This window comes from Kitasatospora sp. NPDC051702 (genome assembly GCF_040681575.1).
Classification (GTDB): Bacteria; Actinomycetota; Actinomycetes; order Streptomycetales; family Streptomycetaceae; genus Kitasatospora.
Genome location: NZ_JBFAZB010000024.1, coordinates 74,545 through 122,960 on the forward strand (window position 1 = coordinate 74,545; position 48,416 = coordinate 122,960).

42 protein-coding genes and 1 pseudogene are annotated in these 48,416 nt (G+C 75.2%); 14 read left to right on the forward strand and 29 right to left on the reverse strand.

The features are described 5' to 3' along the window. Nucleotides 1-72: 72 nt before the first annotated feature. Nucleotides 73-924, reverse strand: a complete 852-nt coding sequence (locus AB0N04_RS20880; protein ID WP_360211436.1) for an IclR family transcriptional regulator — start codon at nucleotides 922-924, stop codon at nucleotides 73-75. 369 nt (nucleotides 925-1,293) lie between these two features. On the opposite strand from AB0N04_RS20880, the gene AB0N04_RS20885 reads away from it, so the two are divergent. The 3 genes from AB0N04_RS20885 to AB0N04_RS20895 are packed head-to-tail and all read left to right on the forward strand — an operon-like array spanning nucleotide 1,294 to nucleotide 4,467. Continuing rightward, the gene (locus AB0N04_RS20885; protein WP_360211434.1) at nucleotides 1,294-2,604 is read left to right on the forward strand and encodes an extracellular solute-binding protein; all 1,311 of its coding nucleotides are present in this window, start codon (nucleotides 1,294-1,296) and stop codon (nucleotides 2,602-2,604) included. A gap of 37 nt (nucleotides 2,605-2,641) precedes the next feature. Beyond that, nucleotides 2,642-3,622 (forward strand): sugar ABC transporter permease, encoded by a 981-nt coding sequence (locus AB0N04_RS20890; protein WP_360211432.1) that lies wholly within the window; start codon nucleotides 2,642-2,644, stop codon nucleotides 3,620-3,622. Further along, nucleotides 3,619-4,467 (forward strand): carbohydrate ABC transporter permease, encoded by an 849-nt coding sequence (locus AB0N04_RS20895; protein WP_360211430.1) that lies wholly within the window; start codon nucleotides 3,619-3,621, stop codon nucleotides 4,465-4,467. Before AB0N04_RS20890 ends, AB0N04_RS20895 begins: the two co-directional genes overlap by 4 nt. Before the next feature lie 61 nt (nucleotides 4,468-4,528). On the opposite strand, the gene AB0N04_RS20900 is transcribed toward AB0N04_RS20895, so the two are convergent. Both AB0N04_RS20900 and AB0N04_RS20905 read right to left on the reverse strand, forming a co-directional pair. Then, nucleotides 4,529-5,329 (reverse strand): VOC family protein, encoded by an 801-nt coding sequence (locus AB0N04_RS20900; RefSeq protein ID WP_360211428.1) that lies wholly within the window; start codon nucleotides 5,327-5,329, stop codon nucleotides 4,529-4,531. Nucleotides 5,330-5,450: 121 nt separating this feature from the next. Beyond that, nucleotides 5,451-6,095: an alpha-ketoglutarate-dependent dioxygenase AlkB gene (locus AB0N04_RS20905; RefSeq protein WP_360211426.1), complete on the reverse strand. Its 645-nt coding sequence runs from the start codon at nucleotides 6,093-6,095 to the stop codon at nucleotides 5,451-5,453. A gap of 186 nt (nucleotides 6,096-6,281) precedes the next feature. Here AB0N04_RS20905 and AB0N04_RS20910 point away from each other — a divergent pair, with 186 nt between their 5' ends. Next, on the forward strand, nucleotides 6,282-8,675 hold the full coding sequence (locus tag AB0N04_RS20910) for an excinuclease ABC subunit UvrA (RefSeq protein ID WP_360211424.1): 2,394 nt from the start codon (nucleotides 6,282-6,284) through the stop codon (nucleotides 8,673-8,675). A 79-nt stretch (nucleotides 8,676-8,754) separates the two neighbouring features. After that, the gene (locus AB0N04_RS20915; protein WP_360211422.1) at nucleotides 8,755-9,342 is read left to right on the forward strand and encodes a hypothetical protein; all 588 of its coding nucleotides are present in this window, start codon (nucleotides 8,755-8,757) and stop codon (nucleotides 9,340-9,342) included. A gap of 64 nt (nucleotides 9,343-9,406) precedes the next feature. On the opposite strand, the gene AB0N04_RS20920 is transcribed toward AB0N04_RS20915, so the two are convergent. From AB0N04_RS20920 to AB0N04_RS20975, 12 genes and pseudogenes are all read right to left on the reverse strand, one after another. After that, the gene (locus AB0N04_RS20920) at nucleotides 9,407-11,035 is read right to left on the reverse strand and encodes an amidohydrolase (protein ID WP_360211420.1); all 1,629 of its coding nucleotides are present in this window, start codon (nucleotides 11,033-11,035) and stop codon (nucleotides 9,407-9,409) included. Next, on the reverse strand, nucleotides 11,035-11,886 hold the full coding sequence (locus AB0N04_RS20925) for a PaaX family transcriptional regulator C-terminal domain-containing protein (protein ID WP_360211418.1): 852 nt from the start codon (nucleotides 11,884-11,886) through the stop codon (nucleotides 11,035-11,037). The genes AB0N04_RS20920 and AB0N04_RS20925 overlap by 1 nt, the downstream gene beginning before the upstream one ends. 52 nt (nucleotides 11,887-11,938) lie before the next feature. After that, nucleotides 11,939-12,697 carry an Asp/Glu racemase gene (locus AB0N04_RS20930; protein ID WP_360211416.1) on the reverse strand — a complete coding sequence of 253 codons (759 nt, stop codon included), beginning with the start codon at nucleotides 12,695-12,697 and terminating at the stop codon, nucleotides 11,939-11,941. Between the two features lie 132 nt (nucleotides 12,698-12,829). After that, a complete protein-coding gene (locus AB0N04_RS20935) occupies nucleotides 12,830-13,732 on the reverse strand; it encodes a fumarylacetoacetate hydrolase family protein (protein WP_360211414.1) in 903 nt (300 codons plus the stop codon). A 19-nt stretch (nucleotides 13,733-13,751) separates the two neighbouring features. After that, on the reverse strand, nucleotides 13,752-14,951 hold the full coding sequence (locus AB0N04_RS20940) for a cupin domain-containing protein (protein WP_360211412.1): 1,200 nt from the start codon (nucleotides 14,949-14,951) through the stop codon (nucleotides 13,752-13,754). Continuing rightward, nucleotides 14,948-15,922, reverse strand: a complete 975-nt coding sequence (locus tag AB0N04_RS20945; RefSeq protein ID WP_360211410.1) for a carbon-nitrogen hydrolase family protein — start codon at nucleotides 15,920-15,922, stop codon at nucleotides 14,948-14,950. Before AB0N04_RS20945 ends, AB0N04_RS20940 begins: the two co-directional genes overlap by 4 nt. Before the next feature lie 146 nt (nucleotides 15,923-16,068). Beyond that, complete coding sequence (locus tag AB0N04_RS20950; protein ID WP_360211502.1) at nucleotides 16,069-18,528, reverse strand: FAD-dependent monooxygenase; 2,460 nt, start codon at nucleotides 18,526-18,528, stop codon at nucleotides 16,069-16,071. A gap of 92 nt (nucleotides 18,529-18,620) precedes the next feature. Then, nucleotides 18,621-19,022 carry a thioesterase family protein gene (locus AB0N04_RS20955; protein ID WP_363365017.1) on the reverse strand — a complete coding sequence of 134 codons (402 nt, stop codon included), beginning with the start codon at nucleotides 19,020-19,022 and terminating at the stop codon, nucleotides 18,621-18,623. An 18-nt stretch (nucleotides 19,023-19,040) separates the two neighbouring features. After that, nucleotides 19,041-20,648, reverse strand: a pseudogene (locus tag AB0N04_RS20960) (AMP-binding protein); the annotation flags it as partial. 395 nt (nucleotides 20,649-21,043) lie between these two features. Continuing rightward, a complete protein-coding gene (locus AB0N04_RS20965; RefSeq protein WP_360211408.1) occupies nucleotides 21,044-21,994 on the reverse strand; it encodes a hypothetical protein in 951 nt (316 codons plus the stop codon). A 216-nt stretch (nucleotides 21,995-22,210) separates the two neighbouring features. Further along, entirely contained in the window at nucleotides 22,211-22,762 is a 552-nt protein-coding gene (locus tag AB0N04_RS20970; protein ID WP_360211406.1) for a GNAT family N-acetyltransferase, read from the reverse strand. Then, nucleotides 22,759-24,081, reverse strand: coding sequence for a DUF6271 family protein (locus AB0N04_RS20975; RefSeq protein ID WP_360211404.1), 1,323 nt, complete (start codon nucleotides 24,079-24,081; stop codon nucleotides 22,759-22,761). The genes AB0N04_RS20970 and AB0N04_RS20975 overlap by 4 nt, the downstream gene beginning before the upstream one ends. Before the next feature lie 493 nt (nucleotides 24,082-24,574). Between AB0N04_RS20975 and AB0N04_RS20980 the strand changes: the two genes are divergently transcribed. The 7 genes from AB0N04_RS20980 to AB0N04_RS21010 all read left to right on the forward strand — a co-directional run bounded on the left by AB0N04_RS20980 (nucleotide 24,575) and on the right by AB0N04_RS21010 (nucleotide 31,622). Next, entirely contained in the window at nucleotides 24,575-25,774 is a 1,200-nt protein-coding gene (locus AB0N04_RS20980) for a peptidoglycan-binding protein (RefSeq protein WP_360211402.1), read from the forward strand. A gap of 310 nt (nucleotides 25,775-26,084) precedes the next feature. Continuing rightward, nucleotides 26,085-26,687 carry a DUF2269 domain-containing protein gene (locus AB0N04_RS20985; RefSeq protein WP_360211400.1) on the forward strand — a complete coding sequence of 201 codons (603 nt, stop codon included), beginning with the start codon at nucleotides 26,085-26,087 and terminating at the stop codon, nucleotides 26,685-26,687. Between the two features lie 123 nt (nucleotides 26,688-26,810). Beyond that, complete coding sequence (locus AB0N04_RS20990) at nucleotides 26,811-27,926, forward strand: MsnO8 family LLM class oxidoreductase (protein ID WP_360211501.1); 1,116 nt, start codon at nucleotides 26,811-26,813, stop codon at nucleotides 27,924-27,926. 857 nt (nucleotides 27,927-28,783) lie between these two features. Then, nucleotides 28,784-29,167, forward strand: coding sequence for a hypothetical protein (locus tag AB0N04_RS20995; RefSeq protein ID WP_360211398.1), 384 nt, complete (start codon nucleotides 28,784-28,786; stop codon nucleotides 29,165-29,167). A gap of 142 nt (nucleotides 29,168-29,309) precedes the next feature. Continuing rightward, entirely contained in the window at nucleotides 29,310-30,629 is a 1,320-nt protein-coding gene (locus tag AB0N04_RS21000; RefSeq protein ID WP_360211396.1) for a hypothetical protein, read from the forward strand. Between the two features lie 82 nt (nucleotides 30,630-30,711). Continuing rightward, the gene (locus AB0N04_RS21005; protein ID WP_360211394.1) at nucleotides 30,712-31,107 is read left to right on the forward strand and encodes a roadblock/LC7 domain-containing protein; all 396 of its coding nucleotides are present in this window, start codon (nucleotides 30,712-30,714) and stop codon (nucleotides 31,105-31,107) included. Between the two features lie 137 nt (nucleotides 31,108-31,244). Then, nucleotides 31,245-31,622: a hypothetical protein gene (locus AB0N04_RS21010; RefSeq protein ID WP_360211392.1), complete on the forward strand. Its 378-nt coding sequence runs from the start codon at nucleotides 31,245-31,247 to the stop codon at nucleotides 31,620-31,622. Between the two features lie 166 nt (nucleotides 31,623-31,788). Here the strand turns inward: AB0N04_RS21010 and AB0N04_RS21015 are convergent, their stop codons facing one another. The 7 genes from AB0N04_RS21015 to AB0N04_RS21045 all read right to left on the reverse strand — a co-directional run bounded on the left by AB0N04_RS21015 (nucleotide 31,789) and on the right by AB0N04_RS21045 (nucleotide 38,596). Further along, entirely contained in the window at nucleotides 31,789-32,190 is a 402-nt protein-coding gene (locus AB0N04_RS21015) for a DUF6188 family protein (protein ID WP_360211390.1), read from the reverse strand. A 148-nt stretch (nucleotides 32,191-32,338) separates the two neighbouring features. Next, on the reverse strand, nucleotides 32,339-33,475 hold the full coding sequence (locus AB0N04_RS21020; protein WP_360211388.1) for an NUDIX hydrolase: 1,137 nt from the start codon (nucleotides 33,473-33,475) through the stop codon (nucleotides 32,339-32,341). A 215-nt stretch (nucleotides 33,476-33,690) separates the two neighbouring features. After that, entirely contained in the window at nucleotides 33,691-34,626 is a 936-nt protein-coding gene (locus tag AB0N04_RS21025; protein ID WP_360211386.1) for an SGNH/GDSL hydrolase family protein, read from the reverse strand. Further along, the gene (locus AB0N04_RS21030) at nucleotides 34,601-35,824 is read right to left on the reverse strand and encodes a glycosyltransferase (protein ID WP_360211384.1); all 1,224 of its coding nucleotides are present in this window, start codon (nucleotides 35,822-35,824) and stop codon (nucleotides 34,601-34,603) included. The genes AB0N04_RS21025 and AB0N04_RS21030 overlap by 26 nt, the downstream gene beginning before the upstream one ends. Then, on the reverse strand, nucleotides 35,821-37,038 hold the full coding sequence (locus AB0N04_RS21035; protein ID WP_360211382.1) for a glycosyltransferase family 1 protein: 1,218 nt from the start codon (nucleotides 37,036-37,038) through the stop codon (nucleotides 35,821-35,823). Before AB0N04_RS21035 ends, AB0N04_RS21030 begins: the two co-directional genes overlap by 4 nt. Nucleotides 37,039-37,148: 110 nt before the next feature. Further along, entirely contained in the window at nucleotides 37,149-37,337 is a 189-nt protein-coding gene (locus AB0N04_RS21040; RefSeq protein ID WP_360211380.1) for a DUF1508 domain-containing protein, read from the reverse strand. A 293-nt stretch (nucleotides 37,338-37,630) separates the two neighbouring features. Next, nucleotides 37,631-38,596: a DUF2690 domain-containing protein gene (locus tag AB0N04_RS21045; RefSeq protein ID WP_360211378.1), complete on the reverse strand. Its 966-nt coding sequence runs from the start codon at nucleotides 38,594-38,596 to the stop codon at nucleotides 37,631-37,633. Between the two features lie 450 nt (nucleotides 38,597-39,046). Here AB0N04_RS21045 and AB0N04_RS21050 point away from each other — a divergent pair, with 450 nt between their 5' ends. Further along, nucleotides 39,047-39,541, forward strand: coding sequence for a helix-turn-helix transcriptional regulator (locus AB0N04_RS21050; RefSeq protein ID WP_360211376.1), 495 nt, complete (start codon nucleotides 39,047-39,049; stop codon nucleotides 39,539-39,541). Nucleotides 39,542-39,696: 155 nt separating this feature from the next. Here AB0N04_RS21050 and AB0N04_RS21055 read toward each other — a convergent pair whose 3' ends face one another. The 5 genes from AB0N04_RS21055 to AB0N04_RS21075 all read right to left on the reverse strand — a co-directional run bounded on the left by AB0N04_RS21055 (nucleotide 39,697) and on the right by AB0N04_RS21075 (nucleotide 44,113). Continuing rightward, the gene (locus AB0N04_RS21055) at nucleotides 39,697-40,461 is read right to left on the reverse strand and encodes a D-Ala-D-Ala carboxypeptidase family metallohydrolase (RefSeq protein WP_360211374.1); all 765 of its coding nucleotides are present in this window, start codon (nucleotides 40,459-40,461) and stop codon (nucleotides 39,697-39,699) included. A gap of 147 nt (nucleotides 40,462-40,608) precedes the next feature. Beyond that, entirely contained in the window at nucleotides 40,609-41,334 is a 726-nt protein-coding gene (locus tag AB0N04_RS21060) for a peptidoglycan-binding protein (RefSeq protein ID WP_360211372.1), read from the reverse strand. A 230-nt stretch (nucleotides 41,335-41,564) separates the two neighbouring features. After that, the gene (locus tag AB0N04_RS21065) at nucleotides 41,565-42,662 is read right to left on the reverse strand and encodes an N-acetylmuramoyl-L-alanine amidase (protein WP_360211370.1); all 1,098 of its coding nucleotides are present in this window, start codon (nucleotides 42,660-42,662) and stop codon (nucleotides 41,565-41,567) included. Nucleotides 42,663-42,873: 211 nt separating this feature from the next. Then, the gene (locus AB0N04_RS21070) at nucleotides 42,874-43,257 is read right to left on the reverse strand and encodes a peptidoglycan-binding domain-containing protein (RefSeq protein WP_360211368.1); all 384 of its coding nucleotides are present in this window, start codon (nucleotides 43,255-43,257) and stop codon (nucleotides 42,874-42,876) included. Nucleotides 43,258-43,465: 208 nt separating this feature from the next. Next, the gene (locus tag AB0N04_RS21075) at nucleotides 43,466-44,113 is read right to left on the reverse strand and encodes an HNH endonuclease family protein (protein WP_360211366.1); all 648 of its coding nucleotides are present in this window, start codon (nucleotides 44,111-44,113) and stop codon (nucleotides 43,466-43,468) included. Between the two features lie 591 nt (nucleotides 44,114-44,704). Between AB0N04_RS21075 and AB0N04_RS21080 the strand changes: the two genes are divergently transcribed. Further along, nucleotides 44,705-44,926 carry a hypothetical protein gene (locus AB0N04_RS21080; protein ID WP_360211364.1) on the forward strand — a complete coding sequence of 74 codons (222 nt, stop codon included), beginning with the start codon at nucleotides 44,705-44,707 and terminating at the stop codon, nucleotides 44,924-44,926. A gap of 154 nt (nucleotides 44,927-45,080) precedes the next feature. Here AB0N04_RS21080 and AB0N04_RS21085 read toward each other — a convergent pair whose 3' ends face one another. Continuing rightward, entirely contained in the window at nucleotides 45,081-47,177 is a 2,097-nt protein-coding gene (locus tag AB0N04_RS21085) for an MMPL family transporter (protein ID WP_360211362.1), read from the reverse strand. A gap of 166 nt (nucleotides 47,178-47,343) precedes the next feature. Then, nucleotides 47,344-48,285 carry a deoxyribonuclease IV gene (locus AB0N04_RS21090; protein WP_360211360.1) on the reverse strand — a complete coding sequence of 314 codons (942 nt, stop codon included), beginning with the start codon at nucleotides 48,283-48,285 and terminating at the stop codon, nucleotides 47,344-47,346. Nucleotides 48,286-48,416 lie beyond the last annotated feature (131 nt).

A 48,416-nucleotide genomic window follows, 5' to 3' on the forward strand; every position in this document is an offset into this window, starting at 1 on the left:
GCCTGGCGCTCTATTCCGGACGGGGTCCGGTGCCTTTCGGGGTGCCGGGCCCTTTCCGTTTTCCGGGGTGGATCAGGACGGCTGGCGGTCGGAGCCGAGTTCGCGGGAGATCCGCAGGCCGGCCTGGGCGACGACCGGGCCGAGGGCCCGGACCCGGGCGGCGGTCATGCGGGAGGTCAGGCCGGAGACGGACAGGGCCGCGGTCACCTCGCCGGTGTGGTCGAAGATCGGTGCGGCCACGCAGCGGACCTCGGGTTCGTTCTCGCGGTCGTCGATGGAGTAGCCGCGGGCGCGGATCCGGGCGAGGTCGGCCCGTAGGCGGGGCTCGTCGGAGATGGTCCAGGCCGTGACGGGGCGCAGCCCGGCGGCGACGACCTCGGTGACGGCCTCGTCGGGGAGCCAGGCGAGGATGGCCTTTCCGGTGGCGGTGCAGTAGGCGGGGGCCCGGCTGCCGACGCGCGAGGCCATCCGGACGTTGGTCTCGTCCTCGACCTTGTCGAGGTAGACGATCCCCGGGGCCTGCCAGACGGTCAGGTGGACGGTCTCCCCGGCCTCGCGCTGGAGCCGGCGCAGGTGTTCGGCGGCGACGCTGCGCAGGTCGAGGGTGGACAGATAGGCCTGGCCGAGGCGCAGTGAGCCGTGGCCGAGGCGGAACCAGCCGGTCTCGCGGTCGCGGTCGAGGAGGTGTTCGTCGAGCAGCGGGCCGGCGAGCCGGAGCACGGTGCTCTTGTTGAGGTCGAGGGCCTCGGCGAGCTGGGCGAGCGGGACGCCGCGTCCGTCGCCGTGGTCGCGGACGTGGCCGAGGACGGCGAGTGCCCGGCGCAGCGAGGACGACTGGTTGCGCTCGGTCGTGGCCTTCCGGCCGGCACCGGCACCGGTGCCCGCGGGCTGGTCGGTCGCGGCCCCGGGGCCCGTCTCCGTCATGGGTCCGTCCCTCGTCTCGTGCTGCCGGTGGTCCCGCGCCCTGCGGCGGCGGTGGTCAGAACGTACCCGTTCGAGTCGGCTCCGCCGCTTCTTCGACACAACGTTGTGCAGTGCAAAACTTCCCGAACCGCCTCTTGTTGGCGCCGATCGCCCGCGCCTAACGTCCCTGCCATCGAGCAGGCGGGCCGTCCCACCCGAACGGTCCGCGTTGCCGCACCCTCACACCGGCCTGCCCGGGACGCCGTCGCGTGCGTCCGGGCCGGCCACCACCCACACCCACCATCGGCCCCGGTCAGGGCCCGCTTCGACGTACCCGTCCCCAACGGCGCGCGTCTCGGCGGCAACTGTCGGGAGGGGAGGTCCTCACCCATGCGACTCATCGGACGGAGTGCCGCGGCCGTCGTCCTCGCCGCCGGCTGCCTCGCCGCGACGGCCTGCGCTCCGGGCACCGCGGCACCGGCCGTGGACCGGGCCGGCGACGACCGGACGGGCACCCTCCAGGTCTGGCTGTACAACGAGGCCGGCAACGCCGCCAAGGAGGCGGTGATCGCCAAGGCGGTCGGCGAGTTCCAGGCCTCCCACCAGGGCGTCACCGTCCGGGTCGGCTACATCGACACCGACGCCTCGGCCCGCGCGGCCAAGATGAAGGGCGCCTTCAACGACCCCAACAGCGCCCCCGACCTGGTGGAGTTCGGCAACACCGACCTCCCCGGCTACGTCGCCGCGGGCGGTCTCGCCGACATCGGCGCCGACCTGGACGCCTGGCCGGACAAGGGCGACCTGGACCCGGCGATCGCCAGGACCGCCGTCGTGGACGGCAGGACCTACGGGCTGCCCTGGTGGGTCGGCGTCCGCGCCCTCTACTACCGCAGCGACCTGTTCACCGAGGCCGGGCTCGCCCCGCCGGCCTCGTACGCCGACCTCGTCGCGGCCACCCGGAGCATCCACGCGGCGCACCCCGACACCTTCGGCATCGCCGTCGGCGGCAAGTACACCTTCGGCGCGCTGCCGTTCGTCTGGGACGCGGGCGGCGACATCGCGGCCAAGGACGGCACGGCCTACAAGGCGGCCATCGACTCGCCGGCCTCGCAGGCCGGAATCAAGCGCTACACCGACCTCTTCGGTGCCGACGGCTGCCCCGCCCAGCAGTGCGCCGACCTCACCGGCGGCAAGACCGTGGACCTGTTCGCGGCCGGCAAGTCGGCGATGGCGATCCTGCCCAACTCCAGCCGCAGCAAGGTCGACGCGGGCGCGGTGAAGGGGAAGTACGGCGTGGTGCCGCTGCCGGGGGAGAAGGCCGGTTCGATCGCGCCGGCCTTCGCGGGCGGCAACAACCTCGGCGTGATGAAGGCGGCCAAGCACCGCACCCTCGCGGTGGAGTTCGCCCGGCTGCTGGCCGGCCCCGCGTACCAGGAGCAGATGTACGACGCGATGGGCAACCTGCCGACGCTCAGGTCCGTCAGTGCCAGGGTCGCGGCCAAGGACGCCTTCCTGAAGCCGTTCACCGACACCATCGCGGCGGGCACCAGGTTCGTGCCGCTGGACCAGGCCTGGGCGCAGATCGACGCCCAGTCGGTGATCCCGACCATGCTGCAACAGGTCGTCACCGGCAAGGCGGACGTGGCCAAGGCGTCCGGTGACGCGGCGGGCCGGATCACCTCCGCCTTCGCCGCGCACTGACCCCGCCCCGGCCCGTGGAAGAGAGCAGGTCCCGCACGTGTCCGTCCCCACCACGACCGCCCCGGCGGCGCCGCCCTCCCCGGGCAGTCGCCGCGGGGGCCCGGCGCCGGCCGCACCCCCGGGCGGCCGGCGCCGCCGAACCCCGCTGCTGCTGCTCCTGCCGGCCGCGGTCGTCCTGGTACCGCTGGTCGCCTATCCGATCTACCAGTTGGGCCTATTGTCCGTGCTGGACTTCGGGCAGGCGCAGGCCTCCGGCGGGGCCCCGACGTCCTTCGTCGGCCTCGGCAACTACACGAGGATCCTCCAGGACGGCCAGTTCTGGTCGGTGCTGCTGCAGACGGTCGGCTTCGCCGCGTTCTGCGTGCTCGCCACCCTGGCCGTCGGCGCCGCGCTGGCCGTGCTGCTGACCAGGGTCGGCCGCTGGCCCCGGCTGGTGCTGACCACCGCCGCGACGGCGGCCTGGGCGGCGCCGGCGATGACCGGGTCGACGGTCTGGAGCTTCCTGTTCGACACCAACCTCGGCCTGGTCAACCACACCCTGGTGCGACTCGGGCTGACCGGCTTCCACGAGTTCAACTGGTTCTACGACAAGTGGACGGCGTTCCTGATCGTCGGTGCCGTCGTGGTGTGGCACTCCTTCCCCTTCGTGATGGTCACCCTCTACGCGGGGATCCGCGCGATCCCGGAGGAGATCCTCGAGGCCGCCGCGCTGGATGGCGCCAACACCTGGACGACCTTCCGGCGGATCACGGCACCGATGCTGCGGCCGATCCTGACGATCGTGGTGATCCAGTCGGTGATCTGGGACTTCAAGGTCTTCACCCAGATCTACGTGATGACCGAGGGCGGGGGCATCGCCGGCCAGAACCTCGTGCTGAACGTGTACGCGTACCAGAAGGCGTTCGCCTCCTCGCAGTACGGGCTGGGCGCGGCGATCGGCGTGATCATGCTGCTGGTCCTGGTGATCCCGACGGTCCTCTACATCCGCACCCTCCGACGGACGGGGAACGACCTGTGAACTCCCGCAGCCGGTGGCGCCTCGCCGCCGACACCAGTGCGCTCGTGCTGGCGGCGGCCACCGCCTTCCCGGTCTTCTGGATGGTGCTCTCCGCCTTCAAGCCCAAGGGCGAGGTGCAGTCGCTGGACCCGAAGCCGTGGACGGCCCACCCCACGCTGGAGAGCTTCCGCCAGGTGCTCAGCGTGGACGGCTTCGGCCGGTACTTCGTGAACAGCCTGGTCGTCGCGCTGTCGGTGGTGGTGCTCTCGGCGGTCGTGGTGTTCCTCGCCGCGGTGGCCGTGACCAGGTTCAGGTTCCGGTTCCGCACCACCGTGATGGTGATGTTCCTGATCGCCCAGATGATCCCGGTCGAGGCGCTGACCATCCCGCTGTTCTTCATGTTCCGCGACGCCGGGCGGTTCGCCCCGGGGGTCGGGCTGAACACCCTGGCCTCGCTGGTCCTGGTGCAGTTGGCGTTCTCGCTGCCGTTCGGCATCTGGATGATGCGCGGATTCGTCGCCGCGGTGCCGGTGTCCATCGAGGAGGCCGCGCAGATCGACGGCGCCAGCCGCACCCGCATCCTGTGGCGGATCCTGCTGCCCCTGGTGGCGCCGGGCCTCGCGGCGACCAGCGTGTTCTCCTTCATCGCGGCGTGGAACGACTTCGTGTTCGCGAAGACCTTCATCATCAGCGCCACCGAGAACCAGACCCTGCCCTCCGCCCTGCTGGTCTTCTTCAAGCCGGACGAGAACGACTGGGGCGGCATCATGGCGGCGTCCACCCTGATGACCGTCCCGGTGCTGGTGTTCTTCGTCGCCGTCCAGCGCAAGCTGGTCTCCGGGCTCGCGGGCGCGGTGAAGGACTGACCGCGGCCGCCCCTCCGGCGGCGCCGGCGGGCCCGGGCCCGCTCCTTCGGACCCAGCCGGCTCAGGCGGCCGCCGCGGACTCGCCGGGCGGGACGCCGATCAGCGTGAACAGGGCGCCGGCGTCGTCCCGGACCAGAGCCGCGCGGCCGAACGGCGTCGGCCCGGGGCCGGTCAGCACGGTGCCGCCCAGGGCCCGGACCAGGGCGGCCGCGCGGTCGGCGTCGGCCGTCGCGAAGTGGGTCAGCCAGGCGGGGGCGCCCGTCCCGGCGGGGCCGATGCCGCCGGCCGGGCGGCCGTCCACGCGGAAGACGGTGGAGCCGGCGGCCGGCCGGTCGTAGCCGTAGCCGAAGACACGGCGGTAGAAGTCCCGGGCGGTGTCCGGCGCGGGGGACCGGTGCTCGTTCCAGGCGAACGCGCCGGGCTCGTCGACCAGGCCCGCGCCGTCGATCGCGCCGGCCCGCCAGAGGCCGAAGACCGCTCCGAGCGGGTCGACGGCGAGGGCGGCGTGCCCCTGGTCGGGGACCTCGTACGGCTCGCGGACGATCCGGCCGCCCGCGGCCCGGACCAGGGCGGCCGTGTGCGGGAGGTCGGCGCAGGCGAGGTAGGTCGTCCACCCGGCGTCCGGGGCGCCGGACGCCGCGGCGGCTTCCGGCTCCCCCGCCCCCTCCGGTGTCCCTGCCGTGGGTGCCGTGATCGCGGCGACCTGCGCGCCGTACCGGGTGGCGACGGCCTCCGCGGGGCCGGTCGGCACGAACCCCCAGTCGAACAGCGCGCCGTAGAACCGCTGTGCCCTCGGCAGGTCCGGCGTCGTCAGCACGACCCAGCACGGGACGCCCTCGTGGTACCTGCCGGCCTTCGGCATGCGGCCTCCTCCGTGCCGGGCGCCCCACTGGCCAGCGTCCGCGTCCGGCCGGGCGGCGGCAACCGGTGGGTTCCAGCGGCTGCCGCGGAGCCGACCGCGCCCCGCAGGTCGGGTCCGCGGGTCAGGCCACCCCGTGCGGCCGGAACTGGACGCTGATCCGCGGGCCCACCGGTCGGGCCGTCTTCGGGACAGCGTGCTCCCAGGTGCGCTGGCAGGAGCCGCCCATCACCACCAGGTCCCCGTGGCCGAGCGGGTGCCGGACCACCGGGCCGCCCCCGGCCCGGGGCCGCAGCAGCAGCGCGCGCGGCTCGCCGACGGAGAGGATCGCCACCATGGTGTCCTCGCGGGCGCCGCGCCCGATCCGGTCGCCGTGCCAGGCGACGCTGTCCCGGCCGTCCCGGTAGTAGCAGAGGCCGAGGGTGCGGAAGGGCTCGCCGAGCTCCTGCGCGTAGTGCCGGCTCAGCGCCGTCCGGGCCCGGCCGAGCACGGGGTGCGGGGGCTCGGCGTCCGCCGGGTAGGAGGCGAGCAGCCGGGGGACGTCGACCGTCCGCTCGTACATCTCGCGCCGTTCGGCCCGCCACGGCACGGTCGCGGCCAGGTGTTCGAACAGCAGGTCGGCGCCGTGCAGCCAGCCGGGCAGCACGTCCAGCCAGGCCCCGTCGCCGAGCGCGGTGCGGCGCAGCCCGGTGAGCGCCCCGAGGCGGACCTCGCCGTCGTCGCCGGCGTCGTCGAACAGCGAGGGCTGGAGGTGGACGGTGCTGTGCATGGGGTCAGCGTACGCCCGGATTCGAACGAGTGCGCGAATAGTGGTCTGCGCGACGTGCGCCCGCGCCCGCCGGTTAGGCTTCGGAGGTGCCGGGCCGGTCGCCGTCCACGGGCTCCCGGGAGGCGTCGGCGACCCCCGCGACGACGGCCCGCCCCCTCGCAGCCCCGCCCCACGGATGGAGAGACGATGAGCAAGCCCAGGAGGACGGCGGCGCAGCCGTCCGCCGCGTACGGCGCCGACGGCCACGACATGATCCGCGTGCACGGGGCCCGGGTGAACAACCTCAAGGACGTCAGCGTCGAGATCCCCAAGCGCCGGCTGACGGTGTTCACCGGGGTCTCCGGCTCGGGCAAGAGCTCCCTGGCCTTCGACACCATCGCCGCCGAGTCCCAGCGGCTGATCAACGAGACCTACAGCGCCTTCGTCCAGGGCTTCATGCCGACGCTGGCCCGCCCCGAGGTGGACGTCCTGGAGGGCCTGACCACCGCGATCATCGTCGACCAGCAGCGGATGGGGGCGGACCCGCGCTCCACCGTCGGCACCGCCACCGACGCCAACGCCATGCTGCGGATCCTGTTCAGCCGGCTCGGCGAGCCGCACATCGGCTCGCCCCAGGCGTTCTCCTTCAACGTCCCCTCGGTCAGCGGCGCCGGCGGGATCACCGTGGAACGCTCCGGGCAGACCGTCAGGGAGAAGCGCAGCTTCAGCATCACCGGCGGCATGTGCCCGCGCTGCGAGGGCCGCGGCCGGATCTCCGACATCGACCTCACCCAGCTCTTCGACGACACCAAGTCGATCTCCGAGGGCGCCATCACGATCCCCGGCTGGAAGACCGACAGCTGGTGGACGGTCGGCGTCTACGCCAACTCCGGCTTCCTCGACCCGGACAAGCCGATCCGCCGGTACACCAAGAAGGAGATGCACGACTTCCTCCACCGCGAGCCCACCAAGGTCAAGGTCAACGGCGTCAACCTCACCTACGAGGGCCTGATCCCCAAGCTCCAGAAGTCGATGCTCTCCAAGGACCGCGAGGCCCTGCAGCCGCACATCCGCGCCTTCGTCGACCGCGCCGTCACCTTCACCGCCTGCCCCGACTGCGACGGCACCCGGCTCAGCGCGGCCGCCCGCTCCTCCAAGGTCGGCGGGATCAGCATCGCCGACGCCTGCGCGATGCAGATCAGCGACCTCGCCGACTGGGTCCGCGACCTCGCGGAGCCGTCGGTCGCACCGCTGCTCGGCACCCTGCGGCACACCCTCGACTCCTTCGTGGAGATCGGGCTCGGCTACCTCTCGCTCGACCGGCCCTCCGGCACGCTCTCCGGCGGCGAGGCGCAGCGCGTCAAGATGATCCGCCACCTCGGCTCCGCGCTCACGGACGTCACGTACGTCTTCGACGAGCCCACCACCGGCCTGCACCCGCACGACATCCAGCGGATGAACGAACTCCTGCTGCGCCTGCGGGAGAAGGGCAACACGGTGCTCGTCGTCGAGCACAAGCCGGAGACCATCGCGATCGCCGACCACGTCGTCGACCTGGGCCCCGGAGCCGGCACGGCGGGCGGCGACGTCTGCTTCGAGGGCACCGTCGACGGGCTGCGGGCCAGCGGTACCGTCACCGGCCGGCACTTCGACGACCGGGCGGCCGTCAAGCCGGCGGTGCGCACGCCGACCGGCGCCCTGGAGATCCGCGGCGCGACGGCGAACAACCTGCGGGACGTCGACGTGGACGTCCCGCTCGGCGTGCTGTGCGTGGTCACCGGCGTGGCCGGCTCCGGCAAGAGCTCGCTGATCCACGGCTCGGTCTCGCGCGGGGAAGGCGTGGTGGCCGTCGACCAGTCGCCGATCAAGGGCTCGCGGCGCAGCAACCCGGCCACCTACACCGGGCTGCTCGACCCGATCCGCAAGGCCTTCGCCAAGGCCAACGGCGTCAAGCCGGCCCTGTTCAGCGCCAACTCCGAGGGCGCCTGCCCCACCTGCAACGGCGCCGGCGTGACCTACACCGACCTGGCGATGATGGCCGGCATCGCCAGCACCTGCGTCGAGTGCGAGGGCAAGCGGTTCCAGGCCTCGGTGCTGGAGTACCGCTTCGGCGGCCGCGACATCAGCGAGGTGCTCGCGATGCCGGTGTCCGAGGCCGAGGCGTTCTTCGGGGAGGGCGAGGCGCGCACCCCGGCCGCCCACCGCATCCTCGGCCACCTCGCCGACGTCGGACTCGGCTACGTCAGCCTCGGGCAGCCGCTCACCACGCTCTCCGGCGGCGAGCGGCAGCGGCTCAAGCTGGCCACCCACATGGCCGAGAAGGGCGGCGTCTACGTCCTCGACGAGCCGACCACCGGGCTGCACCTCGCCGACGTCGAGCAGCTGCTCGGCCTGCTGGACCGGTTGGTGGACTCCGGCAAGTCGGTGATCGTCATCGAGCACCACCAGGCCGTGATGGCGCACGCCGACTGGATCATCGACCTCGGACCCGGCGCCGGCCACGAGGGCGGTCGAGTCGTCTTCGAGGGCACCCCGGCCGACCTGGTCGCCGCCCGTTCCACGCTCACCGGCGAGCACCTCGCCGCCTACGTCGGCGGCTGACGGCCCGACGGCCCGTCCGGTGGGTCCGTACGCCCGGCAGGGCCCGCCGGACCTGCGGGACAGGCCCTAGCCTGCTGCCATGGCGATCCACGGTTTCGGGCCCACCGAGTTCCAGCTCGTGCTGCTGCGGCGGATGGCCGACTTCAACCCCGACCTGGTCGAGGCGGCCGTGCGGCGGCTGGGGGCGAGCAGGCCGGCGATGCGGGAGGCGAACAAGCGCTGGCAGGCGATGCTCCGCTCGCCCCGGTCCCCGCGCGGTGCCGACCGCTGCGCCGCCGTGCTCGGCCCGCCGGAGGCGACGGTGCCGCGCCGGATCGGGGACCTCGCCTGCACCGCGCGGCAGTGGCCGCTGCCGCTCTGGCCCGACCTGCGCTTCGAGAGCCTGGTCGGGCCGGCGGACGCGGGCCGGCCGCTGCTGAACGAGTGGCTGGTCCGGGCCCCGGGTGCTCCGGCACCGCGCCCGGCGACGCTCGCCGACCTGACCCCGTGGAGCTGCGTGGTGGCCGACCTGGGCGCGGCGTTCCCGCCCGCCCGGCCGCGGGAGGGCAGTGCGCCGACCCGCTTCCGGCTCGACTTCACGGCGCCGGACGCGGACGGCCGGGCCCGCTCCTGCACCGCCGACTTCACCTGGGGCCTGCTCCAGGAGGTGCGTCCCGCCGGACCGTAGGGTCCCGCCGGACCGGCCCCTAGGGTCTGTCTTCGAACCCGCGTCTGCGGGGCGGCGGCAGACCCTATGCGCTCCCGGCCCCGTGCACCGTGCGGCCGCCGATCACGGTGCGGTCGGGCCGGAGCTCGCGCAGCTCGTCGACCGGGCAGCTCAGCGGATCGACCGGCCAGAGCGTCAGGTCGGCGAGCGCGCCCGGGCGCAGGCTGCCGCGGTCGGCGCTCTCGCCGACCAGACGGGCCGCGTGGACGGTGTGCAGCGCGACGGCCTCGGCCCGGTCGATGGCGTGCTCGGGACCGACCACCCCCGCCGTGGTCCGGCGGGTGGTCATGCCCCACACCGAGATCATCGCGCCGTACGGGCCGACCGGGAAGTCCGAGCCGGCGGCGAGCAGCGCGCCCTCGTCGAGCCACTCGCGCAGCGGGAAGATCCCGGCGGTCCGCTCCTCGCCCCAGGCCCGCTGCTGGGCGAGCGCGCCGTCGTGCAGCAGCGGGTGCTGGACGGTCACCGGGACGCCGAGCGCGATCGCCCGGGCCCGCTGGTCGGCCCGGGCCAGTCCGCCGTGCTCGACCACCAGGGTGCCGGGCGGCAGGCTGGGGCGGTGCTTCAGCACCTCCTCGAAGACGTCCAGCAGGGTGCGCAGGCCGCGGTCGCCCCAGGCGTGCACGCCGACCCGCCAACCGCGCCCGACCACCCGGTCGACGGCCGCGACCAGCTCGGCCGGTTCCCAGAGCAGGCGGCCGTGGTAGCAGGGCTGCCCCTGGTAGGGCTCCTCCAGCGCGCCGGCCTCGAAACCGCCGTCGATGCCGAACTTGACGCCCCACAGCCGGAGCAGGTCGTCGTCCCGGCCCTCGGCGCGCCAGGCGTCCATCCGGTCCAGCAGGCCGTCGACCTGCTCCGGGGTGCGGGTGGCGAAGCCGGAGACCAGGGCGCGGACGCGGACGGCGAGCGCGTCGGCCGCGCGGGCGGCGTCCAGCACCGGGAGGTCCTCGACGGGGACGAGGCAGTCCCGGACGGTGCCGATGCCGGTGGCGGCGTAGTCGGCGGAGGCGGCGCGCAGGCCGTCGATCCGTTCGGCGAGCGCGGGCCGCGGCAGGACGCGCTCGACCAGCTCGACGGCCTTGTTGACCAGGCGTCCGGTCAGCCGTCCGTGCGCGTCGCGTTCGATCACCCCGCCGGGCGGGGCGGGGGTGGCGGCGGTGATCCCGGCCAGCCGCAGCGCGGCCGAGTTGAGCACCATGTTGTAGGCGCCGCGGCGGACCAGGACGGGGTGGTCGGCGGTGGCTCCGTCGAGCTCCTCGGTGGTGGGCATCCGCTGCTCGGCCAACTGCACCTCCTGCCAGTTGACGGTGGTGTGGATCCACTGCCCGGCGGGGGTGCGGGCGGCCCGTTCGCGGATCAGGCCGAGGAACCCGGCGAGGTCCCGGGCCCGGTGGACGGGGACGCCGTGGACGCTGTGACCGGCCAGGACGAGGTGGGTGTGGGTGTCGTCGAAGGCGGGCAGCACGGTCGCGCCGGGGGCGTCGAGGACCCGGGTGGCCGGTCCGACCAGGGCGTCCAGGCCGTGCGGCTCGGGGGACAGGGCGGTGATCCGGGTGCCGGTGACGGCGAGTGCGCGCTGCGGCGCTTCGCCGGGGACGAGGGTGTGCACGGTGGCGGCACGGACCAGGAGGTCGGCGGGTTCGGGGGCGGGCATCACGGCTCCTGGTGGGGTGGGGTGCCGGTGGGCAGGCCGGTGACCTTCTCGACGTGGCGCAGCGCGGGCCCGGCGAGCTGGGCGTGCAGCTCGGTGAAGACGGCCCGGGCGGCCACCGCGTTCCAGTCGTCGGGCAGCAGCGGTTCGGGCAGGCCGGGGTCGAGGTAAGGGAGCCGGCGCCACTGGGTGAGCATCGGCACGTAGGCGCGGAACGCCTCGACCGGGTCGGTCCGGGGCCGGGGCCGCAGTTCGGCGGCGACCGGGCGCCACGCGTCGTCGAAGGCCGCGTACTGCGCCTCGATGGCGGGGAAGTCCCACCAGCCGGCCACCGCGGTGCGCAGGTCGGCGAAGCCGGCGTACTCGGCGGAGAGGAACAGGTGGACGTAGGGGCTCAGGCCGAGGCGTTCGAGCAGGCGCCGGGCGTCCGGCAGCAGCCGGGCGGGGGCGAGCCAGACGCCGGGGGCGGCGTTGCCGAAGCCGAGCCAGCTCAGCCGGGAGCGCAGCTGGTGGCGGTGGGCCCGTTCGGACTCCGGGACGGAGAAGACGGCCACCACCCAGCCGTCGCCGAGTTCGGCGGGCTCCAGGCTGTGGAAGATCCGGCGGTCGCCCTCCTCGAACACCGGGGCCATCGCCGGGGCGAGCCGGTAGCCGGTGCCGCCGCGGCGTTCCTGGAGCAGGGTGCCGGCCTTCTTGAGCCGGGAGATCGCCGAGCGGACGGCGGGGCCGTCGACGTCGAGCTCGGCCATCAGCGCGATCAGGTCGGCGATCGATATCCAGCCGCCGAGGCGGCGGACGAACTCGCCGTAGACGGTGTGGATCAGCGAGCTGGGCCGGGACGTGCTCTCCGCCATGGTGGGCCTCCTCCCCGGCAGCTCGTGTGATCATAGCGGCGGCCGACGGCGGTCAGGCCTGCGCGTGGGCGCCGGAGAGCAGCTGCCCGGCGCCCGGGGCGAAGGCCGGCAGGCCGAGGGCGCGGAGCAGCTGGTGGACGGTGCAGATCGCCGCCGAGACGACCGGTTTGCCGAGCTGCTGCTCGGCCTCCTCGACGGCGGCCAGCGAGGGCATCTGCACGCAGGCGGAGAGGACCACCGCGTCGGCCCCGGCGTGGTCGAGCCGTTTGGCGATGCCGGGCAGCCGCGCGGGGTCGTGGGCGGCCACGTCGAGGTTGTCGGGGATCTCCAGGGCCGCGTGGTCGAGCACCTCGACGCCCTCGTGCCCCAGGTAGTCGACCACGGTCCGGGCCAGCGGCTTCAGGTACGGGGTGACCAGGACGACCCTGCGGGCGCCGAGCACGCGCAGCCCGGCGACCAGGGCGCCGGCGCTGGTGACCACCGGGGCGGGGGCGCCGTTGTCGGCGGTGCGCCGGTGCAGCCGCTGCTCGGCCTCGCGGTGGTAGCCGGGCCCGGCGGCCATCACGGCGACCAGGCAGGCGTAGCCGAGCACGTCGACCCGGGCGTCGGAGAGCTCGGTGGCGCAGCGGTCCGACTCGGCGTCCATGGCGCGCAGCTGCTCGGGGGTGACCCTGGTCATCCGCATCCGGCTGGAGTGGAAGGTGAACCGCTCGGGCGCGACCGCCTCGCGGGCCCGCAGCAGGGCGGGGACCTCGGTCTCCATGGTGACGTTGGAGCTGGGGACGATCTGGCCGATCCGGTAGGTGGTCACGGGGGTGCTCCTCTCGGCGTGCGTCGGAGTGTGCGGTGCGCGTGCGCGGAATGCGACGGGCGGTAGGCGGTGGGCGGCAAACGGCCCGGGGCGGGTGTGCGTCGCCCGGGGCCGGTGCGGGCGGGCCGGCCCTCAGCGGGCGTCGACCACCGGGTTGGCGAGGGTGCCGATGCCCTCGATGGTGGCCTCGACCAGGTCCCCGGGCTGGAGGAACTGCGGGGGCACCATCCCGGCGCCGACGCCCGAGGGGGAGCCGGTGGCGATCACGTCCCCGGGTTCCAGCGTGACGCCGGAGGAGATGTCGGCGATCAGCCGGGCGACGCCGAACAGCATGTGGCGGGTGTTGGAGTCCTGCCGCAGCTCGCCGTTGACCCGCAGCGAGAGGTCGAGCCGCTGCGGGTCGGGGATCTCGTCGGCGGTGACCACGACCGGGCCGAACGGTGCGTAGCTGTCCTGCCCCTTGGAGAAGAACCACTGCCCGGAGCGACGCTGGTCGCGGGCGCTGACGTCGTTCACGATGCTGTAGCCGAAGACGTGCCGCAGGGCGTCCCGCTCGGCCACCCGGAAGGCGGGTTCGCCGATCACCACGGCGAGTTCGCACTCCCAGTCCAGCTGCTTGGTGAGCGCCGCGTTGTGCAGGATGGGCTGGCCGGGGCCGGTGACGGCGGTGGCCGGCTTGCCGAACAGCACCGGGCGGTCGGGCAGTTCGCGGTCGGTGTCCAGGGTGCGGTGCGACTCGTCGACGTGCTCCAGGTAGTTGAGGCCGACGCCGACGATCTTGCCGGGGCGCAGCGGCGCGCGCAGCGAGATGCCGGAGAGCGGCCGGACGGCGGGGTGGCCGGGGCCGACCGGGGCCAGCAGGGCGCGGAGGGTGGCCAGGGCGGGCGCGCCGGCCCGGACCAGGCCGAGGAGGTCGGGCGGCAGCGCGGCGCCGGCTGAGGCGGCGAGGGCGGTCAGGTCGGCGACGTGCTCGCCGAGCCGGGCACCGGGGCGCGGGGTGTCGTCGCCGTCGGCGCAGTAGGTCAACAGGTGCATGGTCGGGTCTCCTCGGGGTTCAGCACGGGGTGACGGGCTGGTGCCCGTCGTGGTCCGGGTAGGCCTCCTCGCGGTGGAGACCGAGCGCGTGCATCACCGGGAAGTCGTTGAACGAGAACAGGCAGGCGTCCTCGCCGGGGTCGAGGTTCGCGTGCTCGTGCCAGGCCCAGGACGGGACGACGAAGACGTCGCCCTCGCGCCACTCGAAGCGCCGCCCGGCGATCACCGAGACGCCGTGCCCCTTGGCCGCGGTGTAGACGACGGAGCCGGTGTGCCGGTGGGCGCGGGTGGCCTGCCCGGGGCGCAGCAGCTGCAGGTGGGCGGCCATGGTCGGCATCACCGAGCCGCCGGTGACCGGGTTGGTGTACTCCATGACGACGCCGTCGTAGGGCGATCCCTCGGTGGCGCGGGCGAGTTGGCCCAGCGCGTGGTAGCTGGGCTCCCACGGCCAGCCGAGCAGCGGGGAGTACGGGCGGCTCCACTTCTCGACGCCGTACGGGAGCAGGTTGCCGCCGTAGCTCAGCAGCGAGGAGTTCACCACCGGCCCGGGGCGCTGGTACAGCTCGGGGTGGACCTCGTAGAAGTTCGCGTCGAGCATGTTGACCAGCGGGATGTCCAGGCCGTCCTGCCAGATCACCGGGCCGTCCGCGGACTCGTTCCCGTGCTCGTGCCAGGTGTTGTTGGGGGTGATCGCGAAGTCGCGCGGGCCGACCCTGAGCTTCTGCCCGTCCACCACCGTCCAGGCTCCGGTGCCCTCGTGGACGAAGCGCAGCGCGGCGGCCTGGTGGCGGTGCGCGGTCATCGCCTCGCCGGGGCCCATGATCTGCAGGCCGGTGTACAACAGGCCGACGGCGGCGCTGAGTTCGCGTCGGCCGGGGTTGACGAGCATGACCACCCGGCGGCCCGCGTCGTCGGCCTTGACCAGCGGCAGCGCCTTGCGGACCAGCGGGCGCAGGTCCGCGTAGCGCCAGAGCACCGGCACCGACCTGGGCTGCGGGTACCAGGGCTCGATCTCGTTCGCGACCGTCCACAGGGCGCCGGCCTCGTGCTTGGCCAACTCCTCGTAGTAGGAGACGAGTTCCGGGCTGTCGGTGACCCTGGCCCGGCCGATCCGGTCGTCGTCGTAGCCGTCGCCCGGGCTGCCCGGGCGGCCGGGGCCGTTCGGCTCCTCCGGGCCGTCCGGTCGGTCGCGGTCGGTCGTCCCACCTCGGCTGGTCATGCCTGCTCCTCCTCGGGGAGTACCAGCGGCCGCAGCGGGCGGTTGTCCACGTGCAGCCGGAAGACGTCGAAGCGGTTGTAGTGGCCGACGATGTCGTGCATCTGCTTGGGCTGGATGCACCGGGCGAGGTCGATCTCGGCGTAGACGATGCCCTCCTCGTCCACCAACGGCTCGACCACGGCCCGCCCGTCGGGGCCGAAGACGCCCGACAGCGCGCTGCGCGGCCGGGCGAGCAGCTTGCGCACCTCCTGGTCCCCGCCCGCGACGACGTCGACGATCTCGGGCGAGACGGTGGAGCAGGCGACCACGGTGAACAGCTTGCCCTCGAAGCAGTGGGCGGCGGCGCGCAGCGCGATCGCCTCCGCCATGTCGTAGTCCTCGGGGGCCACCGGCAGGGCGATGTAGCTCGCGGCGTGCACGAGTTCGCCCTGGGCCAGCAGGGTGAAGCGGGCCAGGGTGTTGGTGTTCTCCCCGCAGGCGAGGGCGCCGAGCGGGCCGACGGCCGTCCGGTGGACGCGTAGGGAGCTGCCGTCGCCGGGCGTCCAGGTCAGCTTCTCGGCCCAGGTCGGCACCAGCTTGCGGTGCACGCCGAGGAGTTCGCCGTCCGCGCCGATGATCAGCAGGGTGTTGTACAGCACGCCCAGGCTGTGCCGCCCGCGCTCGTTCACGCCGATCACCAGCACCACCCCGGCCTGCCGGGCGGCGGCGCGCAGGGTGTCCACGTACGGGCCGGGCACGTCCACGGAGGCCCGGTAGAGCCGCTCGTACCAGGGCGAGCCCTGCACGGGGTTCATCGTCCAGTTCCAGTACGGGTAGCCGGGGACGAAGACCTCGGGGAAGACCACCAGGGAGGCGCCGTGGCCGGCCGCCTCGTGGATCAGTGCGACGGCCTTGTCCACGGTGGCGGCCGGGTCCAGGTAGACGGGGGCGGCCTGGACGGCCGCGGCGGTGAAGCGGGGCAGGTCCGGCACGGCGTCTCCTCGGGTCCCCCGGGTGGTCGGTCGGTGGGGTGGTGGGGTGGGTGCGGTCGTCGGGTCGGTGTGGCTCGCCGGGTCGGTCCGGCTCCTCGGCTCGGTCCGGCTCACCGGGGTGTCGGTCCGTCGGCGTCGCCGGTCGCTCACCTCGCGGGCCCTTCGGCAGGTGCTTCGGCGGTCCCTGCGGCGGGCCGGTCGGCTGCCGGTACGCCCGGTGGCCAGCGGCGGTGCACCGGCGCCTCCGCCGGGCGCCGCAGGTGCAGCCGGGGCGCGACCCGGTCGGCGCCCGGGCCCGGCGGTCGGCGGCTGCCCGCCGACCACGGGCCGGGCCAGGGCGCGCCCGGCCCGGAGTAGCCCTGCTCGGCGGCCGCGTGCAGGGTCCAGAGCGGGTCGTACAGCTGGGCCCGGCCGACCGCGACGAGGTCCGCCCGCCCGGCCAGCAGGACGGAGTTGGCGTCGTCCGGCCCGGAGATCGCGCCGACCGCGATGGTCGGCAGGCCGGTGGCCGCGCGGACCAGCTCGGCGAACGGGGTCTGGTAGCCGCGCCCGTACGGCGGCCGCTGGTGGGCGACCACCTCGCCGGTGGAGACGTCCACCGCGTCCGCGCCGGCGTCGCCGAGTGCGCGGCAGATCGCGACCGCCTCGGCCTCGGTGGTGCCGCCCGGCGCCCAGTCGCTCGCCGAGATCCGCACCAGCAGCGGCCGCCCGGCCGGCCAGGCCGCCCGGACGGCGGCCAGCACCTCCAGGGGCAGCCGCAGCCGGTGGGCGAGCGGCCCGCCGTAGCGGTCGGTGCGGCGGTTGGTCAGCGGCGACAGGAAGCCGGACACCAGGTGGCCGTGGCCGAACTGCAGCTCCAGCACGTCGAATCCGGCCCGTGCCGCGCGCTCCGCCGAGGCCGCGAACTCCGCGGTGACGGCGGCGAGCCGGTCGGCGCCGGCCGCGCCCGGGGTGGGGGAGGCGGCGTCCCAGGGCAGCGGGGAGGCGGCGATCAGCGGCCAGCCGTCGGCGAGCGGACGGCCGATGCCGTCCGGGCCCGGCACGGCGGTGGCGGCCCGCCGGCCGGCGTGGGTCAGCTGGATGCCGAGCGGTGTGTCGCTCACCGCCCGCACGGCGTGGACGAGTTCGCGCCAGGCCGTCTCCTGCCGGTCGTTCCAGAGGCCGGGGCAGTGGTCGGTGGCGCGGCCCTCGGGGCTGACGGCGGTCATCCCGGCGAGGACGAGTCCGGCGCCGCCGAGGGCCTGCGCGGTCAGCTGGGCCCGGTCGAAGGCACTGGGCAGGGTGTCGGCGGAGGTGAAGGTCGCGAGCGGGGGCACCACGACGCGGTTGCGCAGCTCCAGCGCGCCCAGTTTCAGCGGCCGGAACATCGGCGGGGTGCCGGGCCCGCCGTCGCTCCCGCCGTTTCCGCCGGTTCCGCCGGTCCCGGTCCGGGTCGCGCCCCCGCCGGTCCCGCCCTCGCCGCCGCTCCCGAACGCGGCGTCCACCGCGTCGACGAACCCGGGGTCGCGGGAGCGCAGGTTCCCGTACGTGACCCGGCGGCTGCGGGTGAGCAGGTTGAAGGCGAACCGGTCCGGGTCCTGCCCGGTGCGCCGCTCCACCGTCTCGAACCACTCCAGGCTCGCCTGCGCGGCCCGCTGGGTGGACTCCACCACCGGCCGGCGCTCCGCCTCGTAGGCGGCCAGCGCGGCCTCCACGGTGGGCTGTTCGTGCAGGCTCGCGGCGAGCGCGAGGGCGTCCTCCAGGGCCAGTTTGGTGCCCGACCCGATCGAGAAGTGCGCGGAGTGCGCGGCGTCGCCGAGCAGGACGACGTTCCGGTGCCGCCAGCGCGCGTTGCGCACGGTGGTGAAGCGGATCCAGCGCGAGGCGTTCGGGATCAGCCGGTGGCCGTCCAGGTGCCCGGCGAACAGCTCCGCGCAGCGCCGCACGCTCGCCAGGTCGCTCTCGCCGCGGGCCGGCTCCCGTGCGGCGAGGGCGTCGAAGCCGGCCCGGTGCCAGGTGTCCTCGGCGGCCTCCACGATGAAGGTCGAGCGCCGCTCGCCGTACGGGTAGGCGTGCACCTGCAGGGGGCCGAAGTCGAACTGCTCGACGATGAAGGTGAAGGCCTCGAAGACCCGGTCGGTGGCGAGCCAGATGTAGCGGCAGTGCCGTTGGTCCAGCTCGGGGCGGAAGGCCTCGGCGTGGGCCGCCCTGGTGGCCGAGTTGATGCCGTCGGCGGCGACCACCAGGTCGTACCCGGCGGCGAGTTCGCCGACCGGCGGCGCGGGCGTGCGGTAGCGCACGTCCACCGCGAGGCGTTCGCAGCGCCGCTGCAGGATCGCGCGCAGCCGGTTGCGGTCGAGCGCCGCGAAGCCGTGCCCGCCGCAGGTGCGGACCTGGCCCGCGTAGCGCACGTCGATGTCGCTCCAGCGGGCGAACTCGGCGCCGATCGCGGCGAACACCTCCGGGTCGGCCTGCGCGATGCCGTCCAGCGTCTCGTCGGAGAAGACCACGCCGAAGCCGGACTCGTCCTCCCGGCCGTCCCGCTCGAACACCGTGATCTCGCGGTCGGGCGCCAGGTGCTTGGCCAGCGCGGCGAAGTACAGACCGCCCGGGCCGGCGCCGATCACCGCGATGCGACGGGCCCCGGCGCCCCCGGCGGGGCCGTCCGGTTCGCTGCGCCGGACCGCCGAGGTGCGGGCGCCCGGTGCGCCGGGCCCGTTCACGCCACCACCTCCGGCTGCTGCGCCCCGGACTCGGTCAGCGCCCGTCGGACCGGCTCCGGCCAAGGCGCCGCGCCCTTGGCGTGCGGCGCGGCGTGCACCACCGACATCCGGCCGGACGCGGCCAGCCCCTGCGGGCCGTGCACCTCGAAGGCGTAGTGCAGCGAGGAGCCGCCGACCCGGACCACCCGCAGCTCGGTGCGGACCAGGTCGCCGAACCAGAGCCGTTCGCGGTAGTCGGCCTCGAAGTGCACCCGGGGGATCCGGCCGAACAGCTCGGCCAGGCCCAGCCGGCGCAGCAGTGCGGCCTCGGCCGCCTCGGCCCAGCGCTGCACGGCGGAGAAGTGGTAGTGCCCGGCGGCGTCGGTGTCGGACCACTCCACCCGGCGCTCGACGGCCACGCTGGCCGGGGCGGTCGCCGCCCGCCTGCGCAGCTCGGCGCGGTGCAGCTTGCCGGTCGCGGTGCGCGGCAGCTCGGTGACGAACTCGACCGCGCGCGGGTACTTGTACGGGGCGATGGTGCGTTTGACGTGCTCCTGGAGCGCGCGCACCGTCTCCGGCCCGGCGGCGGCGCCCTCGCCGAGCACCACGTAGGCCTTGACCACCGTGCCGCGCAGGTCGTCGGGCGCCCCGACCACCGCGCAGTCGGCGACGTCGGGGTGGCCGGCGAGGGCCTGTTCCACCTCGGGGCCGGCGATGTTGTAGCCCGCGGAGACGATCATGTCGTCGTTGCGCGCCTGGTACCAGTAGTAGCCGTCCGGGTCGCGGACGTAGGTGTCACCGGTGAGGTTCCAGCCGTCCCGGACGTAGCCGCGCTGGCGTTCGTCGTCCAGGTAGCGGCAGCCGGTCGGCCCCTTGACGGCGAGCAGTCCGGGCACGCCGTCCGGCACCGGTCGGCCCTGGTCGTCGAGGACGGCGGCCCGGTAGCCCGGCACGGGGCGGCCGGTGGCGCCGGGGCGGATGTCGCCGTCGGCGGCCGAGATGAACACGTGCAGCAGCTCGGTGGCGCCGATGCCGTCGATCAGCCGCTGCCCGGTGGCCGCCAGGAAGGCCTGCCAGAGGGGGGCGGGCAGGTGCTCGCCCGCCGAGACGCAGCGCCGGACGCCGGAGAGCCGGTCGGCGAGGCCGGCGGCCAGGATCGCCCGGTAGGCGGTGGGCGCGGTGAACAGCACGCTCACCCCGTGCCGCCGGACCTGTTCGGCGAGCTGCTCGGGCGTGGCCTGCTCCAGCAGCAGGGTGGCGGCGCCGGCCCGCAGCGGGAACACCACCAGGCCGCCGAGGCCGAAGGTGAAGGCGAGCGGCGGGGTGCCGCCGAACAGGTCGTCGGGGGTGGGCCGGAGCAGGTGGCGGGAGAAGGTGTCGGCGTTGGCCAGCACGTCGCGGTGGAAGTGCAGGGTGGCCTTGGGGCGGCCGGTGGTCCCGGAGGTGAAGGCGATCAGGGCGACGTCGTCGGCGGCGGTCGGGACGGCCTCGAACCCGCCGTCGGTGGCGGCGCAGCGGGCGGTGAGGTCCTCCGGGCCGGGACCGCCGAAGGCGAGCACCCGCAGGCCGGGGGTCTCGGCGCGGGTGAGGTCGTCGAGGTAACGGTGGTCGCACAGGGCGAGGAGGGGGCGGGCGACCCGGTGGAGCTCGGTGAGCTCGGCGGCCCGCAGTAGCGGCATGGTGCTGACCACCACTCCGCCGGCCTTCAGGACACCCAGCCAACAGGCCACCAGCCAGGGGGTGTTGGGGCCGCGCAGCAGGACCCGGTTGCCGGTGGCCAGGCCGAGTTCCTCGGTCAGCAACCGGGCCACCCGGTCGGCGTGGTCGCGCAGTTCGCCGTAGGTCCACTGGCCGGTGGGGGTGAGCAGGCAGCGGCGGTCGGGGCCGAACCGGGTGATCGTCTCGTCGAGCAGCGCCCGGGCGCAGTTCAACCGGTCGGGGTAGGCCAACTCCGGTAGTTCGAAGAGGAGTTCAGGCCACTGGTCAAGGGGTGGGAGATGGTCGCGACAGAACGTGTCCACATGCGCTGAGGGGGAGAGCTCCATGGGCGGGCACCTCATCGTGCGAGCGGGAGTGAGGCCAGTATGGTGCTTCGGTGACGCCAGTCAAGAGAGCGATACATGCATTCGGGGGAGCAGGCACCGCCCGGGCGCGGGGCGGCCGGCCCGGGCGGGGTGGTCCGGCGGGGTGGTCCGGGCGGGCCGGTGCGCCGCCCGGGGGAGGCGCGGGCGGCGGGGGTGCCGGAGGTCCGCGGCGGGGCACGGCAGGGCGCGCGGGAACGGCGGCGGACGGGCCCGCACCCGGCGGCCGTGCGAGTCGGGGCGGGGGAGGGGTGCGGCAGGGGTGCGGGAGGGAGCGGCGGGGTGCGGCCGGAGGTCCGCGGCCGTCGCCGGGGCGGTCACGCCCGGCGCGCGTCCGTCAGGCGTCCGTCAGGCGCCCGTCAGGCGGGTCCGAGGGCCGCCCGGGCACGGTCGGCGAGCAGACCGGCGAACAGGGTCAGGGCGGGTGCGGCGGTGCTCCCGGGGCCCGGGTCGCGGACGTCGAGCAGGGCCGAGCCCACCCGCACCAGGACGTCCGTGCCCTGGGTGTCGTCCGTCCGGGCGGCGCTCTGGTCGCCGATCGGGGGCAGCGGGAGGACGGAGGCGCCGTCGCCGCCGATCCGGGCGAGCGCCAGGTCGAAGGCCCGCCCGGCGGTCTCCGGCGAGGCGAAGGTGACCACGGTGAACTGCGCGCTGTGCGTTCCGGAGGACGCGAAGGTCACGGTGGCGTAGGCGAGTTGCCGGTCGCAGGCGTCCGGGACGAGGCACGGCGCGTCCGCGCCCGGGCCGGCTCCCGAGGTGGGGCCGCTGCGCACCTGCCAGCCGCCGGGCATGGCGCTCAGGTCGGGCAGGACGGCGCGGACCTGGGCGGGGTCGCGCAGCGTACGCCCGGCGTGGGCCAGGTCCGGCCCGTTGGGCTGCAGCAGCGGGCGCGAGCCGAGGTTGATCCCGACGGCCACCAGCGCGGCGACCACCACCAGCGACAGGGTCACCAGCACGGGGACGGCGCCGAGCCGGGCGGCCCGCGCCGTGGACCCGGCGACCGCCGGGTCCACCCGCAGGTGCACGGTCGGCTCCTCGGGGGGCTTGCCCAGCTCGGTGGTGGCCAGGTACCGGGCGAACGCCGGGTCCGCGGCGAGCAGGTCGCCGACGGCGGCGGTGAGCCCGGAGCGCGCCCGGGCGTCCCCGGGGTTCGCCTCGATCGCGGCGACGGCCCGGGCGCCCTCCGCCGAGGCCCGCAGGCGCGTCCGCACCAGATCCGCCACCGCCCGGCCAGGGCCGCCGGCCACTCCCTCGGCGGCCCGCACCAGCCCCCCGACCACGGCCGGCAGGAGCTCCTGGCCGTCCCCCATGGCAACCCCCTAGCCGCAACGAGTCGTCGCCGCCCGGCGGCGCGCCTCGCCGCCCGCCGCCGGGGCCTTCCGTCAACGATCCCGGACGCGGGGCCGGTTCGTCCCCCGGAAGACGGAACGGAGACGCAACCGCAACCGCCCGCGGACCGTGCCGGGAGCGGAGTGGCCGGTGTGGCCGGAGGGGGTGCCGCCCCGGGCCGGCCCGCCCTCCGCGGCTCAGGCCGGTGGGGCCGCCGCGGCGGACGGCGGTGCGGCGGACGGCGGTGCGGGGGGTGTCACGGGCATCGACATGTAGACCGCGCGCCGGCCGTAGCAGGCCGGCACCGCCACCTCCCGGTGGGCGCGGTAGCCGAGCAGCCGCAGCAGGATGTCGGCGCCCCGGACGGCGACCATCGAGATCTCCTCGAAGCCCTGCGCGCGGGCCTGCTCCCGGAAGTGGCGCATGAAGCGCAGGGCGACGTCCCGGCCGCGCAGCTCCTCGTCGATCACCAGGTCGTGCACGTGCAGGTTGGCGGACGCGTACCGCTGCTCCTCGGGCCTGGTGAGGTCCGGGCAGCGCAGCGGCGGGTAGGGCAGGCTCAGCAGGTAGCCGCGGACGGCGCCGTGCAGCTCCAGCACGAAGCAGGTGCCGGGCGAGCTGCGCCCGCGCGACTCCAGGGCCTCCCGGCCCTCGGAGAGCCCGTCGGCCGCGTAGGCGGCGTGTTCGAGGGCCACCACGGTGTCCCAGTCCGCCTCGGCGAGCAGCCGGAAGCGCAGGTCCTCGCTCACCTGGCCGGCACCTCCGAGGGGGTGAGGCGTTCGGCGCGGGCGGCGTCCACCAGGGCGGACCAGGCCTCGATCAGCCGGGCGAAGTCCTCGGCGTCGGCCTGCGCCTCGTCGAGCAGCCGGGCTCGCCGGGGCGCCAGGTGGTCGGCGAACTCGGCGTACTTGCCGCCCAGGCGCCGGTATGAGCGGTCGACGACGTCCAGCCGGCGGACGTTCTCGGCGCGGTCCCAGGCGGCGCTGCGCCGCACCGAGTCGAGCACCGGGGCGATGCGCACCGCGTGCCGCTCGTCGAGCAGGTCGCCGCCGACCGCCATCATCTCGCCGTACACGGGGTGCAGGTAGAGCATCGAGAGCAGGAACTTGACGAAGCGCAGCTGGTAGGCGGTGAAGCCGGGGCCGGTGCGCCGCTCCGGGGTGTAGTGGTTGACGATGTGCCGGTTGTGGACGACGCCCGGCAGGCCGGAGTCGAGGACGACGTGCAGCAGGAAGTAGTCGCTGCCGATGGTCTCGGTGGCCGGCGGGAGCGGCAGCCGCTCGTAGACCCGGTGGTCCAGGCCGAGGTTGCACATGTCCACCCGCCAGATGTCGGGGGCGCCGAGGACGGACTCGTCGGTGCGGAACGGCTCGGTGCCGCCGCCGGTGAACGAGGCCTCGACCAGCTCGCGCTTCTCCTCCTCCGTCCACACCGGCGGCGCCCACAGGCCGACGACCTCGTGGTAGACGGCCGGGTCGAGGTCGCGGATCTCGCCGACGTCGACGGAGAGTTCGCCGATGAAGGAGGCGCCGACGAGGGAGACGGGCTTGTCCGCGTCGGCGGGGTCGAGCTCGCTGACGGTGACGTCGGCGGCGGCGTCGCCGGCCCGGCGGCCGAGCGAGAGCAGTTCGTGGTGGATCGGGAACACCTTGCGCCCGTCGAGGAGTTGGTACTCGCTGTCGGAGTCTCGACGGTGCACGGAGGTGCAGCCGAGGGCGGCGGCGACCAGGAACACCCGGTTGGTGCAGGCGCCGTAGGAGACGCCGTCGGGGAGCATCAGGTCGAGCAGCCGGTCGGGGTCGGTGGCGCCGGAGCGCCTGCTCACCCGCCGGAGGAAGTCCCGCTGCCGGTCCTCTCCGAGGTGGTGCACGACGACCCCGGGGGTGGCGGCCAGCGCGCCGACGGCGCCCGCGTTCTCCGCGAAGCCCGCGGGGCCGGCGGTGTCGAGGACCAGCAGGTGGACCTCGGCGTCGAAGTGCTCGACGGCGTGCGCCGCCTCCTCGGCGAGTGCCGCGATGGTGGCGGCGCAGGCCCGGTTGGTGGGCAGGGCGAGGCAGACTCGTCTCATGGCGGGCTTCTCCGTTGGTCGTCAGGGTCGTTGCCGCGGCGGCGGGGTGGGTGCGCCGGTGGTCGTCGCAGGCGCCGCCGGACGGCTTCCGTCCTGCTGCCCGACTCGCCCTGGCGGCAGGCGAGTTCGCGAGGCCCCCGCGCGTCGGGCGTCGGGGTGCCACCCCGGTCCGTCCGGTCTGCGGACTACCGTGGACTAGACCACTTTTGATGTCAACGATTGACAGGGCGGGTCGGGTGGAGGTGCAATGCGCGCCCTCCCGGGCGCTCCCCGCCGCCCCGGCCGGGCCCGTGCGGGCACGGCGCGGCGCGGGTCCGGCGGCGCCTCCGTGCGGGCGCCCGGTTCGCACGGGAGCGCGAATACCCGTCACCGGGTCGAACGGCCGCGCGGGCCCGGGCGGTTCACGGCCGCGGATTCGGCCATCGGGGTCAATCCGGAGCGGGGACCTGCCGATACCGGCAACGACGTCCCTACGCCGTCCGGAGGAGACCGCATGCCCGACCTGTGGCTGCCCGGTGCCGAGATCCACGACCTCGGCGACCACGCGCCGACCGACCAGCAGTACCCCCCGAAGGCCATCGCCCACATCACCTGGGACCGCAACGCCACCGCCGCGGCCCCGCAGGACTGGTGCACCTTCGAAGACCTCGTCGGCTACTTCACCGGCGCCGGCGCCGGAAACGCCCCGCACCTGGTCTGGGACCCCTTCAGCGGGCGGACGGCCCAGCTGTTCCCGGCCGACTCCCGCTCGAAGAGCCTGCTCAGCCCGCCGGAGAGCCCGACCCGCACCAACCGCGCCGGCCGGGTCGTCATCCAGATCGAGGCGGTGTTCTTCCCGTACTGCCGCTACCGGGGCGCCGTCTACCCGCGGCTGGTCGACACCCCGTGCGCCGGCTGGGACCGGCTGCACGCCTGGATCGGCTCGTGGGGCGTGCCCGACACCTGGCCGATGGGCCGGCCGACCGACTTCACCGACCACCGCGACGAGCAGGTGTGGGAGACCCGCGGGGGGTGGTACGCCCACGCGCACGTGCCGTTCAACGACCACAGCGACCCCGGCTCCTGGCCCGACCTCACGGCGGGCTCGGGATCCCCGGGCTCCCCGCCCTCGCAGCAGCACCCGGCTCCCCCGGACGAGCCGGCCCCGCCCCGCTACCAGGTCAGCATCAACGGGCTGCCCTACGGCTACGGCGCCGAGGGCTACCAGGTCACCGCCGTCGGCCGGGCGCTCGTCGCCCAGGGCTCCGGCTCCCACTACCGCTCCGGGCCCGGCCCGAACTGGACGGACGCGGACACCGAGAACTACGCGGACTACCAGCGGAGCCTCGGCTACAGCGGGCAGGCCGCGGACGGCGTCCCGGGGGAGGGCTCGCTGCGGCGGCTGCTCGGCTACCTGCCCGGGCCCCGGTCGGTGTCGCTGGCGCACGTCGTCGCGGCCGCCCGGACCGATCCCGGCGCCGAGCAGGGGCACCGCAGTTACGGGGCCGAGGCGGCGATCGTCGAGCAGGCCCTGGCGGACGAGGGGCTGCTCGAACAGCGCTGGGTGGACGGCTCGTTCGGGAGTCGGACGGTCGCCGCCTATGCCGGGTGGCAGCGGCGCTGCGGGTACGCGGACGCGGACGCGGACGGGATCCCGGGGCGGGACTCGCTGCGCCGCCTGGGATCGGCGCGGGGGTTCGGCGTGACGGACTGACGGGGTGGGCGGGGTGGCCGGGGTGGCCGGGGTGGTCCCGGGTCGCGGCTTTCCGCGACCCCGGCTTCCCGGTTCCCCGGCTTTGGGGTTCCCCGGCTTCCGGGTACGGCCGGGGGAGGTCGCCGGGTACCTCGGAGGGAGGGGTGCGGGTGCTTTCGGGCCGGGTCGGGTACTCGCTCGGGAGTAGTCGGGGTTACTTCCGGTGGCAGATGCCCGATGAGGGGCGGAGCGGAGAGTCTGGGCCCGTCCTCGCCGCACGGCGGTGATGCCGCCGCGGCCCGGCCGCGGCCCCGACCCGAAGGAGGCACCCGTGCGCCCGTCCACCGCACCGGCCGCGGAGCCGAGTCCCGCCCGCCCCGCCCGACGGCGGCCGCCCGGCGGCACGCTGCCGCCCAGGGCGCGCAAGAGCCTGGTCGTCGTACACGTCGTCGCCTCGGTGAGCTGGCTGGCCCTGATGCTCTGCCTGCTCACCCTGGCGGTGACGGCGCTGGCCACGGAGGACGCCGACCGGTTGCGGTCGGCGTACCGGGCGATGGGGATGCTCGGCGACGCGCTGATCCTCCCGCTGAGCCTGGCCACCCTGGTCAGCGGGGTGGTGCTGGGGCTCGGCACCTCCTGGGGGCTTTTCCGCTACTACTGGGTGAGCGCGAAGTTCTGGCTGACCCTCGCGGCGGCGGCCGCCTCGCTGATCGCCCTCAGCGCCCGGCTGCACGACGCCGTGCGCGTGGTGAACGCACACCCGACCGGCCCGATCTCGGCGGCGGACCTCGGGTTCGTCCGTCTCAACACGGTGATCGTCCCGTCCGTCGCGCTGGCGCTCTACCTCTTCGCGGTGGTGCTCTCCGTGTTCAAGCCCTGGGGCCGTCGGCGGCCGGGCAGTCGGCGTGGGCGCATACCCGGCGCCCGCGGGTGACGCCGGTCCGCCGGGGAATGCCGGCGCTCGGCGGCGGTGTTCTCCACGGACGTGACCAGCGCACCAGGGACCAGGGCACCCGCGACGGGCGGACCAGCGGCCGACGCGGGCGCGACGCCCGCGATCCGGCTCTCCGTGCTCGACCGGTCCCGGACGAGACAGGGCGAGGAGCCGGCGCAGGCGCTGCGGGACACGGTGGCCTTCGCCCAGGAGGCGGAGCAGCTGGGCTACCACCGGTTCTGGGTCTCCGAGCACCACGGCGTGCCCGGAGTGGCCGGGTCCGCGCCGACGGTGCTCGCCGCGGCGGTGGCGGCGGCCACCACCCGGATCCGGGTCGGCACGGGCGGAGTGATGCTGCCCAACCACCGGCCGATGGTGGTGGCCGAACAGTTCGGCGTGCTGGCCTCGCTCTTCCCGGGCCGGATCGACATGGGCCTCGGCCGGTCGGTCGGGTTCACCGACGGAGTGCGCCGGGCCCTGGGCCGGGAGAAGGACGCAGCGGACGACTTCGGGGCCCAACTGGTCGAGCTGCTCGGCTACTTCGACGGCTCGCAGCAGGTGCACCGCGGCGTCCACGCCCGGCCGGCCGAGGGCCTACGGGTGCCGGCCTTCGTCCTGGCCACCGGCGCCGGCGCCGACCTGGCCGCCGACGCCGGGCTGCCGCTGGTCGTCGCCGCCACGCGAGGGGAGGAGCGGATGCCCGCGGCGATCGACCGGTACCGCGCCGGGTTCCGTCCCTCGGCGCAGGCGGCGCAGCCCTACGTGGTGATCGCGGGCACGGTCGCCGTCGCCGGGACGGCGGAGAGCGCGCGGGAGCTGCTGATCCCGGAGGCCTGGGCCGGTGCGTACTCCCGCACCCACGGCGAGTTCCCGCCGCTGGCCCCGGCCGCCGAGATCGCGGCCCTGTCGATGGGAGCGCGCGAGCGCGCCGCCTACGAGCAGTCGCTGAAGGGGCACATCGCGGGCACCCCGGAGCAGGCCGCCGCCGAACTCGCCGCCCTGATGGCGCGCAGCGGCGCGGACGAGTTCCTGGTGACCACCAGTACCTACGACCGCGCCGCACTGCTCGACTCCTACCGGCTGCTCGCCCGGGCGGTCGGCCAGCCGGTCGGGCAGGGTGTCGGCCAGCCGGTCGGCCAGTCGGCCGCGCAGGGCGTCGCTACCCGGGCCGCCGGTCGGGAGGCGGCGGGGCCGGAGGACGTCGACCGGACGGTCGCTCAGGCGGTCGGTCGGGCCTGACTGCTCCGGGCCGCTCCGGGACGCACCGCCGACCCCCTCCGCCGCTCCTCCGCCCGCATGTCCAGCTCGCTTCAGGCCGCCCCGCCCGGTTTCTGAGCAGGGCCGATGACCTGCTAGTGTTCTTCCCGTCGAGAGGAAACGATCTCTCGAGCAGGCGTCAGCGGTGCTACCAGAGCACGTCCTACTTTCAGTAGGGAGAGTCCGTGCAACCCGGGCCTGGCGCTCCACCCGAAGGGGCCCGTTCCGTCCAACGGAACGGGCCCCTTCGTCATGTCCGGGGGCCGGCGGGGCCCGTCCGTGGTGAGCCCGTCCGTCCGGAGCCCGCCTACCCGGGGCCCGCCTACCCGGGGCCGGTCCGGCGGATCCCGATCGCCAGGCTGCGGGTCCCGACCGTCTGAGCCCGGTTCCCGGTGGCCCGGGTCCGGCGGGCCGGTCTCCCGCGGGGTCGGTTCGCCGCCCGTTCGTCCTTCACCCGACGTCCGATCGCCGCCCGTTCGGCGCCCGTTCGGCGCCCGTTCGCGGCCCGTTCGCGGTGCCGGTCTCGGCCGGGCCCCTTTATCGCATTTCGGTGGCCGAAACCCTGTTGCTCAGCCGGTTATCAGCCAAGGTCCCGTTCCTGGTGGCCGGTGGGCGACGGCGGGTGGCAACGTCAGGGCCAGCCGGTTCTACTGTCACGGGATGGTGACGCACCGTCATACCTTGGCTGGAAGTAACTGCCAATGATGTGAATATGCCATTGGAATGTTCGTCATATGCAATCCGGCAGTAGCCTTCCGTGTCGAACCCGCCACTGCTGGTGGCGAATCCGGCCGAGTCGCGCTGCGCCCGGCCGCCCAGACCCCCGCGAAGGAGCCGGTGTGCCGGGTATCGACGAATGCCTCGCCGGAGCGATGGCGATCACCGGAGCCCGCTCCGCGAGTCTGGTCGACTGGAGCAGCGGACTTGCGCTCGGCGGTCTCGGCGAATGCCCGGCCGGCGACCACGAGACCGCCGCCGCCGAGGCAACCGACCTGGTGCGGGCGACGGTTGAGAGTCAGACCTTCACCGGGGCGGAGGAGCGGCGGTCGCCGCTCCAGGACATCATCGTCACTGCCGGCCGCAGTTACCACCTGATCTGCTTCATCGACACCGTCTTCGACAGCCGTCTCGTCCTCCACCTCTGGCTGGACCGGGCGGAGGGCAACCTCGCGGCCGCCCGCTACCGCCTCCAGGGCCTCGCCGAGGAGCTGGTGCTCGGGTGAGCCCGACACCCACGAGGGCCGGCGGCTTCCGGTCGGCACACCGGGCGCACGTCCCCCGGCAGCGGCACGTCCCCGGGCACCAGCAGCCCGCCGGGCACGGGCACCCCGCCGGGCGCCGGCAGACTCCCGGGCGGTGGTCCGCATGAACGCCGCACCCACCACCGATCCCGCCACCGGTTCCACCGCCGCACCCGCAGCACCCGAACCCGTGCCCGCCGCGGGGCCCGGCACGACCTCCACCACGCCCGCCGCGACGCCGATCGCGGAGCCCGTCACCCTCCCGCCGTCCGCCCCGCCGCAGACCCCGGGCGAGGCCCTCGGCCTGCTCGCCACCCGCCGAGCCACCGGCGCACTGCACGGCCCGCTCGGCAGTCTGCACCTCGTGGACGGCCGGGTGACCCACGCCGACTCACCCCGGGCCCCGGGGCTGGCCGACCTGCTCACCGGCTGCGGCCGGATCACGCCCGCGGACTGGGCGGAGCTGCTCCGCGCCCACGGTCCGCACGCCCGGGTCGGCGAGGCGATGGTCGACCGTGGCCTGATCGGCCGCGGGGAGCTCGAACTCGGCCACCTCGGCACGCTCTTCGACGCCGCCTTCTTCGTCCTCGCCGACCAGGCCGGTGGCACCTGGCGGTTCGAGCACGAGGCGCGGCACTGGCTCGGCCCGGTGGCGGAGGTCGACGCCGACCGGCTGCGCCGCGAGGTCGACCGCCGGAGCGGGCTGCTGGAACAGATCTGGCCCTGGGGGCGGCTGGACACCGCCCCCGTCCGGCCCGCCGTAGCGGGCTTCCACGCCCACCGGCGCCCGCCCGGTCGCCGCCAGCGCGAGCTGCTCGACCACGCCGACGGCCGAAGAACCCCGGCGGACCTGGCCCGACTGCTCGGCAGGTCAGGCTTCGGCGTGACGGCGGACGTCCGCCGACTGGCCGCCGCGGGACTGCTCGACGCCGGCCTGCTCGACGTCCCGCGGCACGCGGCGCCGAGGGCCGCGCCACCCGGGGCGCCCGGGGTGCCGCTCGCCGCCCCACTCGGGGTACGGGCCGGTGTCGCACCCGCCGCCCCAGCCGTGTTCCCGCCCGCACCCTCCCAGGCCGGACCGCTCGCGCCACCGCTCGCTTCACCGCCCCTGGCTTCGCCACCCGCTCCACCGCTCGCCGCACCACTCGCTCCACCGCTCGCCGCACCACTCGCTCCACCGCCCGTCGGGGCGCCGACCGTGCCGCCCCTCCCGGCACCCGAGGCGCCATCACCGCCGCGCCGGTCCGGAGGCCTGCACCGCAGGGTTCCCGGCGCCACCCTCACCGGCGTCGGCATCCTCCCCGGTGCCACGCCCCCCGGGTCCGTGGCGGCCGACCGTCCCGCCCACCCGCCGACAACGGCAGCGGCCCACCCGCTGACCGTCCCCGACCCGGACATCGCGCTGCTGACCCGGGTCCGAACCCTTCTGGAGGCCCGACTTTGAACGACGCTCCGCCCGCGACCCCGCCGTCCCGGCCATGAGGCGGGCGCTCAAGCAGCGTGTCGGAAGGAGACAACTGATCGCCTTGGAGACCGAGCTGCTCGCCGAACTCCGCGCCGTCAAGCATCGCGTCCCGCACCTCGCGGGAGGCCTGGTCGCCAGCGTGGACGGTCTGCTGGTCGCGCACGACACCCACGGAACGGAACCCACCGGCCTGGCCGCGATGACCGCGGCCTCGCTGTCACTGGCCCAACGGCTCGCCGACAGCACCGGCCAGGGCGACTTCCGCGAGTCGCTGGTGCGCGGGGAGCACGGCTACGTCGCCACCTACGCGGCCGGTGGCAGCTGCGTCCTGACCCTCCTGGCGCACCCGGACGTCAACGTCGGCCGGTTGCACCTGGAGGCGCGCCGTTCCGCCCAGCGGATCGCCGGACTGCTCAACGAGGCCCTCCTGCCGAAGGACCCCCGCGAGCCCGGCTGAACGGCGGATCCGGTCCGGCCGGGGCCGTCCGGACCCTGGCCCGCCCTGAGACCCACCCCGAGAACCGTCAGAGAACCGAACCACCGAGAACCACCCGACGACCGAGAACCACCCAACCACCGAACGGGAGTACCCAGATGACCGACGCAGCAGGCGCCCTCAAGCAGGCCATGACCGCCATCGAAGGCGCCATCGGCGCCGCCCTCGTCGACTACAACAGCGGCATGGCGCTCGCGACCCTCGACGGCCCCGGCGGGCTGGACCTCAACGTGGCCGCCGCCGGGAACACCGACGTGGTGCGCGCCAAGATGCGCACGATGGACATGCTCGGACTGGGCGGAGACGGGATCGAGGACATCCTGATCACGCTCAGTACCCAGTACCACCTGATCCGCCCGCTCACCGGACGTACCGGCAAGGGCCTCTTCCTCTACCTCGCCCTGGACAAGGGGCGCGCCAACCTCGCGATGGCCCGCCACCAGCTCACCAAGGTCGAGGCCGATCTGGAGGTCTGACGACCGCCCACCGGATCGTCCGGACGCCCACCGGATCGTCCGGACGCCCACCGGATCGTCCGGACGCCGACCGGGCCTCGGGACGGCGACCGGATCGCCCGGACGGGAACAGGACCACCCGGTCCCGGCCGGGACCGGTCCGGTCCCGGCGACGCCCGGCGGCGGCTCAGGCCCCGCCGGGCGCGGTCCAGCTGACCTCGCCGCCCGGCAGCCCCGCGCACACCGAGCCGTCGGCGGTCACCACGCTCCACGGCGCGAGCCGCGCGTGCGGCGGGACGGACAGCGCGCCGCCCTCCGCGAAGCCCAGTTCCAGCCCGCCGGCCAGCGTGATCGCGGCGCTCTCGACGGTCCGCCCGACGAGCGCCAGCAGGGGTGGGGTCGGGCGGAAGGTCAGCGCCGGGAAGAAGTGCTCGACCTCCGCGGGGGCGGCGAAGGACGGCGCCGCGAAGCGGAACTCGTGCGCCACCCGGACGGACACCCGCCCGTCGAAGGCGAGGTCCAGTCGGACGCCGCCGCTGACCGACTCCACCCGGCGGCCGGCCAGCACCTCCGTGATCGCGTTCTGCATGCCCCCAGTGTGGCCCACCGGCCCGGCGCCTGTCCGCCCGTGCCCACAGCTCCGCCGTCGACGTGCCCGCCGGACCGGAATCCGGGGGCCCCGGGCCCCGGACTCGGGGGATCCGAACCGGAACCCGTGAGCCCCCGGGGCGGCCCGACTACCCGGTCGGCTGCCCGCGGACCAGCTCGACGGGCCCGCCCGCCCGTTCCCTGGCCGCGAGCGAGGCGGCCGTACGGGCCCAGGAGTGCTCGTTCAGCAGGGCCCTCGCCTCAGCCGGGTCGCAGAGCCGCCACTCCACCAGCTCCTCCTCCTGCAACGCGATCGAGTCGAGCATCCGCTCCGTCACCACGCCGCCGTCGAACACGTACACCAGTACGGCGGTGTCCCGCCCGCTCGCCGGGCCGGCCAGGGCGTCGGCGGCCGCCCCCGGTTGCCAGTCGACCGCCAGCAGCCGGCCCGGCTCGACCTCCCAGCCCAGCTCCTCGAGGATCTCGCGCCGCGCCGCGGCCCGCGGCATCTCCCGGGCGGCCTCGACCCCGCCGCCGGGCAGCGTCCAGTACTCCTCCCGGCCCCGCGGTCCGTCCCACGGCCGCAGGCGGACCAGCAGCACCCGGCCGGAGCCGTCGGTGAACAGCGCCCGCGCCTTGGCCCGGATCCGCGGACGGGTGGCGATGTAGGTGTCCCGGTCCATCGGCGGCTGGGACGACAGGGACGGCTGGGACGACTGGGACGGCCCCGGCGGCGCCGCCAGTGCGGGCGCCGCGGCGAGCCCGGTGTAGGCGGGCGGCGGTTCGTCCGCCGGCAGGTGGTCGAGGGTGTGCCCGACCGGCCTGCTGTCCTCCAGCTCCAGCGGACCGGCCGACCGGCGCACCCGCAGGCAGGCCGTCACCCGCCGGGACAGCCGCGGCGGCAGTGCGTGGACCACCTGCTCCGGGGCCAGCCAGGCCCAGCCGCCGACCTCCGCCGCATCCGGCGTGAAGGCCGCGGCCTGTTCGGGGGTGAGGGGATCCGCCCAGTACAGGTAGGCCGCGATCGGGGGCCGGGAGTCGTCGAGCGTCCAGTCCACGCAGGCCAGGGGCCCGAGCCGGGGGGTGAAGCCCAGTTCCTCCACCACCTCGCGCACCGCGGTCTCCCGCGGCGAACGGTCCTGCGGCTCCCACCCGCCGCCCGGGATCGCCACCGGGTGCCTCCGGTCGTAGGGCAGGCGCACCACCAGCACCCGCCCCTGGTCGTCCGGGAACAGTACTCCCGCCGCTGCCAGCAACTCCCGCGCGCTCCCCGGTGACGCCTCCACCAGCGCTCCCTCCGCCTCGCCCGATCCGTACCGCCGTGTCCTTGCGACGACTCCCACCGGTACCCGCGCGGTTCCCGCCCCACACCCCTGCTGATCACTCGTCAGTGTCCGGCGCGGCCGGCCCGATCCGCCCGATCCACGAGAGCCACCCGTCCACACGACCGCGGGTCCGTCCGGGGCCGTCGGACCGGTGAGGCCGCCGGAGCCCCCGGGCGTCACCCCAGGGAGGCCAGCGCCTGGGCGGTCGCCCGGGCCATCTGCTCGTCGTGCCGTCCGCTCGTGCCCCGCAGCCGGGCGGCGCCCTCGACGGCGGCGAGGGCGAGCAGACCCGGCAGGAGGTCGGCGCTGCGGGCGGCGACCCAGCGGGTGCCCCGGGTGGCCATCCACCAGAGGTCCGCGGCACGGCCGGGCGGAGGTTCGGCGGGAGCGGTGGCGGGCGGGGGCCCGAGCGGGCGTCCGAGGGAGGCCAGCCGGGCGTGGAAGCGGTGGGCGATGAGGTGGTGGCCCTCGGCGCTGGGGTGCAGCCGGTCGGCGCTCAGCAGGTGGCGCCGAGCGCACCAGGGCAGGTCGGCGAGGTGCAGGTGGACCGCCCGGTGACGCGCGGACAGGGCGTGCACCACGGTGTTGACGGCCTGCATCCGCCGCGCCAGTGGTCGGGCGAGCGGCGCGGGCAGCCGGAGCAGGGTGCCCGGGTCGGGCAGGCAGGCGGTGAGCAGGACGGCGCCGTGGGCGGAGAGCTCGCCCAGCGTGGAGTCCAGCTCCAGGGCGGTGCGGCGGATGTCGAAGCCCGCCCGCAGCGTGTCGTTGCCGCCGACCACCACGGCCGCGACCGCCGGGCGCAGCGCGAGCGCGGCGGGCAGTTGGCGGGTCGTCAGGTCCGCGGTGAGCGCCCCGCTGGCCGCCAGGTTGGTGAAATCGACGTCCTGGCCCTCGGGTGCCAGGGACCGCGCCAGGACGGCGGCCCAGCCGCGCCAGCCCCCGGCGACCGGGTCCCCGACACCCTCCGTCAACGAGTCCCCGAGCGCGACGAACCGGACCACCGGCCGACCGGCAGCCGATCGCCCCCCGTCCACGGCCGGGCCGTCCGCCACGGGCCTGTCCACCGCCCGGCTGCCCGGAGCCCGGTCAGGCCCGGTGCCGAGCACGTCCATCCCGCCCCTCCTCCGCCACGCCGCGGCCCGGTACCCCGTGGGCCGCCAGGAAGGCCTCCACCGCCGCCGGCCAGCCGTACCGTTCGGCCTGCGCCCGGGCCGCGGACCGCCGCGCCTCCTCCGGACGGGCCAGCACCTCGCGCACCGCCGAGGCGAAGCCGGCGCCGGTGTCCGCGGCCGCCACCCCGGCCCGGCCGACCAGCGCGGGCAGCGCGGAGGAACGGCTGACCACCACCGGAGTGCCGCAGGCCAGGGCCTCCATCGCCGCCAGCCCGAAGGTCTCCACCGGGCCGGGTGCGAGCACCACGTCCGCGCAGCCCAGCAGCCGGGCCAGCGCCTCCTGTCGGTCGAGGTGCCCGAGGAAGCGCACCGGCAACCGCAGCCGGTCGGCCCGGCCGACCAGGCGCTCGCGCAACGGTCCGGCGCCGGCCACGGCCAGGACGGCGGGCACCCGGCGGGCCCGGAGCGCGGCGAGGGCCTCGACCGCCCGCTCGGGCCGCTTCTCGGCGGAGAGCCGGGAGCAGAGCACCAGCAGCGGCTGGTCCGGTTCGGCGTAGCGGGCCCGCTCGGCCGCGCGGGCGGCCGGTGGCAGGGGCTGCAGTGCCGTCAGGTCCACGCCGAGCGGGGCGCGGACCAGGTTGGGCACGCCGATCCGGCGGAACTCGGCGGCCGCCCACCCGGTGGTGCACAGCACCGCGTCGTAGGCGCGTGCGGTGGCCGCGTTGAGCCGGTCCGCGGCGATGTCGGCGAGCGGCCGGGGCAGCCCCCACGTGCGCAGGACGCCGGCGGCGCTCTCGTGCGAGACCATCACCGAGCGGACGCCGTGCCGGCGTGCCCAGTCGCCGGTCCAGCGCAGCGTGGTGCGGTCGGAGACCTCCAGCCGGTCGGGCTTCAGCCGGGTGAGTTCGGCGGCGACGGCGCGTCGGTCGGTGAGCACCCGGTAGCCGCCGCTGGCCGGCAGGACCGGTCCGGGCAGGGTGACGACGAGGCCCTGCTCGGTCTGCTGCTCGTGGCGCCGTTCGCCGGGCACGACGAGCACCGGCCGGTGTCCGGCGGCCAGGTAGCCGGCGCCGAGGTGGCGCAGCGCGGTGCGCAGCCCGCCGGAGACCGGGGTGACGAAGTTGGCGAGCCGCACGATGGTCAGCGCCTCGCGGCCGCCCGGGCCGCCCTCGCCGGTCGGGTCGAACGGGGTGGTCATGCCGGCAGCTCCTCCGCGAGCACGGCCGGCGCGGTCGCCGCCGGGGAGTCCACGACCGGGGGCAGCGGCACGCCGTGGTGCTCGGCGAGCACCTCCGCGTAGTGCCGCAGCAGCAGGTCGCCGACGGCCTCCCAGGTCCGAGCGGTGACCTCGGCCCGCCCGGCCCGCCCGTAGGCGGCCCGTCTGGAGGGGTCGGCGGCCAGTTCGGCGACGGCCCGGGCGACGGCGGCGCCGTCCCGCGGCGGCACCAGCAGGCCGGTCCGGTGGTGTGCGACCAGGTCCAGCGGGCCGCCGGCGGCGGGGCCGACCACGGGTACCCCGCTGGCCATCGCCTCCTGGATGGTCTGGCAGAAGGTCTCCAGCGGGCCGGTGTGCACGAACACGTCCAGGGTCGCGAAGCAGCGGGCGAGTTCCTCACCCGTGCGGCGGCCGAGGAAGACCGCGCCCGGCATCGAGGCCCGCAGCCCGGGCGCGGACGGTCCGTCCCCGATCACCACCACCCGCACGCCCGGCAGTGCGGAGGCGGCGGTCAGCAGGTCGACCCGCTTCTCGGGGGCCAGTCGCCCGACGTACCCGACGAGCACCTCGCCGCCCGGGGCGAGCGCCCGGTGCAGCGCCTCGTCCCGGTGGCGGGGGTGGAAGCGCGCCGAGTCGACTCCGCGCGGCCACAGCTGCACCCGGGGCACGCCGTGCGCGGTGAGGTCCTGCGCGGCGGGGGTGGAGGGCGCCAGGGTCCGGGCGGCCGCCCGGTGGACGGCGCGGATCCGCCGCCAGGCGGCGGCCTCCCCGAGGCCCCGCCCGGCCCGGTAGGCGTGCGCGTACCCGGCGAGGTCGGTCTGGTAGACGGCGACGGCGGGCACGCCGAGCCGGGTCGCGACCTGCATCCCGCGGGCGCCGAGCACGAACGGGCTGGCCAGGTGCACGATGTCGGGCCGGTGTCCGGCGACGGCTGCCGCCAGGTGCCGGCTCGGCAGCGCGATCCGCACCTGCGGGTACCCGGGCAGGGGCACCGACGGGATGCGGACCACCGGCAGCTCCACCTCCCCGGCGCCGCCGAAGGTGTGCGGCGGGCACTCGGCACCGCGCGCGGGGGCGGGGGTGACGACGAGGGGCTGGTGGCCCCGGCGGGCCAGGTGCTCGGCCGTCCGCAGCACGCTGTGGGCGACTCCGTTGACCTCGGGCGGAAAGGATTCGGTGACGATGACGACGCGCATGCCATCGTTCTGTCCGCGTCCGGCGTGCACCCGGCCAAAGGGATCTGTCGAACAAGCGAACGCGGGTCGGCGATTTGCACCGCCGACCCGCGTTCCCGTGCCGCACCGCGTCAGAGGGACCCGGCGGACTCCTTGAGCTCCGCGTACGGGGCGAGCTTGCGGATCGACTCGATGCTCCTGAGGCAGTCGTCCTTGCTCTCCTGCGGGTCGCCGGTGACCACGATGGTCCCGTTGCTCGCCTTGAGCCGGAACCGGTGCATCCCGCTCTCGTCCGTGTACAGCTCGAACTTGCCAGCCATGCCAGTCGACACCTCTCGCTCAGGTAACCCCCACACACCGCAACCTAGGACCCGTCCCGTCGGCCCGCCCGCCGACCGGACCCGTTCGGGTCAGGAGGCGCTCGCCGGCCCCGGGGAGCGGGAACGGCCCGGGGCGGGTGTGCGGACCACCTGCCGACCGACGGGTCGTCAGCGGGTGGTGGGAGCGCCGTGGCCGCAGGTCCCGACGGCGGGCGGGCGGCCGGAGGGCGGACCCGGCGCCGGACGTCCGGGCGTCCCTTGGGACGGGGACGGCTTCCCGGGGACGCCCGGGGTCACCGGCCGGTGGGTGCGGCCTCCGGGTCGGCGGACCGCGTCAGGACGGCGGCCCGGGTGGCCGGGTCGCTGACGGTCTCGGTGCAGGCGCTGCCGTTCTGCTGGGTGCCGCACACGCGCAGGGTGGTGTCGGCGGGGCTCGCGTCGACCATGGCCGAGTAGTTGTCGTAGCCCCAGTGGATGAGGGCGGTCTCGTGCAGGCCGGTGCCGGTGGTGATGGTGGCGCTGTCGCCCGGGCCGCCGTCGGTGATCCCGGCCCAGGCGGCGCGGCAGCGGTGGCTGTAGTGGACGTAGAGGATCACCTTGCCCACGTTGCCGGTCATCACGGTGCGCTCGTCGGCGTCGCACCCCATGGCGTGCGGGTCCTTGCCCTCGCACCCCGTGCCCTGGCACAGGGGTGCCGGTCCGGTGTCCGTGGCGGTCGCCGGTGGCGGCGGGGCCGCCCGGTCCTGCCGGTCGCCCCGGTCGCCGGGGGAGAGGACGGCGAGGAGGGCGAGCACGGCGGCGACCGCGAGGCCCAGCAGGGCGGCGGGCCGCCACCGGCGGGCGACCACCGGCGGGGCGACCACGGCCGCCACGGCCGGCACGGCTTCGGCTACCGGCTCCGCGGCGGATGGCCCGTCGGACTGCCCGACGGACCGCCCGTCGGACCGCCCGTCGGCCGCCGCGCCGGACTCCCCGGGATCGGCGGACCCCGGCTGCCGGGCGGCCTCGGCCCGGCGCAGCAGCGCGTGCAGCCGGTCGCCGTCGCACTCCACCGCGGCGATCAGCGCGTCCAGGGCCTGCTCGCCGATGAGGCGCTTCCCGTTCGTCCACCGCTCCCAGGAGGCCTTGCTGAGGCCGGTCCTGCGCCCGAGGTCGGCGAAGGACAGCCGGTGCGCGTCCTTGACCGCGCGGAGCTCTTCGGCCAGTGCCCGGGATTCGTCCGAGAGATCGTCAGGGAACGGCTGCCAGCCCTTGCTCATGGCGTGATTACCTCGTGGGACGTGTCGGCGCGGGGCGCGGAAAAACTGATCGCCTTTCAGGCTACTTCGTAAAGCGGAGGTATTCGGACCGTCTTCGATCCCTCCCGGTGGAGCTCGGTCGAGACCGCTCGATCCCGGTCGAACCCGGTCGTGTCCGGTCGATCCGGGGACGGAGCGTCACCCTCCGTATGCCGGTGGTGTCTCAACTTGATCCGGGTCGGCGTCTCAAGTCGCAGCTCGGGGCGGTGAGACGTCCCGGAGACGGGTGGGGCGCCGGACGGCGGCTCGAATCTGCCCTGCCGATGTCGCAAAGTTGAACCTGCCGGTAACACCGGAGCCGGGGAGAGCACTCTGATGAGCAGGGGCCGCCGACGGAAGGACGGGGACGACGGCCTCACGACACCACACCGATCACCTCGGATCACGTCAGAACGAAGCGGGGGACACAGCATGGGCAGCCGACAGGCAGCCGAGAACACGACTCCGGCCCCGGCCGGGGAGCTCACCAGGGAACTCCAGCTGCTGAAGGCCAGGTCAGGCCTGACGTACGCGGGGATCAGCGAACGCACGCACTACGCGAAGTCCTCGTGGGAGCGGTGGGTGAACGGCAAGCAGTTCCCGCCGCGGGACGCCGTGGAGAGCATCGCCGGCGTCTGCGCGGGCGACACGGGGCGTCTGCTCGACCTCTGGAACAGGGCGGAGGCCTGCCGCACGGCTCACGGGGAGCCGGACGGCGGAGCGGGCGGCGGAGCGGCCGGCGGTGCGGCCGAGGGCAGGGCGGCGGCCGGGTCCGCGGCGGTCGGAGCCGGCGGCAGTGTGTGGGCAGCGCGCACTGACGGCCGGCTGGGGTACCTGCTGCGGACGCCCGTCCCGCTCGGCCTGACGGTCGCGGCGGGGGTGGCACTGGCCGTCACCGGCAGGCGGGTGTTCCGCCGCGGGGCCTGACCGCCGCGCGGCCGCGCCGCACGCACCCGAGGCGCCGCAGGCGCCGCGAGCGCCGCACGCGCGAAGCCCGTGGGCCCCGACCCCCTGCGAGGGGTCGGGGCCCACGGGCCGCTCGCGTCGCACGCCCCGCGCGGGGCAGGGCAGGGGCCGGGGCGTCAGGCGACGCCGTCCTGCCACCACCAGGAGCCCGACCCGTAGGAGCCGTGCTCGACACGGCTGTCCACGTGCTGCCACGAGACGGTGTACGTCTCGAGGCCGGAGAAGCCGCAGGTCTCGGCGATCCGGTAGACGGCGAGCGTGGAGAGGCCCGACACGGCGATGTCCGCGGCGACGCCGTAGGTGTGCATCGAGTTGGCCGCGCCGCCGACCTGGGCGTTGTACGAGGTGCTGCGGAATCCGGAGTTGACGGTGATCGACCGGTCGCCGGCCTTCTTCCGCAGCGCCTCCAGCTTGTACATGGTGCGTCGGACGTTCTCCCGCACCTCGTCGGAGCCGACGTTTCCGCCGCCGAAGCCCGCGCCGTCGTGGCTGGTGAACTCCGACCAGTTGAAGTGGGCGGTCGAGCCGTCCGACTTCTCGAGCGCGTTCAGCGCCCCGAAGGTCTGCGGGCCGGCCACGCCGTCGGCGCTCAGCCCGTACGCGGCCTGGAAGCGGCGCACGGCGGCGGCCGTGCCGGGCCCGAAGGAGCCGTCCACGGCCACGTAGGTCTGGGAGGCGGAGTCCGCCGCCCAGCCCGCCACGCGGATCTGGAGTTCGGTCACGGCGGCGCCGGACGAGCCCTGGCCGAGGTTGCCGGACCACCCGTAGGCGGCCGCGGGGCGGGCGAGGGCCACGTCGGTGAGCGCCGCGATTCCGGCTGCGGCCACCGCGCCGGTGCCGTAGCGCAGCAGCGAGCGGCGGTCGAGGGGAGTGCTGTTCACATCGGTCTCCTCGGGGAGTGTTCCGTGGGCGGTGCCGGTCCGGTTGCGGCCGGGAGCTCCCCGGGCGGGCCCGGGGAGCTGCGGGACGTGCGGGAGGTGCGGGAGGTGCGGGAGGCGCAGGAGGGTGCGGGCGTCGTGCCCGTCCGGTCAGTACCAGTTGTGGGACTGCCAGAAGCTCCACGCCGAGCACGGGTCGCCGTAGCGGCTCTTGATGTAGTCCAGGCCCCAGGCCAGCTGGGTGGCCGGGTTGGTCTGCCAGTCGGAGCCGGCGGAGGCCATCTTGGTGCCCGGCAGCGCCTGCGGGATGCCGTACGCACCGGAGGACGGGTTGGTCGCGTAGACCTTCCAGCCGCTCTCGTGGACGTAGATCTGGTCCAGGCAGCCGAACTGGCCGTTGACGCTCCAGCCGTGGCTGCCGAACTTCCACTGGGCGGTGATCTGCACCGTCCGGGCGACGTGCAGCGCGTTCATGGTGGCCGGTCCGGCGACGCCGTCGGCGTCCAGGCTGTGGCCGCCCTGCCAGCTGGTGACGGCGCCGGCCGTCCCCTGGCCGTAGGCGCCGTCGGCGCTCGTGCCGACGGCCCGCTGGACCTCGGCGACCTTGTTGTGCAGGGCGAGTTCGGTGCGCGCGCCGTAGACGCCGTCCTCGTCGAGCCCGTTGTCGTGCTGGAAGCTGCGCACCGCGGCCTTGGTGTTCGGGCCGTAGGTGCCGTCGACGCCGCTGGCGGGCAGGTAGCCGATGCCGGCCAGGTTGCGCTGGACCCAGGTGGTCGAGTCCTGCGCCTGTGCCTGGGCGGGCAGCAGGGCCAGGGTGACGAAGGCCAGGGTGGCTGCGGCGGCTCCGCGCGCGGCCGAGATTCGTATCACGGTCATCCCCTCCGGGTGCCTGTCGGGTGATCAGGCGGTGCCGCCAACTCTCCGTGCCGCCGGGGCGTCCCACCAGGCTTCACGGCGTCCCTGGGACGTCCCACCTGCGGGTGGAGACACCCCGGCCGGTTCGGTGGAGACAGCTGCTGACCAGGCCGGTTCGGGCGCCGACGCGGCCCGCCCCGCACGGCGTCGGAGTCCGTGCGGGGCGGGGGAACGGTGAGGGGAGCGGGGTGTCAGGCGAGCAGCCGGCTCCAGGTGCGGGCGTCCACCACGCCGTCCGCGGGCAGGCCCGCCGACTTCTGGAAGGTCACCACGCCGGCCTGGGTGCCCGGCCCGAAGGAGCCGTCGACCGTCAGCGCGACGCCGTGCGCGACGAGCTGGCTCTGCACGGCGGTCACCGCGCTGCCGGAGGCGCCGCGGGTGAGCGGGGAGACGGCCTGGCTCCACGTCTGGTTGCCGGCGACGCCGTCGGCGGCGGCGTGCGTGGTGTTCTGGAAGGCGGTGACGGCGGCCTGCGTGGCGGGGCCGTAGGAGCCGTCCACCGTCAGGGTCGCGCCGTGCTGCACCAGCAGGTACTGGAGGGTCTTGACCTTCTCCCCGGAGGCGCCGTTGGAGAGCATCGGCCACACCGGTCCGGTCGGGTCCCCGCCGATCCGCGCGGCCACGTCGCGGCGGATCTGCGGGATGAGCGCGTAGAGGCGGTCGCCCGGGCACTCGGTGTTGTTGAAGTCCCGGTGGCCGTAGACCTGGTAGGCGCGCAGCCCGTACTGCTGGCAGATGTAGGTGATCAGGCCGACGAGCGCGGTGTACTGCTCGCTGCGCGGGTCGACGGTGCTGTAGGTGCCCTCGTTCTCGATGCCGATGGCCACCGTGTTCTGCGACGTGCAGTGCGCCGACTCCACGTGCTGGGTGCCGCTGCGCAGCGTGGAGAGGCTGTTGTGGCGGCCCTCGACGACGTAGCCGCCGCGGCTGACGGTGAAGTGCTGGCCGGTGTCGATCCAGCCCTCGCTGTCCATCTGGTAGGTCTGCATGGAGCGGGCCAGGGAGAACGCGGCGGCCTGCGAGTAGTCCGTGGTGTTGGCGGTCGCGGTGTGGTGCACGATCACCTTGTCGGGCGCGCCGGCCAGCACGTTGATCGGGCTGCTGGACGGGCGGGCGCCCCACGTGCCGGTGTCGGCGATCGTCGGTCCGGTGGCGGTCTGCCGGGCGGTGGCGGCCTGGGCCGCCGTGGCGGGCAGGGTGGTGCCGAGCAGGGCGCCGGTGCCGAGCGCGAGCGCGCCGGCCAGGACGGAACGGCGGCCGGGGAGGGACGGGGCGGTGTCCTGGGTCATCGGGTGGTACCTGTTTCCTGGCTGTCGGGAGTTGGGCGGGAAGGCCGCCGCCCCCGGCCGGTCGGTGGCGCGGGGGCGGCGGGTCCGGTGCGGGGGGCCGGTCGGCCGGGAGCCGCCCGGCCGACCGGCGTGCGTGGGCGGCGGCATCGGCCGCGCCGCTGCCCCGGGTGGGGCGGGGCGGAGCGGGCTCAGCCGTCGCGTCGTGCTCCGGTCAGGAGGAAGTGGGCAGCGCGGCGCGGCACTTGGCGTCCTGGTCCTCGTCGCCGTAGCCGAGCAGGAGGTCCCCGGTGCGCGGGCCCACGATGCCGTCGGCGTACTTGGCGCCGCTGATCAGCCGGCCCTGGAACCAGACCACCGCGTTCTTGGTCTTGGGGCCCCAGTAGCCGTCCTCGTCGATGTGCGGGTACCAGCTGTTCTGGGCGAAGTGGTTGATGTCGTGCTGGACGCACCACACCGCCGTCCAGTTGTTGGCCTGGTGGTCACCGACGTAGCCGACCTGCGTGTTGGCGCTCGCGGTGCCGGCCAGCATCGTCACGGTGACGGCGGAGGCCGCCGCCACCACGGCGGCGCGCTTGGCCAGGGTACGGATCACCACGGTTCTCCTCGGGGTTCGTGCGGTCCGCCCCCTCGGCGGACCCTTCGCTCGCCACGCTAGGAGCGGCAGGGCCCCGGCCACCACGGTTCGCCGTCCCGGGACGGTCCCCGGAGCGTCCCGGGACGGCGGCGTGGGACGCGCGGCGGTCCGGGACGTGCCACCGGCCCGGTGCGGGGGTCCGCGCCGGGCCGGAAGTGCGGGTGGGGCGTCAGCAGTTGTTGAGGATGCCGGTCAGCGCGGTCTTCTCGGCGCTGTCCACGGTGAGGTTGTAGTACTGCTTGACCTGCACCCAGGCCCGGGCGTACGTGCACTGGTACGAGGCCTGGGGCAGCCACTCGGCGGGGTCGCGGTCGCCCTTGGAACGGTTGCTGCTCGCGGAGACCAGGAGGAGCTGCGGCCGGCTGACGTCGTTGGCGAACGCCTGGCGCTGGGCGGTGGTCCAGGCCCACGCCCCGGAGGCCCAGGCCTCCGCCAGCGGCACCAGGTGGTCGACGTCGAAGGACGACGGGTTGGTGGTGGTGGCGTTGTCGTAGACGGAGGACCAACTGCCGCCGGTGGCCTTGCAGGAGGTGTCGGTGGTGACGTTGCTGCCGTCGCGCTTGACGATCCACTCGCGGGTGTCGCAGGTGCCGCTGATGGTGATCCAGGCCGGGAACAGCGTCCGGTCGTAGCTGTCGCCGTGGGTCTCGGCGGTGGCGGGCATCCCGGCGAGGTAACTGCGGGCGGTGGCGGCGGATATCGGGGTGGGCAGCGCGGCCTGGGCGGGGGCGACCGCGGTGAGCACGGTGGCGGCGGTGAGCGCGGCGACGGCGGGGGCCGTGGTCAGGAACCGGCGGATGGATATGGAGGGGGCCATGGCGAACGCTCCGTCATCAGATAGTAAAAACTGGTGAGTTGCGTGCGCTAGTGTGTCGGCCCTTTGGCTACGCGGGTAGACCCGGGACGGGAAATTCCTGGTGACCTCCGGTGCGGACCGGGACAATTGGGGCTTACGGCACGGGAGACGGCCGCGCGGCCGAGCGCGCGCCGACCGCGGCGCGAGCGGTGGAAGCCGTGGGATCGGCGCGAGCGGTGGGATCGACGCGACCGGTGCGAGCGGTGGGATCGACGCGAGCGGTGGGGGCGGCGGGATCGGCGCGAGGCGTCGGCGGACGCCGCCGCGACCCGGGACCGGTTCCCTCGTGACCGTGCGGACGGCGGGAGCGCCCCGGGCCGGCCGACCGCCTCGGCCGCGCTGCGCCCGGGTGTCCGAAGGCGTTCACTCGGGGGAGGGGCGTCATCACCCGGATGCCCCAGTCCGGTTGCGGTTCCGTGCGGAATGTGCGGATTCGTGTGCAAACCTTGGCGCGGCGCCTCCCCGTGGGGGCGTCCGCCCGCGCCGTCGAACGGTCCACCGGTCGGTCGGGGGCCCGGGGCGAGGACCAGACACCAACCAAGAGGACATCAGATGTCGCTTCGTGGGAACATCCGCAAGCTCGCCGTGGTCACGGCGGTCGTCGGCGCCGTCGTCGCGGTGCCGACCGCGGCCGTGGCGGGCGGTCACCACGCGTCCGGCTCGTCGAGCTCGGCCAGCCTGGAGTCGGGTTCGGCTGGTGTCGGCCTGTTCGGCCCGCACGCCAACTGGCTCAACGCCCACCAGCACGAGGACGAGTTCGAGATCGGCGGCTGACCGCTCGTGATCGGCTGAGCCCGGGGACCGCCGCGCGGTCCCCGGGCTCACGCCTGTCCGGCGGGGGCGCCGCTCCGGCTACCCCCGCCGGGCCGCCGCCGTCCTCCCGCGGGGTCCTCCGGTCACCCCCGCCGGGCCGCCGCGGCGTTCCGGCTCACACCTGTTCGACCGGGACGCGCTCGCCCGGCCCCGTCGTCCGGGAGAGCCGGCTGGGCCACCACATGTGCCGGTCGATGTCCATGGTGAGCGCGGTGACCAGCACCGACCGCACCACCAGGGTGTCGATCAGGACGCCCAGCGCCACCGCGAACCCGATCTCGGCGAAGCCCACCACCGGCAGCGTGCCGAGCACGGCGAAGGTGCTGGCCAGGATCAGGCCGGCCGAGGTGATCACCCCACCGGTGGCGGACAGGCCGGTCAGCGCCCCCTGCCGGGTGCCGTGGTGGACGGCCTCCTCCCGGACGCGCGTCATCAGGAAGATGTTGTAGTCGATCCCCAGGGCGACGAGGAAGACGAACACGAACAGCGGGAACGCGTTGTCCTGGCCCTCGAAGTGGAAGACGTGCTCGAAGAAGAAGGCGCTGATCCCGAGCGTCGCGGCGAAGGACAGCACCACGGTGGCGATCAGCACCAGCGGCCCGGTGAGCGCCCGGAGCAGGATGGTCAGGATGACCAGCACCACCCCGAGCACCAGCGGGATGATCGCCCGGTTGTCGGCGGCGGCGGCGCGCCCGGCGTCCAGGATGACCGCCGTGCTGCCGCCGACCTTGGCGTCCGCGCCCGGGACGGCGTGGACGGAGGCCCGCACCCGGTCGACGGTGTCCTTGGCGGCCTGGCTGTCCGGCGGGTCGGTGAGCGTGGCCTGGAACAGCGCCTGCCCCTCGTGGGCGACCGGCGGTGAGGTGGCCGCCACGCCGGCGGTCGCTCCGGCGGCGGCCCGGACGGCCGGGGCCCCGGCCTCGGTCGAGATGATCGTCAGCGGCGCACCCGTCCCGCCGGGGAAGTGCTGTTCCAGCACCTGCTGGCCGACCACCGAGTCCGGTGTGCCGGTGAAGCTCCCGGCCGTGCTGAGCCCGGTCGCGTTGAGCGAGACCAGCCCGATGCAGCAGGCCGCGAGGGCCAGGGCGGTGCCGATCCAGACGGTGCGCGGCCGGCGGCCGATCCACGCCCCGATGTGCGCCCAGCGGCCGGTCCTGGTCGGTTCCGGGGTGTCGAAGTCGGGCTTGACCGGCCAGAACACCCACCGTCCGGCGATCACCAGCAGGGCCGGCAGCAGGGTCAGCATGGCGACCAGGGCGACGAGCACGCCGATCGCGCAGACCGGTCCGAGGCCGCTGGTGGAGTTCATCTCGGCGATCAGCAGGCAGAGCATCGAGGCGACCACCGTCGCCGAGGAGGCGAGGATGGCGGGCCCGGCCCGGTGCAGGGCGAAGGCCATCGCCTCGTGCCGGTCCTCGTGCCGGCGCAGCTCCTCGCGGTAGCGGGCGGTGAGCAGCAGCGCGTAGTCCGTCCCGGCGCCGAGGACCAGCACGATCAGGATGCCGGCGCTCTGCGCGTTGACGGTCAGTCCGGTGTGTTCGGCGAGCAGGTAGATGATCGCCTGGGAGACGATCAGCGCGCCGGCGGCGGAGACCAGCGGCAGCGCCCACAGCACCGGGCTGCGGTAGGTGAGCAGCAGCAGGACGATCACCACGCTGACGGTGGCGGCGAGCAGGGTGCCGTCGATGCCCGCGAAGGCCTCGGCCTGGTCGGCGCCGACCCCGGCGGGGCCGGTCACGTGGGTGGTCATGCCGTTGCTGCCGTCGGCGGCCGTGCTGCGCATGCTGTCGACGGCGGGCTTGAGGTCGTTCCAGCCGTTGGTGCCGATGTCGACCGGCACGATGGTCTGCATGGCCTGGCCGTCGGCCGACACCACCGGGCCGACCACCGGCCCGACCACGTGCGGGGCGGAGGCGAAGGCCGTGGCGTCGCGGGCGGCCTCGGCCCGGTCGGCCGGGGTGATGCCGCCCGGCCGCTGGTACACCACCACCGCCTGCGCGGTGTCCACCGGCTGGAAGGCCCGCTGTTCGGTGAGCACCCGGGTGGACTCGGCGTCGCCGGGCAGCCAGCTGGAGGCCTGGTTGTCCTCGGCGCCCATCAGCTTCCCGGCGAGCGGGCCGGTGGCGATCAGCAGCACCAGCCACAGGCCGAGCACCACCCACTTGCCCCGGCGCCCGCACGGCAGGGCGGCGAGCCGCCCGGCCGGGCTCATCGGCGCTCCCCGGTGCCCGGTCGGCCCGGTACGGCCGGGGCCTGCGCCCGCGCGCACCGTCGGACGTCTCGCTGGCAACGCTCACTCATGGGAAGTCCCCCACAGGGCCGGAGGCGGTACGCGCTCCAGCCTCGCACCGGTGGCGGCGCCCGGCAGCCCGGGTGGGTCAGACGTGGACGGCGGCCCGGTCGCGCAGCTCCTTGAGCACGGCGATGTCGGCCGCGTGCCCGGTGCCGTCCCCGCCGTGCTTGCGGTCCGGGGTCTCCACGACCAGCGGGACGCCCGCCGTCTCCGGGTGCTCGAACAGCTCGCGGAACGGCTCCGCGCCGATCATCCCGGCGCCGATGTTGGCGTGCCGGTCCTTGCGGGCGCCGACGACGTCCTCGGAGTCGTTGGCGTGGATGAGCCGCAGCCGGCCCGGGCCGGCCGCGGCGGCCAGCGCGTCGAGCGCGGCCGTGACGCCGCCGGGCTCCGCGAGGTCGTGGCCGGCGGCGAAGGCGTGGCAGGTGTCCAGGCAGACGCCGACCCTGGGGTGGCCGTCCAGCGCCTCGACGTACTCGGCGAGCTGCTCCAGCCGGGAGCAGAGCGAGTTGCCCTGGCCGGCGGTCGGCTCCAGCAGCAGCCAGGGGGCGTCCTCGCCGAGGGCGTCCAGTTCGTCCAGCAGCGGCCGCACGTCGGCCCGGACCTGGGCCATCGCCTCGGCCCGGCGGGAGCCGCCGCCGGGCGCGGTGCCGACGGCCGAGCCGGTGTGCAGGACGACGCCGAGCGCGCCGATCGCGTGCCCGCGGCGCAGGGAGTGGCGCAGCGAGTCGGCGGAGCGTTCTCGGGTGGCGGGGTTGTCCGAGCCGAAGTTGATCAGGTAGGGCGCGTGCACCCAGGCGGGGACGCCCTGCTCGGCGCAGGTGGCCCGGAACTCCTCGTCCTGGGCCGGGTTGCCGGGGGGAGTGGCCCAGCCGCGCGGGTTGGCCACGAACACCTGCACCGTCTCGGCGCCGACCCGCCGCGCGTAGGCCAGGCCCGTCCCGGCGAGCCCGCGGGCGGCCACCGGGACGTGGGCGCCGATCGGGTTGCGGACGGTGTTGGGCGGCGCGGTGGGTGCGGTGGTCATGGCCCCGAGGATGTCACGCGGCCGGGTGGCGGCGGCGGGCGGCCCGGGGCGGGCCGCCCGCCGCCCCTGCCGCGCGCCACCACCAGGTGCACCTGCGGGATCGCCAGCAGCTGGTCCAGCAGCGCCGGGTC

What these genes read in the sequence shown, in the direction of transcription:
- AB0N04_RS20880 (WP_360211436.1), bottom strand. Translation starts at nt 924, where the DNA reads ATGACGGAGACGGGCCCCGGGGCCGCGACCGACCAGCCCGCGGGCACC.
- AB0N04_RS20885 (WP_360211434.1), top strand. Translation starts at nt 1,294, where the DNA reads ATGCGACTCATCGGACGGAGTGCCGCGGCCGTCGTCCTCGCCGCCGGC.
- AB0N04_RS20900 (WP_360211428.1), bottom strand. Translation starts at nt 5,329, where the DNA reads ATGCCGAAGGCCGGCAGGTACCACGAGGGCGTCCCGTGCTGGGTCGTG.
- AB0N04_RS20905 (WP_360211426.1), bottom strand. Translation starts at nt 6,095, where the DNA reads ATGCACAGCACCGTCCACCTCCAGCCCTCGCTGTTCGACGACGCCGGC.
- AB0N04_RS20910 (WP_360211424.1), top strand. Translation starts at nt 6,282, where the DNA reads ATGAGCAAGCCCAGGAGGACGGCGGCGCAGCCGTCCGCCGCGTACGGC.
- AB0N04_RS20915 (WP_360211422.1), top strand. Translation starts at nt 8,755, where the DNA reads ATGGCGATCCACGGTTTCGGGCCCACCGAGTTCCAGCTCGTGCTGCTG.
- AB0N04_RS20920 (WP_360211420.1), bottom strand. Translation starts at nt 11,035, where the DNA reads ATGCCCGCCCCCGAACCCGCCGACCTCCTGGTCCGTGCCGCCACCGTG.
- AB0N04_RS20925 (WP_360211418.1), bottom strand. Translation starts at nt 11,886, where the DNA reads ATGGCGGAGAGCACGTCCCGGCCCAGCTCGCTGATCCACACCGTCTAC.
- AB0N04_RS20935 (WP_360211414.1), bottom strand. Translation starts at nt 13,732, where the DNA reads ATGCACCTGTTGACCTACTGCGCCGACGGCGACGACACCCCGCGCCCC.
- AB0N04_RS20940 (WP_360211412.1), bottom strand. Translation starts at nt 14,951, where the DNA reads ATGACCAGCCGAGGTGGGACGACCGACCGCGACCGACCGGACGGCCCG.
- AB0N04_RS20965 (WP_360211408.1), bottom strand. Translation starts at nt 21,994, where the DNA reads ATGGGGGACGGCCAGGAGCTCCTGCCGGCCGTGGTCGGGGGGCTGGTG.
- AB0N04_RS20975 (WP_360211404.1), bottom strand. Translation starts at nt 24,081, where the DNA reads ATGAGACGAGTCTGCCTCGCCCTGCCCACCAACCGGGCCTGCGCCGCC.
- AB0N04_RS20980 (WP_360211402.1), top strand. Translation starts at nt 24,575, where the DNA reads ATGCCCGACCTGTGGCTGCCCGGTGCCGAGATCCACGACCTCGGCGAC.
- AB0N04_RS21000 (WP_360211396.1), top strand. Translation starts at nt 29,310, where the DNA reads ATGAACGCCGCACCCACCACCGATCCCGCCACCGGTTCCACCGCCGCA.
- AB0N04_RS21010 (WP_360211392.1), top strand. Translation starts at nt 31,245, where the DNA reads ATGACCGACGCAGCAGGCGCCCTCAAGCAGGCCATGACCGCCATCGAA.
- AB0N04_RS21015 (WP_360211390.1), bottom strand. Translation starts at nt 32,190, where the DNA reads ATGCAGAACGCGATCACGGAGGTGCTGGCCGGCCGCCGGGTGGAGTCG.
- AB0N04_RS21025 (WP_360211386.1), bottom strand. Translation starts at nt 34,626, where the DNA reads ATGGACGTGCTCGGCACCGGGCCTGACCGGGCTCCGGGCAGCCGGGCG.
- AB0N04_RS21030 (WP_360211384.1), bottom strand. Translation starts at nt 35,824, where the DNA reads ATGACCACCCCGTTCGACCCGACCGGCGAGGGCGGCCCGGGCGGCCGC.
- AB0N04_RS21035 (WP_360211382.1), bottom strand. Translation starts at nt 37,038, where the DNA reads ATGCGCGTCGTCATCGTCACCGAATCCTTTCCGCCCGAGGTCAACGGA.
- AB0N04_RS21040 (WP_360211380.1), bottom strand. Translation starts at nt 37,337, where the DNA reads ATGGCTGGCAAGTTCGAGCTGTACACGGACGAGAGCGGGATGCACCGG.
- AB0N04_RS21045 (WP_360211378.1), bottom strand. Translation starts at nt 38,596, where the DNA reads ATGAGCAAGGGCTGGCAGCCGTTCCCTGACGATCTCTCGGACGAATCC.
- AB0N04_RS21050 (WP_360211376.1), top strand. Translation starts at nt 39,047, where the DNA reads ATGGGCAGCCGACAGGCAGCCGAGAACACGACTCCGGCCCCGGCCGGG.
- AB0N04_RS21060 (WP_360211372.1), bottom strand. Translation starts at nt 41,334, where the DNA reads ATGACCGTGATACGAATCTCGGCCGCGCGCGGAGCCGCCGCAGCCACC.
- AB0N04_RS21065 (WP_360211370.1), bottom strand. Translation starts at nt 42,662, where the DNA reads ATGACCCAGGACACCGCCCCGTCCCTCCCCGGCCGCCGTTCCGTCCTG.
- AB0N04_RS21075 (WP_360211366.1), bottom strand. Translation starts at nt 44,113, where the DNA reads ATGGCCCCCTCCATATCCATCCGCCGGTTCCTGACCACGGCCCCCGCC.
- AB0N04_RS21080 (WP_360211364.1), top strand. Translation starts at nt 44,705, where the DNA reads ATGTCGCTTCGTGGGAACATCCGCAAGCTCGCCGTGGTCACGGCGGTC.
- AB0N04_RS21085 (WP_360211362.1), bottom strand. Translation starts at nt 47,177, where the DNA reads ATGAGCCCGGCCGGGCGGCTCGCCGCCCTGCCGTGCGGGCGCCGGGGC.
- AB0N04_RS21090 (WP_360211360.1), bottom strand. Translation starts at nt 48,285, where the DNA reads ATGACCACCGCACCCACCGCGCCGCCCAACACCGTCCGCAACCCGATC.